This is a genomic window from Paracoccus sp. J39, assembly GCF_000518925.1.
Classification (GTDB): domain Bacteria; phylum Pseudomonadota; class Alphaproteobacteria; order Rhodobacterales; family Rhodobacteraceae; genus Paracoccus.
On sequence record NZ_JAEN01000005.1, the window covers coordinates 1 to 55,160 of the forward strand.

Genomic DNA, 55,160 nt, shown 5'->3' on the forward strand with positions numbered 1-55,160 from the left:
AACCCCGAAGGGTTCGCTCGACTTGCATGTGTTAGGCCTGCCGCCAGCGTTCGTTCTGAGCCAGGATCAAACTCTCAAGTTGAAAGCCACCGAAGCAGCTATCCTTGACAGAAGAACCTTGCACATCTGTCACCCGCGACTAGCGGGTGATCATCTCTGCTTGTCGTTCCACAAAACGTGAACCGTCAAACAGTGAAGCTGACACCTGGATCATCGGGNTCCCCCTACCAGGCCGATATGCAAACTCCCTCGCCGAAAAACGACCAGACCGCCCGCATATCCCTTCAGATATACCATAATGTCAAAAAGCAGAGGAAACAAAATCGCGGAAGATGCGTCATTCGCTTGACGCCCCGTCCGGTCAGTCATTCCCAGATTGTCTCGGTTCCGCTCCCGCTTCCCCGTCCCGTCCGACGCTGCCGTCGTTCGGTGAGCGGGTATCTAGACCCCGCAAAACAAACCCGCAAGACCAAAAATAAAGAAAAATGACAGAAGAAGGTAACTGCCCGTAAAGTAAGGGAAAATGGGGAAAGCCTCCGTGGGTCGCAGGGCCTCGGTCTCTTCGAGGGAAGCTTCCTGCTCGGCGCCGATTCTGCGCGCATTGCTCTGATAGCGCGGGAAACCGCAGCTTTTGCTGGATAGCGGCGGCGGAACGGGCGGCGGGGCATGATTCTGGCAGGAAAGAATCCTGTCGGGATTCGCAGAATCGGCCACCGGCCCCATGCGACGCTCCGGATATGGAGCGTCCTGCAGGGACGGGGGGCTCCGCCCCCCGCCCTTCCGGCCCCTGGACGGGGCCGGAAGGGCGTCCCCCGGAGTATTTGGGAAACGGAGAAAGCCGGCAGACCCGAAGAGATTCAGTCGGGGTGGAACTCCGGCTTGCGCTTTTCCAGGAAGGCCCGCATGCCCTCGCGCTGGCCTTCGGTGCCGAACAGCCGGTGGAACAGCCGACGCTCCCAGGCGACGCCCTCGGCCAGCGACAGCTCCTCGGCCCGCATCACCGCCTCGCGCGCCAGCCGCGTCGCGGGCCGCGAATAGCCGGCGATCTGCTTCGCCGCCGCCATCGCCTCCTCGACCACCTGATCGTCCGGCACCACACGCGCCACCAGCCCGGCGCGCAGCGCCTCGGTCGCGTCCATCATCCGGCCGGTCAGGTGCAGGTCCATCGACAGCGCCCGGCCGATCAGTTTCGTCATGCGCTGCGTGCCGCCCATGCCGGCGATCACGCCCAGCTTGACCTCGGGCTGGCCGAATTTCGCGCCCTCGCCGGCGATGGCGAAATCGCACATCATCATCAGCTCGCAGCCGCCGCCCAGCGCATAGCCGTTCACCGCCGCGATCTTGGGGGTGCGCGTGGCGGCGAAGCGGTCCCAGGTCGAGAAGAAATCGGCCTCGACCATCTCCTCGGCGCTCTTCTCGGCCATTTCCGAGATGTCCGCGCCGGCCGCGAAAGCCCGCTCCGAGCCGGTGACGACGATGGCGCCGACGCCCCTGTCGGCATCCAGCGCCTCGGCCGCCGCCGTCAGCTGCTCGGCCAGCGCCGAGTCCAGTGCGTTCAGCGCCTCGGGCCGGTTCAGCCGGATCAGCGCCACCCGGCCCTCCCGCGTGATCTCGATCAGTTCAGCCATGCTCCCCCCTCACAGGTTGCGGGCGATGACGAGGCGCTGCACCTCGCTCGTGCCCTCATAGATCTGACAGACGCGCACGTCGCGATAGATGCGCTCGACCGGGTAATCGGCCAGGTAGCCATAGCCGCCATGCAGCTGGATCGCCGCCGAACAGACCCTTTCCGCCATTTCCGAGGCGAAAAGCTTGGCCATGCTGGCCTCGGTCAGGCAGGGCTTGCCGGCCTCGCGCAGCATGGCGGCGCGCAGCACCATCAGCCGCGCCGCGTCGATCTGCGTCGCCATGTCGGCGAGCTTGAAGGCCACCGCCTGATGCTCGATGATCGGCCGGCCAAAGGTGATGCGTTCCCGCGCATAGGCCAGGGCCGCCTCATAGGCGCCGCGCGCCATGCCGACCGCCTGCGCGGCGATGCCGATGCGCCCGCCCTCCAGGTTCGACAGCGCGATCTTGTAGCCCTCGCCCTCCGCCCCCAGCCGGTTCTCGACCGGCACGCGCATGCCGGTAAAGGCCAGCGCGCAGGTGTCCGAGCTGTGCTGCCCCAGCTTGTGCTCGACCGAGACCACCTCGTAGCCCGGCGTATCCGTCGGCACGATGAAGGCGGAAATCCCCTTCTTGCCGGCCGCCGCATCCGTCACCGCAAAGACGATCACCACCTTGCCGTTCTTGCCCGAGGTGATGAACTGCTTGGCCCCGTCGATGACGTAATGGTCGCCCTCGCGCCGCGCCTTGGTGCGCAGGTTCGAAGCGTCCGAGCCGGCATGCGGCTCGGTCAGCGCGAAACCGCCGATCCACTCGCCGCTGGCCATCTTCGGCAGGAAGCGCGCCTTCTGTTCGTCGGTGCCGAAGCGCAGGATCGGCACGCAGCCGACCGAGCTGTGCACCGACATGATGGTCGAGCATGCCCCGTCCGCCGCCGCGATCTCCTCCAGCGCCAGCGCATAGGCGACCGCGCCGGTCTCGGACCCGCCATGTTCCTCGGGCACCAGCATGCCCAGAAAGCCCAGTTCGCCCATCTCGGTCAGCTCGGCGCGCGGAAAGGCATGCTCGCGGTCGCGCTGCGCCGCCCCCGGCGCCAGCCGTTCGCGCGCAAAGTCGCGGGCAGCGTCGCGGATCTGTTCCTGTTCCTCGGTCAGCATCATGGCATCCTCTCGATGGCCACCGCCGTCGCCTCGCCGCCGCCGATGCACAGGGACGCGATGCCGCGCTTGCCGCCATGCGTCTCCAGCGCCGCCAGCAGCGTCACCAGCACCCGCGCGCCGGATGCGCCGATGGGATGGCCCAGCGCGCAGGCGCCGCCATGCACGTTGACCACCTCATGCGACAGGCCAAGATCGCGCATCGCCGCCATGGCGACCACCGCGAAAGCCTCGTTCACCTCGAAGAGGTCGTAATCCGAAAGCGCCGTCCCCGTCCGCTCCAGCAGGCGCCGGACCGAGCCGATGGGCGCGGTCGGGAACAGGCTGGGCTTGTCGGCATAGGTCGCGTGCCCCAGGATGCGCGCCCGCGGCACCAGCCCGCGCCGCTCGGCCTCGGATGCCCGCATCAAGACCAGCGCCGCCGCCCCGTCCGAGATCGACGAGGAATTCGCCGCCGTCACCGTGCCCCCCGGCCGGAAGGCGGGCTTCAGCGTCGGGATCTTGTCCAGCCGCGCCTTGCCCGGCTGCTCGTCGGTATCCACGACCGTCTCGCCGCCGCGGCCCCTGACCGTCACCGGCGCGATCTCGCCCGCGAAATGCCCGGCGGCAATCGCCTTCTGCGCCCGGGTCAGCGAGGAAATCGCGAATTCGTCCTGCGCCTCGCGGGTGAACTGATAGGCTTCCGCGCAATCCTCGGCGAATGTCCCCATCAGCCGGCCCTTGTCATAGGCATCCTCCAGCCCGTCCAGGAACATGTGGTCCATCACCTGGCCATGCCCCATGCGATAGCCGCCGCGCGCTTTGGGCAGCAGATAGGGCGCGTTCGACATGCTCTCCATGCCGCCCGCCACCACCACCTCGGCGGAGCCGGCGACAATCAGGTCATGGCCCAACATCGCCGCCTTCATGCCCGAGCCGCACATCTTGTTGACGGTCGTGGCCCCCGCGCCCAGCGGCAGGCCCGCGCCCAGCGCCGCCTGCCGCGCCGGGGCCTGGCCCTGGCCGGCGGGCAGCACGCAGCCCATGATGATCTCGTCCACCGCCTGCGGGTCCAGCCCGCCCAGCGCCGCCTTGATCGCGGTCGCGCCCAGCGCGGCGGCCTCGACCCCGGCGAAATCGCCCTGGAAGCCGCCCATCGGCGTGCGGGCCGCGCCCGCGATGACAATCGGATCGCTATCCATGATGAACCCCCTTATTTCGGTGCCATGCGCAGCGCGCCGTCCAGCCGGATGACCTCGCCGTTCAGCATCTGGTTTTCGACAATATGGCGCACCAGCGCCGCATATTCCGCCGGATTGCCCAGGCGCGGCGGGAAAGGCACATTGGCGCCCAGGCTGTCCTGCACCTCCTGCGGCAGCCCGGCCATCATCGGCGTGGCAAAGATGCCCGGCGCGATGGTCACCACCCTGATGCCGTGCCGCGCCAGTTCCCGCGCCGCCGGCAGGGTCAGCGCCGCGACGCCGCCCTTCGAGGCTGCATAGGCCGCCTGCCCGATCTGCCCGTCATAGGCCGCGATCGAGGCGGTGTTGACGATCACCCCGCGCTCGCCGCCCTCGCCCGGTTCATTGCGCGCCATGGCATCGGCGGCCAGCCGCAGCATGTTGAAGGTGCCGACCAGGTTGATCTGGATGGCGCGGGCGAAACTCTCCAGCCCGTGCGGCCCCTCGCGCCCGACGATCTTCTCGCCCGGCGCCACGCCGGCGCAGTTCACCGCCACGTCGATCCGGCCGAAGGCCTCCAGCGCCGCGGCCACCGCCGCCTCGCCCTCCGGGCCGCTGGTCACGTCGGTCCTGACAAAACGCGCCGCCTCGCCCAGTTCCGCCGCCATGGCCGCGCCAGCCTCGGCGTTGACGTCCAGCAACACCGCCCGCGCGCCCGCGCCGGCGGCCATGCGCGCCACCGCCGCGCCCAGGCCGGAACCGGCGCCGGTGACCAGAAAAACCCTGTTCTCGATCTGCATGATGTCCTTACTCCCGGGCCAGTTTCTCGACTTCCGCCTTGCGCAGGATGAAGCGCTGGATCTTGCCGCTCGGCGTCTTGGGCAGGTCGGCGACGAAATCGATCATCCGGGGATAGGCATGGGCCGACAAGCGTTTCTTGACATGCTGCGCCAGTTCCTCGCGCAGCGCCTCGGTCCCCTCGGCCCCCTTGGCCAGCACGACGAAGGCTTTCACGATCTCGGTCCGCTCGGGGTCGGGCACGCCGACCACCGCCGCCTCGACCACCGCGGGATGCTCGATCAGCGCGCTTTCCACGTCGAAGGGCCCGATGCGATAGCCCGAGGAGGTGATGACATCGTCCGACCGGCCGATGAAGCTGATCGACCCGTCCGGCTCGAACTCCACGCTGTCGCCGGTGCGGTAATAGCCCCCCGCCAGGGCCGGCGTCGCCTGGTTCAGATAGCCCGAGAACCACATCAGCGGCGAGCGTTTCATGTCGATGGCCAGCACGCCCGGCTGGTTCGGCCCCAGCTCGTTGCCGTCATCGTCCAGCACCACCACGCGATAGCCCGGCATGGCCAGGCCCGCCGAGCCCGGACGCACCGGATGCTCCAGCCCGTGATGGTTGTTCACGCACATGCCCATCTCGGTCTGGCCATAATGGTCGTGGATCGGCACCGAAAGATGCTCGCCGAACCAGCGGATGATCTCGGGGTTCAGGGGCTCGCCGGCGGAACTGACCACCCGCAGCTGCCCCTTGACCGCCGCGGCCGCCTCCGGCCCCGCCGCGATCAGCAGCCGGTAGGCGGTGGGCGAGCCGGCAAGGCTCGTCACCCCCATGCGCCCGATGATGCGATAGGTGCTCTCGGCGGTAAAGCCGCCCTCGTAGAAGATCGTCGGCTGGCCCAGCAGCAAGGGCCCGGTCAGCGCGTAGTAAAGCCCGTAAGCCCAGCCCGGATCGGCGATGTTCCAGAACACGTCCGTCTCGCGCAGGTCGATGGCGTCGCGCATATAGGCGCCGAAGGCCAGCAGCGCCCGCAGCGGCACCGGCACCCCCTTGGGCAGCCCGGTGGTGCCCGAGGTTGACATCATCATGAACAGGTCCTCGCCGCGCCGCATCACCGGCTCGAATGCGTCCGAGGCCATGGCCAGCGCCGCGCGGAAATCCACGTCGCCCGGCGCCAGCGGCGCCTCGCCGCGCAGGGTGGCGACCAGCGGGCAATCCTCGACCTCGTCCAGCTTGGGCCGCTGCGCGGCATTCGTCACCACCAGCTTGGCGCCGCTGGTCTTCAGCCGGTGCTCGATGGCCTTGGGACCGAAGGCGGTGAACAGCGGCTGATAGACCGCGCCCAGCCGCCAGGCGCCCAGCACCGTCGCGACCAGCTCGACCGTGCGCGGCAGCAGCCCGGCCACCACGTCGCCCGGCCGGACGCCCTTGTCGCGCATCAGGTTCGCCGCCCGCGCCGACAGCGCGCGCAGATCCTCGAATGTGTATTCCGTCAGCGCCTCGTCGGCCGAGAGGCAGCGCAGCGCCACCCGATCCGCGCCGCAACGGCGGTCGCAGCATTCGACGCAGGCGTTCAGCCCGGTCTCCAGGTCGCCGCGCAGCCCGGCGATGGCGTCCTCGATGCGGAATTGCGCCACGGCCTGCTCATAGCCGGGCCGCGACCGGGACAGGGTCGTCGCAGACATGTCTTTCCTCCTCAACTCTCCCGCATTCCCGCGGGCTCCTCGAGTTCGGCGGCAGCTTAGCGCCGGATGCATTGCAAACAATGACATTCGCGGCCAGAATATCTGATCGGTTTTGCAATACGGCCGCCATGGAACGCCGCACCATCTCCCCCGGCTTCGTCGAGGACGCGCTGGACTGCCTTCACCGCCGCGGCATCGACCCGGCGCCGCTGCTGGCCCATGCCGGCATCGCGGCCTTGGGCGAGCCGGTCTCGAACCTGCAATACGGCAAGCTCTGGCTCGCCATCGCCGAGCGGATCCGCGACGAGTTCTTCGACGAGGCCGCCCGCCCCATGCGCCCCGGCAGCTTCCAACTGCTCTGCCATGCGGTCCTGCATGCCGGCACGCTGGAGCGCGCGCTGCGCCGGGCGCTGCTGTTCCTGTCCGTCACCCTCGACGACCCGACCGGCACGCTGCGCCTGCGCGACGGCCAGACCGAGATCGTGCTGGGCGACGCCGGCCCGCCGCGCCGCGCCTTCGCCTATCGCACCTATTGGCTGATCCTGCTGGGGGTGATGTGCTGGCTGATCGGCCGCCGCATCCCGCTGATGCAGGTCGATTTCGCCTGCCCCGCACCGGAAAACCGCCGCGACTACCACCAGTTCTTCGGCGCCCCGGTGCATTTCGGCCAGCCCGCCAGCCGCCTGACCTTTGCCGCCAGCTACCTGTCCCTGCCGACCATCCGCAGCGAAAAGGCGCTGGAAACCTTCCTGCGCGGCGCCCCCGCCAATATCCTGCTGCGCTATCGCCACGACCAGGGGCTGTCGGCGCGGATCCGCGCCCGGCTGCGCGCCGCCCCGCCCGAGGACTGGCCCGATTTCGACCGCCTCGCCGCCGAGCTGCGCCTGGCCCCCGCCACCCTGCGCCGTCGCCTGCGGGCCGAGGGCCAGGGCTTCGCCGCCATCCGCGCCGAGATCCGCCTGATGCGCGCCCGCCAGCTTCTGCGCGAAACCGCGCTCAGCGTGGCCGAGATCGCCGCCCGGCTCGGCTATGGCGAACCCAGCGCCTTCCACCGCGCCTTCCTCAAGCTCGCCGGCACCACGCCCGCCGCCTTCCGCCGCGACGCGCTCAGCCCGCCAGCACCCACAGCCGGAACCGCCGCCCGCCGGTGATCTCGCGCGCCAGCCCCAGGTCGCGCATCCGCGCCAGCAGCCGCTCGGCGGTGTCGCGGCTGATGCCGGCGCTTTCCTCCAGCATCGCCGCGCTCAGCAGCGGATGCGCGGCCAGCGCCCGGACCACCCGGCCCGGATTGTCGCCCTTGATGCGCGCCACCGCCGCCAGCGCCCGGGCCTGCCACTCCGCCACCCGCGCCAGCTCGTGCCGCGCATCGGCGATGCCGGCCGTCACCGCCGCCAGATGCCCCGCCATGCGCTCGGCGGGCGTGCCGGCATCGACCCAGACGGCGCGGCCATGCCGGCCCAGCGGCACGAAGCGCAGCGCCTCGCAGCCCGCGGCCATGTCGCGCGCCGTCCAGGTGGCGGGCTCGGCCAGCAGCTCGGGCGCCGACAGCCCGCAAAGCCGCCACAGCACCCGCAGCGCCGGGGCCCGCGCCAGCGGCTCCAGCCCCGAGACCTGCGCCGCAAGCTCGCGGAACTCGCCGACGGCGGCGTCGAAATCCTGCCCCGTCGGCCGCAGCGCCAGCAGGTCGTCCAGGCCCGAGACCTCGGCCCGGTGCAGGCCCAGAAAGCCGCGCAGGTCGCGCGGATCGCCCTGCCCCTCCAGCCGCCGGATGCCCCAGCGCGCCAGCCGCATCGCCTCCAGATCGGCGCCGGCCCGCGCCTCCATCAGGTCGCGGCCGATCTCCTCGCGGCGCAGGGGCGTGCCCTGGGCCCAAAGCATCGCCTCGACCTCGACCAGCGCCAGCCGCCGGTTGGCGCCGGCCCGCGCCTCGGGCTCCAGCGCCGCCAGCGCGCCCTCCAGCCGCCCCAGCGCGAAGGCCGCGCGCGCCAGATCGGCGGCCAGCCCGGCCTGGGCGGAAAGCCACGCACCCGCATCAAAAAGCTGGCGCACCCCCCGTGTTCCGTGATATTCCATGTCCGAAGCGGATGGCATGTTTCCCGACCTGCAAGCAATCTTATCCGCAGAATATCCCCATTTTGCGGATCACTGGAAGGGGGCTTTCCAGCCCCCCGCCGCACCCCCTTTTCCGGCCCGGAAACCCGCGCCCTCGGGGGCAGGATCTTCCCCGCGGGGAAGATCAGTCCAGGCTCTCCAGCATGGCGCGCACCGCCGCCTCCAGCTTGCGCCGGTCCACGGCCGAGAAGTCGCGCGGCAGGCGGATCTCCAGCCGGCCGTTCGAGGCGGTGCATTTCGCGCTGCCATGTGGCTGCTGGATCTGGAAGCTGACGCGGGCCTTGCCGGCCGGCACCGACGGCGCCCGGCTGCGCGGTGCGGCCGGGCCCGCCTCGCCATCGCCCCCCTGCCCCGCATAGCGCCGCAGGATGTCCAGCTCGTCCCGGATCGAACGCGTGTCCCAATCCTTCAGCTCGGCCCGGATCGCCGCCGCCATGCCCGGCACCTCGTCCAGCCGCTGCGCCAGCGCCAGCCCCAGCGCGCGCGGGATTTCCGGCGCATACATCAGCGACTCGCCAAGCGCCTCGATCACCCGGATGAAGCTGCGGATATAGCTGCGCTTCTGGTAGCCGGCCGACTTGAACAGGATCGCCACCGCCTTTTCCGGGTCGTGCTCCTCGGTCATCGGGTCCATGGCGTAATGCAGCGCCAGCTGCGCCATCTCGGCGAACGAGATGTCCTTGCGCACCATGTTCTCGTCGACCATGCGCCGGTAAAGGCTCTCCAGCTCGTCGCCGCGGGCCGCGATCCCGGCCGGAATCCGGCCCCATTTCTCGGCATCGCCGGTCTCTTCCAGCAGCTGGCGATAGGCCGACAGCCGGCGCCAGCCCTGGATCAGCTCATAGCGGCCCTCGCCCGCCGGCTCGACCCGGATCGGGTTCGACAAGCCGATCTCGCGGATGGATTCGACCAGTTCCGACAGCTCGTAATCCGGCCCGGGCGCACGGTCGCGGATCAGCTTGCGGGTGTCGATGGCATCCAGCGGGATCATGTCGGTGATCAGCCCGGCGCGCTTCAGCCGCACATGCTCCTGCGCCAGCGCATCGTTTTCGGCGCGGATCTGCGCCTCCAGCCGGGCACGGTCGCGGGTGGATTCCGCCGTCTCGCTGATCGCCGTCGCCATCGGACCGCGGCGATGCTCCTTTTCCTCCTTCCCCGCGGGGAAGGTTTCCGGCGCCGCCTCGGCATCCGGCATCTCGATCTCGAACATGCGGCGCTTGCGGGTCATGCCTCATCCTCCAGCTTGTCCCAGGCGGCGACGACATGGGACTTGAACTCCTCATAGGCCTGATCGAAGGTCGCCCGCGCCCGCCGCCAGGTGCCGCGCGTCATCTCGCGATAGTCGATCTCGTAGATCGAGGACAGGAAGCGTCCGGATTGCTCGACCGCACGGGTCAGCTCGATCGGGTGCTGGGCCATGTGATTGCCGAAGACCTGCTGGAAGGCGCCATACATCGCCTGATGCAATTCGTTCGAGGGCTCGAAGCGGGTCATCAGGAAGCGGATGTCGGCAAAGGCCTTGGGCAGCTTGATCTTCCCCGTGGGGAAGTTCTCGAAACCATGCGACAGGTCCTCCAGCGCCTCGGAAAGCTGGCCGATGAAGCTGGTGGTCGAGTCGTATTCCCAATAGCCGGGGCCCGAAGGGATATAGAGCATGTCGGCGGCAAAGACGGCATTCATCGACTGGTAGCCGATGGCCGGCGGGCAGTCGAACAGGATCAGGTCATAGGCATCGTCCGCCAGGCTGTCGAGGAAGCGCGACACCGCGCCGAAGAAGGTCCATTCCGGGTTCAGATGCCGATACTGGGCGCTGGCGAACTCGACGAAGGCGGCATTGGCGCAGCTCGGCACGATGTCGATGGTGGACCAGGCGGTCGGCTTGATGAAATCGGCCGGGCGCAGCGTGCCAAGCCCCATGGCGCGGATCGAGGCCGGCAGCTTGCGCTGGGGCAGGGCGGTGCCGCTTTCCGCGCCGCGCGCGGCGGCGTTCATGCGGTCGGTCTCGCGCTCCAGGTCGCGGGCCATGATGCCCCAGACGGTATGGTCCTCGCCGACATCGGTCAGGCCCATGGAATGGCTCAGCGTCGCCTGCGGGTCGAAGTCCACCACCAGCACCCGATAGCCGTCCAGCGCCGCGGCATGGGCGAAGTGCAGCGCCACGGTCGACTTGCCGGCGCCGCCCTTGAAATTGGCGATGGCGGCGCGGAAGGCGCGCTTGCCCTCGGGCCGCCAGGGCATCAGCGTCTTGCGGTTGATGCGGATGCGGCGGCGCAGCTCGTTGATCTCGTCGAGCGAGAACCAGCGCTGGCGGCCGTCCTCCTCGACTTCCCCGAGGGGAAGGTTCGGCTCGGCCGCCAGCTTGCCGCGGAAGGTGGACTGGTTGATGCGGAAGATCAGCTCGGCGACCTCCCAGCTGGAAAAGCGGCGCAGGGTCTTCTCGTTGGCCGGGCTGAAGGTCTGGCGCCGGATCCAGCCCTGCATCTTCAGCGATTGCGCCTGCAGCTTGGCGAGGTCTTCATGCGTGTACATAGGATGCCTGTATTGATAGGACGCAGATTTTCTTCCGTTTCGCTTTTACGCCGGATTTGCACTTTTGGCAAAAGGCGTTTTCATTGACCGTGCCAAGATGCGGAAAATCCCGGATTTCCCGGCCCCCGCCGGCGAATCGCCCGGCGAATCCCCTGGCCGGACCCGGCCGGACGCAAAGCCGGAAATGGGGGACGCCACGACCCGGAGCGTGCCGGAATAGGGGACAAAACCGCGCGATAGGGGGACGTTCAGGATGTCCCGCTATACCATTGATACCGTTTTTTCTTTGATGATTTGGGCCGGAAAATCGGCCCGGCTGGGAATCGCTTGACAGAATCGGATTTCAGGACGCAAATACGAAACAGATGGCGAAAAGCGTTTCAAACGGCACCAGACCGACGCCGTCATCCGGGTTCTGACCCAGCAGGCAGGGCCCATCGGGCAGAGGAAAGGCAGCCGGACGCATCCGGGGGCAGGAGCAGACATGCAGGTGATCCGTGCCGTCGGCCGAGAGGCCGCGGCCAAGAAATACGATTTGCTCTCGGCGATGATGGCGCACGGGCTGGCCGGCGACAAGCATCGCCAGCGCCTGGTGCTGCGGCTGATGGCACTGATCACCACCCGCTATAACTGGCAGCGCGACGAGCTGACCATCGGCCAGCGCGAGATCGCCCGGCTGTGGTGCGTCGACGAGCGCACCGTCAAGCGCGAGATGGCCAAGCTGCGGGCGCTTGGCTGGATCGAGATCAAGCAGCAGGGCGCGCGGGGACGGGTCTCGGTGCTGCGGCTGAATCTTGAACGCATCTTGTTGGATACAAAGGCGGAATGGCCGAATATCGGCCCGGATTTCGTCGAGCGCGTCGGCGGCCAGCGCGCCGAGCCGGCCAGTAATGTCGTGCCGCTGCACCGGCCCGAACCGATGCCGGCAGAGGGGCTGTGGGCCGAGGCGCGGGCCCGGCTGGCCGAGGAGGATCCGGCGCTGTTCGACGCCTGGTTCGCCGGGCTGATCGAGGCCGAGCGGACCGAGACATGCCTGACCCTGTTCGCCCCAAGCCGCTTTCACGCCGCCTATGTGCAGACGCATCTGCTGGAGCGGCTGCGCATCGCCGTGCAGCGCAGCGACGGGCGCGTCGGCAAGGTGCGCCTGATCGGTCCCTGAGCCGCGCCGCGAATCGCTCGGCGCTGTAAGCGGGCTGTAAGCCTGACCCTGCTAAGACGGTCGTGCAGAACGCAAATGCAGGAGAGGGAATCATGCGTCTTGTCACTTTGATGCTGGCCATTCCGGCCTTGGCGAGCCCGGCCGCCGCCCATGACCGCTGCACTGTGCCGCAGGAGCAGCGCCGCCCGGCCACTGCGTTGCGCGCCGAACTGACGGCCAAGGGCTGGACCGTGGGCAAGATCGAACTGGAGGAAGGCTGCTACGAGGTTCGCGGAGAGGACCAGACCGGCCTGTCGGTCGAAGTCCTGTTCGATCCGGTCAGTTTTCAGGAAATCGGCCGGGATGATTGAACAGGCGGCGCGCCTCTGGTGGAAGGCGCGCGCCGCGGCTCCGTGATCGTTTCTGAGAATAATAGATAATATATATGGATTAACAAAGCGCCTCCGGCGGTTTTATAGATATCTCCACATGAGGCTTAGGGAGGTATCCATGCCCCAGCAAGCGCGCCGCGCCGCCGAGATCTATCACCAGCCGCTGATGGACCTGCTGTTTCAGGCCCAGACCGTCCACCGGGCGCATTTCGACCCGAATCTGGTGCAATGCTCGAAGCTGTTGTCGATCAAGACCGGCGGTTGCCCCGAGGATTGCGCCTATTGCGCGCAATCGGCGCGCAACGGCTCGGAACTGTCGGCCTCGAAGCTGGTCGAGGTGCAGCGGGTGCTGGCCGAGGCCAGGCGCGCCAAGGAAGCCGGGGCCACGCGCTATTGCATGGGCGCCGCCTGGCGCTCGCCCAAGGAACGCGACATGCCCGCCGTGCTGGCGATGATCCGCGGCGTCAAGGCGCTGGGGATGGAGACCTGCATGACGCTGGGCATGCTGGACGCGGACCAGGCGCTGCGGCTGAAGGATGCGGGGCTGGATTACTACAACCACAATATCGACACTTCGGAACGCTATTATTCCGAGATCATCACCACGCGGACCTTCCAGGACCGGCTGGACACGCTGGACCGGGTGCAGGCGGCGGGAATCAATGTCTGCGCCGGCGGCATCGTCGGCATGGGCGAGACGGCCGAGGACCGCATTTCCATGCTGGAGACGCTGGCCGGGCTGGAGGTGCCGCCGCAATCGGTGCCGATCAACATGCTGATGCCGATGGCGGGCACGCCCCTGGCCGATGTGCCGAAGCTGGACCCGATCGAGATGGTGCGCACCATCGCCACGGCGCGCATCCTGATGCCGGCATCCTATGTGCGGCTCTCGGCCGGGCGGTCCGAGATGAGCGACGAGATGCAGGCCATGTGCTTCCTTGCCGGTGCCAATTCGATCTTTGTCGGCGACACGCTGCTGACCGCGGGCAACCCGGGCGAGGACAAGGACGCGGTGCTGTTCGCCAAGCTCGGGTTGCGCGCCGAGGTGCTGGACGCCGCGTCCGAGGGCTGTGCGGCATGAGCTTCCCTCGGCACGCGGCGGCGCTGGAGGCGCTGGCGCAACGCGGCCGGCTGCGGCGGCTGGCGCCGGCTGCGGGGCTGGATTTCGCCTCGAACGACTATCTTGGGCTGGCGGGGTCGGACCTGCTGGCCGGCGCGGCGCGGGATGCGCTGGCGCGCGGCGTGCCGGTCGGGGCAGGGGGGTCGCGGCTGCTGCGCGGCAACCATGCCGAGCATGAGGCGCTGGAGGCCGAGGCGGCCGCGTTCTTCGGCGCCGAGGCCGCCTTGTATATGGGCGGCGGCTTCCAGGCCAATCAGGCGATCTTTTCGGCGCTGCCGATGCAGGGCGATCTGGTGCTGCATGACGCGCTGGTCCATGCCAGCGCGCATGAGGGGATGCGGCTGGGCCGGGCGGAATGCCGCGGCTTTGCCCATAACGACACGGGCGATGCGGCGCGGGTGATCGCGGACTGGCGCGCCTCGGGCGGGCGCGGCCGGGTCTGGATCGCGGTCGAAAGCGTCTATTCGATGGAGGGCGATCTGGCGCCGCTGGAGGCGCTTGCGGCATTGGCGGCGCGCGAGGACGCGGTGCTGGTGGTGGACGAGGCGCATGCGACCGGCGTTTTCGGCCCGCAGGGCAGGGGGCTGGCGCATGGACTGGCCTGCCCGCTGGTGAGCCTGCATACCGGGGGCAAGGGGCTGGGCGGCTCGGGCGCGCTGGTCTGCGCCGACCGGGCGCTGGTCGAGACGCTGGTGAACAAGGCGCGGCCCTTCATCTATGCCACCGCGCCCTCGCCTTTGTCGGCGGCGGTGCTGCGCGCGGCCTTGCGGGCGCTGGCGGAGGTGCCGGCGCTGGTCGAGGGCGCGCGGGCGCGCATGGCGCTGGCAGCCGAGGCGGCGCGGGATTGCGGGATCGCGGCGCAGAGCCAGATCGTTCCGGTACTCGTCGGCGAGGATTTCCGGGCGCTGGCGATGGCCGCGGATTTGCAGGCGCGGGGCTTCGACATCCGCGCCATCCGGCCGCCCACCGTGCCGAAGGGGACGGCGCGGCTGCGGGTCTCGGTCACCGGCAATGTCGGGGCGGGGGATATCGCGGCGCTGTTCGCGACCATCGCGGCGCTGGAAAGGGCGGCGGCATGAGCGCGGTCGTGGTCGCCGGCACCGATACCGGCATCGGCAAGACCGTGTTCAGCGCCGGGCTGACCCGCGCGCTGGGCGCGAGTTATTGGAAGCCGGTGCAGGCCGGTCTGGAGGAGGAGACCGACAGCGAGGTCGTGGCGCGGCTTTCCGGGCGTCCGGTGCTGCCCGAGGCCTATCGGCTGCGCCTGCCCGCCTCGCCGCATCTGGCGGCCGAGCGCGAGGGGGTTGAGATCGATCCGGCGCGGCTGGCCTTGCCCGCGGTGGCCCCGCTGGTGGTCGAGGGGGCGGGCGGGCTGATGGTGCCGCTGACCCGGCGCCTGCTTTATCTGCAGGTGATCGCGGGCTGGGGGGCGCCGGTGGTGCTGTGCTGCCGCACCGCGCTTGGCACCATCAACCATGCGCTGCTGTCGCTTTGGGCCCTGCGCGCCGCCGGCTGCCGGGTGGCCGGCGTGGCCTTCATCGGCGCGGAGGCCGAGGACAGCCGCCGGGTGATCTGCGAGATCGGCGCGGTGCGCGACCTGGGCCGGCTGCCGGTGCTGGAAAGGGTGACGGAGGAGGCGCTGGCCGATGCCTTCGCCGGCATCGACGTGGCGGCGATCCGGGGGGTGCTGTGATGGACGCGGCGTTCGACCGGCGGCACCTGTGGCATCCCTATTCCTCGATGCGCGATCCGGGGCCGGTGCATGAGGTCGCGGCGGCCGAGGGGGTCTGGCTGGAACTGGCCGATGGCGCGCGGATGATCGACGCCATGTCGTCATGGTGGGCGGCGGCGCATGGGCATCGCCACCCGAAGCTGGTCGGGGCGATGCAGGCGCAGCTGGACCGCCTGCCGCATGTGATGTTCGGCGGGCTGACGCACGCCCCGGCCGTCGGGCTGGCGCGGCGGCTGGTCGCGATGCTGCCGGCGGGGCTGGGCCGCATCTTTTACAGCGACAGCGGCTCGGTCGCGGTCGAGGTGGCGCTGAAGATGGCGGTGCAGGCGCAGCTTGGGCTGGGGCAGGCGGGGCGGGTGGCTTTCGCCAGCGCCCGCGGCGGCTATTACGGCGATACCTGGAAGGCGATGAGCCTCTGCGATCCGGTGACCGGGATGCACCGTCATTTCGGCGCCGCCTTGCAGGTGCAGCATTTCGTGCCGCGCCCGCCCATTCCCTTCGGCGCGGAATGGGACGAGGACCCGGCGCGGAACGGGCTTGCCGCGGTCGAGACGCTGTTTGCCGAAAAGGCGCATGAGATCGCCGGCTTCATCGTCGAGCCGGTGGTGCAGGGCGCGGGCGGCATGTGGTTCTATCACCCGCGCTGGCTGGCCGGGCTGCGCGCGCTGTGCGACCGGCACGGCGTGCTGCTGATCCTGGACGAGATCGCCACCGGCTTCGGCCGCACCGGCACGCTTTTCGCCATGGAACGCGCCGGGGTGGTGCCGGATATCCTGTGCCTCGGCAAGGCGCTGACCGGCGGCATGATGAGCTTTGCCGCCACCGTCGCGTCAGGCCGGGTGGCCGAGGCGATTGCGGAGGGGCCGACGCCGGTGCTGATGCACGGGCCGACCTTCATGGGCAATCCGCTGGCCTGCGCCGCGGCCTGCGCAAGCCTCGATCTGCTGGCGGAAGGCGCATGGCCGGGGCAGGTCGCGGGGATCGAGGCGGGGTTGCGCCACGGCCTTGCCCCGGCGCGCGGGTTGTCCGGCGTGCGCGATGTGCGGGTGCTGGGCGCCATCGGGGTGATCGAGACGCAGGCGCCGGTGGACATGGCGCGCGTGCACGGGTTCTGCCGCGAGCGCGGGGTGTGGCTGCGGCCCTTCGGGCGGCTGCTTTACTGCATGCCGCCCTTTGTCGCCCGGCCCGAGGAGGTGGCGCGCATCTGTGCCGCCATGGTCGAGATCGCGGGCTGGCGATGAGGGCGGAATGGCTGCGCCGCACGGGCGCCGAGGAGCTGATCGTGGTGCTGACCGGCTGGGCGGTCGGGTCCGCGCCGCTGCGGCATCTGGCCGGGCCGGCCGATGTGCTGGTGCTGTCGGATTACCGCGAGCTGACGCCGCCGGACTGGCCCGGCGGCTATGCGGCGATGGACCTGGTCGCCTGGTCCTTCGGCGTGGCGGCGGCCTGCCATTTGCCGGATCTGTGGGGCTTTCGGCGCAAGGTGGCGGTCTGCGGCTCCTGGGCGCCTTGCGACGACGATCTGGGGATTCCGCGCGATATGGTGCGCGCCACGGCGGAGAATCTGTCCGAAGCCTCGCTGCGGCAATTCGCGCGGCGGGCGGGGTGTCCCATGGCGTCGGGCGGCGCCGATCTGGCCGCGCTGCGCGAGGAGCTGGAGGCGGTGATGGACCGGGACAGCGGGCGGGACCCCGGCTTCGACCGCATCTGGCTGGGCGCCGCCGACCGCATCTTTCCGCCGGAGAACCTGCGCCGTGCCTGGTGGGGCGGGCCGGTTGCGCTGCTGGATTGCGGGCATAATCCCTTTGCGCAATGGCGCGACTGGTCCGAGGTGCTGGCATGAACGCGCTGGCCGGGCGGGTGGCGCGGTCCTTCGCGCGCGGCATGGCGACCTATGACGGGGCGGCGCTGGCGCAGCGCCGGATTGCGGCGCGGCTGTTCGCGGCCTATCGCCGCGCCGCGCCGGGGCATTGCCCGGCAAGGGTGCTGGAGGCGGGTTATGGTTCGGGCCATCTGACCCGGCACCTGCTGGGGTTGCGGCCGGCGCGGCTGTGGCTGAACGACCTGGCGGCGCCGGAACTGCCGGGCGTCGCGGCGGGCTACCTGCCGGGCGACGTGGCCGAGGTGGCGCTGCCGGGGGCGGTGGAGCTGGCCGCCTCGGCCTCGATGATCCAATGGGTTCCCGATCCGGCGTGGGTCGTCGGCCGGCTGTGCCGGGCGGTGGCGCCGGGTGGGTATCTGGCGCTCTCGGGCTTCGCGCCCGGACATTTTCCCGAGTTGCGCGACCTAGGCAGCCGGGCGGCGGCGCCGTCCTATCTGACCGGGGAGGAGATGGCGGCGCTGCTGCCGGCGGGCTGGCAGGTCCGGGGCGCGGGGGAATGGCGCATCGCGCTGCATTTCCCCGGCGCGCTGGAGGTGCTGCGGCATCTGCGCGCCACCGGGGTCAACGCCTGCGCCGGGCAGATCCGTTCACCCGGGGCGCTGCGCGATTTCATGGCGCGTTACGAGGCGCGGCAGGGCGGGGGGCGAGGCGTGGCCCTGACCTATGTCGCAAGCTGGCTGGTGGCGCGAAAGACGCCCTAGCCGTGGATGGCGAAGGCGTCGCGCTGCTTGTCGCCGCTGCCGGGCACCGGGCGGCGGCCGATCCAGCGCACATGCCGCGCCAGCGTGGCGCAAGCCAGGTCTACCTCGCCCTTGCGCAGCGCGGCCAGGATGGCGCGGTGGTCGTGGTCGGTGCGCGTTTCCCAGTTCGACTGCCAGGCGGCGAACAGGAACCGGGCGCTGGCCGCATGGAGGTCGTCGATGGCGGCGAGCAGGCGCGGCATGGCGCAGGGGGTCAGGATCAGCTTGTGAAAGCGGCGGTTCGCCGCCTCCCAGCTGCGCACGTCGCGCGAGGCGTCGCCGGCCTTGGTCGCCTCTTCCGCCGCGTGCAGGATCGCCGGGGTCAGGTGCGGCGCGGCGTGGCGCAGCGCGAGTTCCTCGAGCGCGGCGCGCATCTCGGCCACCTCCTTGACCTCGGGCAGGTCGAAGGCGGCGACGCGCACGCCGCGGCGCGGTTCGCTGATCGCCAGGCCTTGGGCTTCCAGCCGGCGGAAGGCCTCGCGCACCGGGACGTGGCTGGCGCCGAATTCCTCGGCGATATGGTCCTGGCGCAGCCGCTCGCCCGGGCCGATCTCGCCCGATACGATCCGGTCGGCCAGCACGCGGCTGATGCGGACCGCCAGGGTTTCTTCCGTTCCTGCGCTCATGGCGGCATGGATAAGCCGGGGGGCGGGGATTGTCGATAAGGCTTCGGGGCCGTTTCAGGGCAGCCGCCAGCGCGCCAGCGGAACATGCCGGCCCAGGCCCTGCAGGCTGTCGATCAGCACCAGCTCGTCCACGCGCCAATGCACGGGCGGCACGGCGATGCCTTCGGGCGGCAGGGGCTTGCCATAGGCCAGGGTCACATGCGGGGTGACGCGGTGGCGGGCGACGGCCAGCCCGGCGGCAGCGAGGCGCTGCCAGAGCGTCTGGCACAGCGCGTCCGGGGCGGGGTTTTCCTGCTGGCCGACCAGCACCAGCGGCCGGTCGCGGCGGCGCGGCGGGCCGAAGGTGGTCAGCCGGTCCAGCACCAGGTCGAAGGCGGGAAAGTCGAGCCCGTCGAGCGGCCGGCCAAGCGCCTCGGCCATGCCCGGCGCCAGCTGCGGGGTGCGCAGCACCGGCAGGATGGTCATGTGCAGCGTGGCGCGGCGAAAGCGGTCGCGGCGGTTCGCGAGGCGCCAGGCGTCCTCGATCTGCGCCGCCATCCCGGGCGGCGGGATGGCGACGAAAAGCAGGAAATGCTCGCGGGGGATGTCCTGCGGCCTTTCCTGCGTTTGCGGGGCGTCGGTCATCGCGGCCTCCCATGGCTGCCGCCATGCTAGGCCAGATCGCGGCGGCGGTCAGCCCGGTTCCGCGATCAGGATCACATGCAGGAAGCCGGGGCCGTGGGCGCCGCGCACATAGCTGCCCTCGATATCGGTGGTGCCGCTGGGGCCGGTGATGAGGATGGCGTTGCGCGGCACGGTCTCGGCCGAGAGGCGGGCGGCGTAGTCTTCCAGATAGGGCAGGAGCGTGGCTTCGCGCAGCAGCACGACATGGTGCAGCGGCAGGAAGGCCATGAGGATCGGGTTTTCCGGTCCCGAATGGATGACCAGCGAGCCGCTTTCTGCGATGCCGTGCAGCGCGAGGCCGAGCGCGGCGGGCTCATCCGGGGCGATGCCCGGATGCGGGGCGAGGCCCGACCAGTCGAGCGCCGCCAGGTCCGGCGCGGGCTGCATGGCGAAGCGGGGCGGTAGGCCATGGGCGTCGAGATAGCGGGCCATGGCCCGCGGCACCTCGGCCAGGCTGGCCACGCGGTCGATGCTGGTGCCGAGCGCGGTCGCCTTCTGCGCGAAGGCGTCGGGCAGGCTCGGCGCGGCCAGGCGCGGGCGGGCGATGTCGGCGGGGTCGAGCAGGGCGGCGGCCTCGTCCGCGATCTGCGCCGGCGGCTTGCCGGGGCCGAGGGCCGTGCGGATCGCCGAGAGGATGCGGGTGCGGGCGGTCATTTGCGGCCTTTCTGCCGGGCGCGGTATTGGTCCATGAAGCTTTGCGCCGCCGGGCGGGGCAGGTTGCGGTGATCGGTCCAGCCCCCGGCCAGCGGCAGGCGCGCGATCCAGCCGCCCTTGCCGAACAGCCGCATCAGCGGCAGGCTGATGCGGGTGGCGAGGCGATAGAGCCGGGGGCGGCGGGCCAATTGCGCCCAGATCCCGATGCCGGCGCGGAGCGATCCGGGCTCCAGCCCCTCGCGCCAGCTGCGGCGGCGCCAGGCGCGCAGAAGGGTGGGCAGCGGGATGCCGACCGGGCAGACCTCGGCGCAGCGGCCGTTCATGGTGCAGGCATTGGGCAGGTCGCGGGACGCCGCCAGCCCGTCCAGCACCGGCGTCAGCACCGAGCCCATCGGGCCGGGATAGGTGCCGCCATAGGCATGGCCGCCGATCTGGCGATAGACGACGCAATGGTTCATGCAGGCGCCGCAGCGGATGCAGCGCAGCATCTCGCGGAACTCGTTCGCCAGCATCTTCGTGCGGCCGTTGTCGACCAGGACGATATGCATCTCCTCGGGGCCGTCGGCATCGCCGGGGCGCCCGGGGCCGGCGTGGAAGGTGGTGTATTGCGTCATCTCGCCGCCGGTGGCCGAACGCACCAGCAGGCGCAGCAGCGCGAAGGCATAGGCGGTCGAGGGCACCAGCTTCTCGATCCCCGCGGTCACGATATGGATGCGCGGCGGCGTGGTGGTCAGCTCGGCATTGCCCTCGTTGGTGACCGTGCAGGTGGCGCCGGTATCGGCGACCAGGAAATTCGCGCCCGAGATGCCGATATCGGCGGACAGGAATTTCTGACGCAGCACCCGGCGGGCACTTTGCACCATGGTCGCCGGGTCCTCGGCGGCGGGGGGCGGCTGGTGACCGGCCTTGAAAAGCTCGGCCACCTGTTCGCGGGTGCGGTGCATGGCGGGCCAGATGATATGCGAGGGCGCCTCGCCCGCCAGCTGGATGATATGCTCGGCCAGGTCGGTCTCGACCCGCTCGATGCCGGCATCGGCAAGGGCGTGGGGCAGGCCGATTTCCTCGCCCAGCATGGATTTGGCACGGGTCACGAGCTTGGCGTCGGCGGCCAGGCAGATGCGGGTGACGATGGCGCGGGCCTCGGCATCGTCGGCGGCCCAGTGGACCTGCGCGCCGCGGGCGGTGGCGTTCCGCTCGAACAGTTCCAGGTAATGGTCGAGATGGGCGGTGACATGGTCCTTGATCGCCTTGCCGCGGGCCCGGGCGGCTTCGAATTCCGGGAAGGCGGCGACGGCGGCGGCGCGCTTCCTTTCGGCATTGCCGGTGGTGCGGTCGATGGCGACCTTCAGCACCGGGTCGGCCAGGGCCGCCCTGGCGCGGTTCTTGAAATCGGGCAGGGCGCTCATGATGCCTCCTCGCCGATGGCGGGGCCATCCGCCTGGCCGGCCAGCACCTCGACGGTGTGGAAGCAGCGCGTCTTTGCGCCGCGGCGGTTGAGCTTGCCGGCCATGTTCATCAGGCAGCCGAGATCGCCGGCCAGCAGGATCTCGGCGCCGGTCTCCTCGATGGCCTCGGCCTTTTCGGTGACGATGGCGTTCGAGATGTCGGAATATTTCACGCAGAAGGTGCCGCCGAAGCCGCAGCAGACATCGTTGCCGGGCAGGCCGCGCATCTCCAGCCCTTCGACATGGCTGAGCAGCGCGCGCGGCTGGGCGGCGATGCCAAGCTCGCGCAGGCCCGAGCAGCTGTCGTGATAGGTGGCGGAGGCATTGAGCCTCCGCCCCGCGGGCGCGTAGCCCATGACATCGTAGAGGAAGCTGGTGATCTCATGGGTTTTCGCCGCCATGGCTTGGGCGCGGGCGGCCCAGTCCGGGTCGCCCGCCAGAAGGTCCGGGTAGCCATGCACCATGGTCGCCGCGCAGGAGCCCGAGGGCAGGACGACATGGTCGTAGCCCTCGAACGCCGCGATGGTCTGGCGGGCCAGATGCGCCGCGTCGCGGTCGTCGCCGCTGTTCAGCGCCGGCTGGCCGCAGCAGGTCTGGGCCTGCGGCACCTCGACCACGCAGCCCGCTTCTTCAAGAAGCTGGAGGGTTGCGAAGCCGATCTGCGGGCGGATGGCGTCGACAAGGCAGGTCACGAACAGACCGACCGTCGGTTTTGGCTCTCCGGTCATGGGCTTTCCCCTAATTGGTCACGGTGGCCGGCACGGAACCGCGGCTGCGCGACATGAAGAACAGCACCGCGGCGGCCCAGATCGCGGCGGCGGCCCACCACATCAGGTTGCCGGTCAGCAGCGCAAAGCCGATCAGCCCGCCCTGCACCACGTAATAGGCCATGGGGATCAGGGTCTGGCGGATGATCGCGCCCTCGCGGTCGGTCAGGCCGACAGTGGCCGAGGCGGCGACGACGTTATGCACGCAGATCATGTTGCCCGCCGCGCCCCCGATGGCCTGCAGCGCCACCACGGTGCCCGCGCCCGCAGCCCCCAGGCCGATCTGTTCGGCGGTCGAGAACTGGAAGAGCGAGAACATCATGTTGCTGACCGTGTTCGAGCCGGCGACGAAGGCGCCCATGGCCCCGATCAGCGGCGCGAACATCGGCCAGGCATCGCCCACCACCGAGGAGACGCCCTGGGCCAGCACGATGGGCATGCTGGCATAGCTGTCCGAGGCCGAGTTCAGGAACACCTGCACCATCGGCACCGCCAGCAGCAGCGCCGGGGCGGCGGCGATCATGGTCGTGCCCGAGGATTTCAGCGCCCGCCCGTAGTCGCGCCCCGACATGCCATGCAGCACGAAGGTGAACAGCGAAGCCAGGATCAGGATGGTGCCGGGCAGGAACAGCACCTGCACCGAGGCGTTGATGCCCGAGCCGAACAGGTCGCGGAAGGCGATCGTCATCTCGGGCGAGGTGAGCCATGCCTTGATCGGCGCGATCGAGCGGGTGACGACCAGCAGGGCGACGACGAAGACATAGGGCGCCCATGCCTTGGCCAGCGGCATCACCGGCTTGTGGGCGTTGTGATCCTCGAGATCGTCGAGCTTGCCGACCCAGTTGTCGTTCCAGTCGCGGCGCGGCGGGAAGTCGAAGCTTTCCTTCGGGATCAGGAAGCCGCGCTGCGCCGCCGGCACCACGATCAGCAGCCCGATGATGCCGCCCAGCAGCGAGGGGAATTCCGGCCCCAAGGTCGCTGCGATGATGTAATAGGGCACGGTGAAGGCGAGGCCCGCGAACAGCGCGAATTTCCAGATGCGGAAGCCCTCGGCAAAGGAGCGGTTGGCGCCGAAGAAGCGGGTCAACATGCCGACCAGGATCAGCGGGATCAGGAAGCCGATCAGCCCGTGGAGGGTGGCGACCTTGACCGCGATCTCCAGCAGGTAGTCGCCGAAGGCCATCGGGGCGATGGTGGACTCGACGATCTGCTGGTCGGCCAGCCCGGTGCGCACGCCGACCAGGATCGGCGTGCCGACCGCGCCGAAGGACACCGGCGTGCTCTGGATGATCAGCGTCACCATGACGGCGGCCATGGCGGGAAAGCCGATGGCGACCAGCAGCGGCGCGGCGATGGCCGCCGGCGTGCCGAAGCCCGAGGCGCCCTCGATCAGCGAGCCGAAGAGCCAGGCGATGATGATCGCCTGCACCCGCCGGTCGGGCGAGATCGAGGTGAAGCCGGCCCGGATCGAGCGGATGCCGCCGCTTTCCTCCAGCGTGTAGAGCATCAGGATGGCGCCGAACACGATGTAGAGCAGGCTGACGGCGGTGACGACGCCGTTCACCGTGGCGCCCATGACCGTGTTCAGCTGGGTGCCCCAGATCAGCAGGGCGGTGGCGACGGTGACGAGATAGGCCACCAGCATCGAGAACTTGGCCGATTTCGCCAGCACCACCAGCAGCACGAAGACCGTGGCGATGGGCAGCAGGGCCAGGATGAATGTGATTAGTCCAGCCATCTTTCCTCCTCAGATGGGGCGGGCGGTTCCGCCGTTGCGGGTGCGCATTCCTGCGCGGTCGTCTTGGATGGCGCGGCCTAGTGCCAATGCGCGCATTTCGAGGTCTGGCCGATGCCGGGGTTCAGGCTGTTGGTCGGGTCCAGCTGACGATAGAAGCCCGCCAACTCCGGCTTGGCGTGGTAAAGGTGGCCGACATTGTGCTCGGCCGGGTATTCGGCGCCGCGGTCGTCCAGCAGGCGCCACATCTCATGTTCCACGGCCAGGCAGTCCTGGCCCTTCTTCACCACATAGTCCTGGTGGAAGACGTGGCAGAAGAAATGGCCGTAATAGAGCTTCTTCGCGAGCTTCGCGTCCAGGTCTGGCGGCAGGCGCTCGATCCAGTCGCGGTCGTTGCGGCGCAGGGCGATGTCGAGGGCCACGATGTCCTCGACCTCGCGGGCATGGATGGCGCGATAGCGCACGGCGGCGCCGGCCACGGCGAAACGGTGCAGGAAGGCGGCCTTGCCCTCGTCCGGGGTGCATTCGAACATGTCGCCCTGCGCCGAGGGGAAGATGGCTGAGAGATAGTCGCGCGCCTCGGCGATGCCCGTGCCGCCCATGCGCAGCAGCAGGTGGTGCTCGTAGCGGTCGCGGAAGGCGTTCATCCGCTTGGGCAGGTGCTGGGGCGCCAGCGCGGCGATCCCCTGCGCCAGCCGGTCGGAAAGGGTGGCGCCCAGCCCCAGCCGCTCGGTCAGCGCGTCCATGCGCGCCTTGGCGGCGAACAGGGCCGGCATGCGGTCGGTGCCGGCATGGCGGATGAACAGGAAGGTGTCCTTGCCGTATTTCGCCGCCACGTCATAGGCTTCGCGGTGGATGTATTCGCCGGCGATGGGCAGGCTGTCGAAATTCGTCAGGATATGCCGGCGGATCCGGGTCAGCTCGTCGGGGTCGTTGCTGCCGATATAGAAGACCGCCGTGTCCTTTTCGGCCTGGAACGTGTCCAGACGCACGGCAAAGACCGCGAGCTTGCCGGCGCAGCCCGAGGATTCGTGCAGCCGGCGCGGGTCGGCGTTGAAGCGGGCGGGCGTCGCGGCCTCGATGTCGCGGACATGGTCGGCATATTCGCGGTCCGAGGCCCAGGCGTCGGTGGGGGCGGGGGCGGGCAGGTCGCCCGCCTCGACGCGGGCGAGGATGTCCTCGGGGTCGTCGCCCAGATCAAGGCCCAGATGGTTGACCAGCGCGACCGAGCCGTCGGCGCGCACCTCGGCGTAAAGGCTCATCTCGGTATAGGCCGGGCCGCGCTGGATCAGCGCGCCGCCGGAATTGTTGCAGATGCCGCCCAGAACCGAGGCGCCGATGCAGGAGGAGCCGATCACGGAATGCGGCTCTCGTCCCAGCGGGCGCAGGCGCTTTTCCAGCGTGTCCAGCGTGGCGCCGGGCAGGCAGAGCACCTGTTCGCCGGCGCCGAGCAGATGGATGCCGCGCAGGCGCATGACCGAGACCAGCACGATCTCGCGGTCGTAATCCTGGCCCCAGGGGGTCGAGCCGCCGGTCAGCCCGGTATTCGCCGCTTGCAGGATCACCGCGCGGCCCGAGGCGACGGCGGCGTGCAGCACCCGCCACATCTGCACCAGCGAGCCGGGGCGGACCACCGCCGCGACCGGCCCCTCGCCATAGCGGAAGCCGCGGGTATAGCGGCGGGTGGCGCGGTCGGCGGTCAGCACATGCGCCGGCCCCACGATTTCGCGCAGGCGATCCAGCAATGGCCCACGGTCTGCGGCTGCCTCGGCATGGCCGGGTCGCGTCATGGCTTTCCCCTCCCGTCATGGGGGCAGGTTCCGCGCCGCATGGCACGGCATGAGCAGATCGCTTTACCTTCCCCTCTGTCTTGGTAAAATAATTTGACCATTTGGGTCAAGCGGGAAATCGATTGCACCAGATCGGGCGATTCAGCTATCTTTCAAGGCCGGATGCCGCAGGCTAAAGCCCTGAAATCCCGGCAGCCCCCGAAGGAGTCGAGCATGGCCAGCGAAGTGAACAAGGGTCCCCCCGCCGCGGAAACCACCGCCCGGCATATCGAGGACCTGATTCTCGAAGGCTCGCTGCGTCCCGGCGACCCGCTGCTGCCCGAGCGCGAGATGGCGCTGCGCCTCAACGTCTCGCGCCCGACTTTGCGCCAGGGCATCCGCATGCTGGAAGAGAAGGGGCTGATCGTCGCCGATCCGGCCGGCGGGCGGCGTGTGGCGGCGCTGGCCACCAGCATCACCGATCCGCTGGTCGAGCTGATGGCCTCGCGCGGGGAGGTGGTGGACGACTATCTGGAACTGCGCGGCACGCTGGAGGGCATGGCGGCAAGCCTGGCCGCGACCCGGGCCAATGACGTGGACCGCGCGACGCTGGCCCGCTGCATGGAGCGCATCGACCTGGCCCATGAGGAGGCCGATCCCCGCCACGAGGCCGAGGCCGATGTCGACCTGCATATCGCGGTCTATGAGGCCAGCCACAACATCGTGCTGCTGCAGATCATGCGGGCGCTGTCGGGCATGCTGCGCAAGGGCGTGTTCCACAACCGCGAAAAGCTTTATGCCCGGCCCGAGGTGCGCGACGTGCTGCGCGCCCAACACCGCGCCATCCACGACGCGATCATGGCCCGCGACCCCGAGGCGGCGGCCCGCGCCGCCCAGGATCACATGAGCTATACCAAGCGCGTCCGCGCCGAGATCATGGCCGCCGAGGCGCGGCTGGAAATCTCGTTGCGCCGCATCGAGGGCGGCAGCCTGACCGCGCGCAACTGAACGGGTTTGCCGGTTCCGGCTTCTGTGCCATCATGATTCCCAACAACCGCAGGGAGATGGCATGGACAGGATGGACAGGCTGGCCGCCCGGATCGACGGCATCGAGGGCCGGATGATCGCGCATCGCCGCACGCTTGAGAGGCTGCTGGACCTTTCGCCCGAAAGCGTCCGGGCCGAGATGCTGCGATGGCTGGAAGATCGCGAGGTGATGCTGGACGGGCAGGAAGATCCCGGCGTGGTTTCCGGCCCCGAGGCGGCGCTGGAGCTGGCCCTGTCGGACGAGATGCGCCTGCTGCACGACCATCTGGCCAGCGCGGCGCGGCGCTAGCGAAGCCTCTTAACCTTTCGTCCGGCACGTGTTAACGCTAACAACCCAAAGCTGCCGCGAACCCCCGGAGGAGGCGCGGCAGCACCAGATCGCAGGCTGACCCAAACCATTCCGCTGGAGGAGTTTCATGAATTCTGTCGAGCCCGCTTACAGCACGGCCATGCTGTTGTTCATCGCCCTGGCGGCGGTGCTTGTCCTGCTGGTCCTGATCATGCGGTTCCGGCTGCATGCCTTTGTCTCGCTGGTGCTGGTCAGCCTGATGACCGCCATGGTCGCGGGCATTCCCCTGGCCGACGTGATCCCGACGCTGCTGCAGGGCTTCGGCTCGACCCTGGCCACGGTGGCCCTGCTGGTGGGCTTTGGCGCCATGATCGGGCGGCTGCTGGAAATCACCGGCGGCGCGCAGGTGCTGGCGGACCGGCTGATCGGCCAGTTCGGCGCCGAGCGCGCACCCTTTGCGCTGGGCGTGGCCTCGCTGCTGTTCGGCTTTCCGATCTTCTTCGATGCCGGGCTGGTGGTGATGCTGCCGATCATCTTCAGCGTAGCCTATCGCTTCGGCGGCTCGGTGCTGCTTTACGCGCTGCCGGCGGCGGGGGCCTTCGCGGCCATGCATGCGCTGCTGCCGCCGCATCCGGGGCCGGTGGCGGCGGGCGACCTGCTGGGGGCCGATATCGGCCTGCTGGTGCTGGTCGGGCTGGTCGTCGCGCTTCCGACCTGGTTCTTCGGCAGCTATCTGTTCGGGCTTTGGGCCGGGCGGCGCTTCGTGCTGCCGATCCCGCAGATCCTGGGCGCGGTCGACGACAGCAGCCATGACCGCATCCCGCCAAGCTTCGGCACCGTGATGCTGGTGCTGCTGCTGCCGCTGGTGCTGATCTTCCTGAACACCGGGCTGGGGACGCTGGCGACGGCCGGGGTGGTGGATGGCGGTGCGGGCTGGGTCACGGTCCTGCGGCTGATCGGGCAGACGCCCATCGCGCTGCTCATCACCGTGCTGGTCGCCATGGCGCTGCTGGGCCGGGGCCGCGGCGCGGCCGAGATCGAGAAGATCATGGACGGCGCGCTGGCGCCGATCTGCGCCATCATCCTGGTCACCGGCGCGGGCGGCATGTTCGGCGGCGTGCTGCGCGCCAGCGGCATCGGCGAGGCGCTGGCCTCCAGCCTCGACGCGGTGGGCATGCCGCTGATCGTCGCGGCCTTCGTCATCTCGATGGCGCTGCGGGTGGCGCAGGGCTCGGCCACGGTGGCGCTGACCACCACCGCCGGGCTGATCGCGCCCACGGTGGCGGCGTCCACGGGGCTTTCCGAGTTCGACCGCTGTTTCCTGGTGGTGGCCATCGCCGGCGGCGCCACGGTGCTGAGCCATTTCAACGATTCCGGCTTCTGGCTGGTCGGGCGGTTCCTGGAGATGGACGAAAAGACCACGCTGAAGACCTGGACGGTGATGGAGACGCTGCTGGGCAGCATCGCCTTCGGCTTCGCGCTGATCGGCTGGTGGCTGCTGTGAAGGGCGCGGTGCAGCATATCGTGGTGATGGGCGTCTCGGGCTGCGGGAAAAGCACCACGGGCGAGGCGCTGGCCCGGCATCTGGGCTGGCCCTTCGTCGAGGGCGACAGCTTCCATCCCGAGGCCAATGTCGCCAAGATGCGCGCCGGCATTCCGCTGGACGACGACGACCGCGCGCCCTGGCTGCGGGCGCTGGCCGCCGAGATCGCCCGCAACGAGGCGCGCGGCCAGTCCTCGGTCATGGGCTGCTCGTCGCTGAAGCGGGCCTATCGCGACATCCTGCGCGAGGGGGCGCCGGTCGTGCGCTTCCTGCACGTGCATGGCACGCGCGCGCTGCTGGAAAGCCGGCTCTCGCATCGCGCGGGGCATTTCTTTCCCGCCAAGCTGCTGGATTCGCAGCTGGCGACGCTGGAGCCGCTGGCCGCCGACGAGGACGGCGTGGTGGTCGACATGGCCCTGTCGGTCGAGGATCAGCTGCGCGAGGCGCTGCGCCTGCTGGAACTGGACGGCTGAAGCGCGGCAGGAAGAAGGAGAGGCCGCAATGAGCTGGAACCCCGCCCTGACCCCCGGCTGCCCCGATGCGGCCGGCATGGACCAGATCGAGACGCTGATCATCCCGCGGGCCCGCGACATCGGCGGCTTCGAGGTGCGCCGGGCCCTGCCCGCGCCGAAGCGGCAGATGGTCGGGCCGTTCATCTTCTTCGACCAGGCCGGGCCGGCCGAGCTCCTGACCGGGCAGGGCATCGACATCCGCCCGCATCCGCATATCGGGCTGGGCACGGTGACCTATCTCTATCGCGGCGATTTCCATCACCGCGACAGCATCGGCAGCGATCAGGTGATCCTGCCCGGCGCGGTCAACTGGATGGTGGCGGGCCGGGGCGTGACCCATTCCGAGCGCACCTCGGCCGCGGGCCGCGCCGGGCCGCACGGGCTGTTCGGCATCCAGACCTGGATCGCCCTGCCCGAGGATCGCGAGGACATGGCGCCGATCTTCGAGCATCACGGCAAGGAGGCGCTGCCCGAGATCGAGGCCGAGGGCGTCCATGCCAGGCTGATCCTGGGCCATGCCTATGGCGAACGGGCGCCGGCGACGCTGTATTCCGAGACCTTCTATCTGGACGTGACGCTGGCGCCCGGCGCGCGCTTTCCGCTGCCCGACGATCACGAGGATCGCGGGCTCTACATCACCCAGGGCTCGGTCGGCATCGCCGGGCAGGAATTCGAATCCGGGCGGATGATGGTGTTCCGCCCCGGCGACCGCATCACCGTCGCCGCCGGGCCGCGGGGCGCGCGGCTGATGGCGCTGGGGGGCGCGACGCTGAACGGGCCGCGCTTCATCTGGTGGAACTTCGTCGCCTCGTCGCGCGAGCGCATCGAACATGCCAAGGAACAATGGCGCGCCGCGAATTGGGGGCAGGGGCTGTTCGACCTGCCGCCCACCGACCGCGACGAACATATCCCGCTGCCCTGAAGCCGGTCCCCCGGGGCGGATCGGCGCCCGCCCTGCGCGAGGGGCTCGGGCGGCATGGACCCGAGAACGGCGCTGCCGGGGCAGCCGTCCTCAGTCGGGCAGGATGCGCACCGCGCCCTTGTCGGCCGAGGCGGCGAATTGCGCATAGACCTTGAGCGCCGCCGAGACCTGGCGCTGGCGCGGCTGCGCGGGCTTCCAGCCCTTGGCGTCCTGCTCGGTGCGGCGCGCGGCCAGCTCGTCCTCGGGCACCGCCAGCCGGATCGAGCGGTTGGGGATGTCGATCTCGATCAGGTCGCCGTCGCGGACCAGGCCGATGGTGCCGCCGGCCGCCGCCTCGGGGCTGACATGGCCGATGGAAAGGCCCGAGGTGCCGCCCGAGAAGCGGCCGTCGGTGATGAGCGCGCAGGCCTTGCCCAGCCCTTTCGATTTCAGGTAGCTGGTCGGATACAGCATCTCCTGCATGCCCGGCCCGCCCTTGGGACCTTCGTAGCGGATGACCACCACGTCGCCGGCCTCGACCTTGCCGGTCAGGATGCCGGACACCGCGGCGTCCTGGCTTTCATAGACCTTGGCCTTGCCGGAAAACACCAGGATCGATTCGTCCACGCCCGCGGTCTTCACGATGCAGCCGTCCAGCGCGATATTGCCCTTCAGCACCGCCAGCCCGCCATCCTTGGAGAACGGCGCCTTGGCCGAGCGGATCACGCCCTTCTCGCGGTCGAGGTCCAGATCGGGCCAGAGCGTCGCCTGGCTGAAGGCGACCTGCGTCGGCACGCCGCCCGGCGCGGCCAGGAACAGCTCGCGCGCAGCTGGGTCGTTGCTGCGGGCGATGTCCCATTGGTCGATGGCGGCGCCGATGGTGGGGGCATGCACGGTCGGGCAGTCGCGGTCGATCAGCCCGGCGCGGTCGAGTTCCCCAAGGATCGCCATGATGCCGCCGGCGCGGTGGACGTCCTCCATATGCACGTTGGCGGTGTTCGGCGCGACCTTGCAAAGGCAGGGCACCTTGCGCGAGAGCGCGTCGATGTCGTCCATGGTGAAATCGACCCCGCCCTCCTGCGCGATGGCCAGGAGGTGCAGCACGGTATTGGTCGAGCCGCCCATGGCGATGTCCAGCGACATGGCGTTCCGGAACGCCGCCTTGCTGGCGATGGCGCGCGGCAGGACCGAAGCGTCGTCCTGTTCGTAATGGCGGCGCGTCACCTCGACGATGCGGCGGCCGGCTTCCAGGAACAGGTTCTTGCGCAAGGCATGGGTGGCCAGCGTCGAGCCGTTGCCGGGCAGCGACAGGCCAAGGGCTTCGGACAGGCAGTTCATGGAATTGGCGGTGAACATGCCCGAGCAGGAGCCGCAGGTCGGGCAGGCGGCCTCTTCGATGGCGGCAAGGTCCGCGTCCGAGACCTTGTCGTCGGCGGCCGCGACCATGGCGTCCACCAGGTCCAGCGAGACCTTGCGCCCGTCGCCCAGCGTGACCTTGCCCGCCTCCATCGGCCCGCCCGAGACGAAGATCGCCGGGATGTTCAGCCGCATCGCCGCCATCAGCATGCCCGGCGTGATCTTGTCGCAGTTCGAGATGCAGACCATGGCGTCGGCGCAATGGGCATTCACCATGTATTCGACCGAGTCGGCGATCAGCTCGCGCGAGGGCAGGGAATACAGCATCCCGTCATGGCCCATGGCGATGCCGTCGTCGACCGCGATGGTGTTGAATTCCTTGGCGATGCCGCCCGCCGCCTCGACCTCGCGCGCGACCATCTGGCCCAGGTCCTTCAGATGCACATGGCCCGGCACGAACTGCGTGAAGCTGTTCACGATGGCGATGATGGGCTTGCCGAAATCGCTGTTCTTCACCCCGGTCGCACGCCAGAGGCCACGGGCCCCCGCCATGTTGCGGCCGTGGGTGGTGGTGCGGGAACGGTATGCGGGCATGGCTGGGTTCTCTGTCGTCTGATTGTCCGTGCTGAGCGGCCAGTATCACGAAGGAATTGGCGAGGTTACCCCATATCACGCTGGACGGCGGCGACCACCCCCGATTTCACGCCCCGCCGGCCAGCCCGCACAGGATGCGCTGGCTGCGGCGGATGATCGTCGCCACCGTCAGCGCCAGCACCAGCCCCAGCGCCCAGGCCAGCACCGGCCAGCCCGCGCCGGCGATCCAGGCGCCGGTCTGCGCCAGCGCGCCCAGCGTCACGGCGGCCATGCGGTGCGCCTTGGCCCCCGGGCCCGAGAAATCCGAGCCGAGCCCCGAGGCGCGGCCGAATTCGCGCAGATATGCGGTCAGGATCGCCAGCGCCCCGGCCAGCAGCCCCAGCGCCGGCCAGCCCGCCGCCAGGCCGAAGCCGGCAAGGATCATCAGGTCCGAGAGCCGGTCCGGCACCTCGTTCCAGAAGGCGCCGTCCGGCGTGCCCATGCCGCCCTCGACCGCCACCAGCCCGTCGAAGAGGTTGCAGAGCAGCCGCAGCTGGCAGAAGGCCGCGCCCAGCACCAGCAGAAGCCCCGCCGCCCAGCCGGGCCCGACCAGCGCGGACAGGGCGAAGGCCCCGCCCGACAGCGCCGCTGCCAGCACAGAGCCGGCCGAGATGCGGTTCGGGGCCACGCCCTTCTCGACCAGCCGCCGGGTGACATGGGCGGCCCATTTCGTGTTGCGGCTGGCGATCGGCCGCCTGCTGAAATCCTCGGTCACATCCACCCCCATGCCAGAATGTGCAGAAAGATCGGGGCCGAGAACACCAGGCTGTCCAGCCGGTCGAGGATGCCCCCATGCCCCTGCACCAGCGTGCCCCAGTCCTTGACGCCGCGGTCGCGCTTGATCGCCGACATGATCAGCCCGCCGAAGAAGCCGAAGGTGGTCACGGTCAACGCGATCAGCCCCGCCTCCCACCAGCGGAACGGGGTGAAGGGCGTCAGCGCCACACCCAGCGCGCTGGCGCTGAGCACGCCGCCGACCAGCCCCTCGACCGTCTTCGAGGGCGAGACGCGCGGCGCGAGCAGGTGCCGGCCGATGCTCTTGCCCCAGACATATTGCAGCACGTCCGAAGCCTGCACCACCAGGATCAGCCAGGCGACCAGCGTGAAGGCGCTGTAGCGATAGTCGGGAATATCCAGCGTCAGGATCGCCGGGATATGCGAGACGCAATAGACGCAGACCATCAGCCCCCATTGCGTCTCTGACACCCGAGTCAGGAAGCCCTGCACCTCGCCCTTGAACACGGTCACGACCGGCAAGAGCAGGAAGCTGTAGACCGGGATCAGCAGCGCGGCAAAGACCGGCACGTGGAGATAGACCAGCAGGTATTGCAGCGGCAGGATCAGGTAGAAGGCGATGGCCAGCCCGTCATGGTCGTCGCGCCGGGTGTGGGTGATGGTGGCGAATTCGCGCAGCGCCGCCATCGAGCAGAGCGCGAAGAACAGCGTGATCGCCCCGGCGCCCAGGGTGAAGATCAGCGCCAGCACGCCGATCATCACCCACCAGGCGCGGATGCGGTCGGCGAGGTTCTGCGCCGTCGGTCCGGCGACGCGCCCCGAGCGGATCAGCATCCGCGCCACCAGCGAGGCCAGGATCAGGAAGGCGAAGAGCCCGTAGAAGAAGAAGGCCGAGGGGGAATGAAAACGGTCCATGGATCAGCCTTTCGCCTCGGCCAGCGCCAGCATCGCGGCGGCGAGGCGTTGCAGGAAATCCTCGCGGCTCTCGCCGGTCTCGACCCGCATCGGGCTGCCGAAGCGCACGGCGCAGTTCAGCGGCACCGGCAGGAAGGCGCCCTTGGGCAGGATGCGGTCGAGGTTCAGGATCCAGGCCGGCACGATCTCGGCCTCGGGGACGGCGCGGGCCAGGTGGTAGATGCCGGATTTCAGCGGCAGCAGCCGGGCGTCGGTCAGGTTGCGCGTGCCCTCGGGAAAGAAGATCACGTCCTCGCCGCCGCGCAGCACCTGGGCCACGGTCTCGACGGGATCGGCGCGGCGGCTGGCGGGGTCGCGGTCGATCAGCACGGCGCGGAACACCTGATGGGCGATCCAGCGGCGGATGGCCGAGCGTTCCCAGTAATCGGCGCCGGCGACGGGGCGGGTGCGCAGCCGGTGCGGCTTCGGCAGCGCCGACCACAGCGCCACGAAATCGGCATGGCTGACATGGTTCGCGACCAGGATGCGCGGCGCGCCGCCCGGCGGCGGCAGGTCGATGGCGCGCAGGCTGATGAGGATGCGCGCGGTCGCAACCAGGCCCGCGCGGGTCAGTCTTGCCGGTATCTTTGCCGTCATTCAGTCCCTCGTCCGCCTGTCCTTGCGGTTTCTCGCATGAAATCGCGGCAGGGCGGAAGGGGCGCTGATGCGCTTTCCGCCGCCACGGCAGGGTGGCCCAGGGGCCTGCGAGCGGTGCGCGCCCGCGACGCTCAGCCGGCCTGCGTCATTCCAGCCAAAGATCCCGCAGCAGCGATTGCGCGAGATGGTCCACCGAGCCGCCGTCGATCCGCACGCATCTTTCGTGCCCTGCGTAGGAAACCCGGATCGTGTCGCCGACGACCTCGTATTCGCCGGAAACCAGCGCGCCCTTGCGGCCTGTAAGGGTGACCGTGCGTTTCATTTGCCTGTCCCTTCCTCCTTCCATACCAGCACCTTGCGCGCTTGCGCCGAGTCGCGGAAGTTCGCCTTTGAGACAGGTGCGCCGCCTGTGTGCCAGAGGTCACACCCCCGCCCGGACCCGAATCCCCTGTCTCAGCGCGGTGCGGCGGGAACATGACGGGCCGCGGGCGGTTTCTTTCGCGGAAGGCTTCGGGCCATTTCCGAAGCCGCGGCAATCCGGAGGACGAGACCATGCCTGCCAAGTCCAAGGCGCAGCAGAAGGCGGCCGGCGCGGCCCTTGCCGCCAAGCGCGGCGAGACCAGCAAAAGCGAACTGCGCGACGCCTCGCGGGATATGTATGAATCGATGAGCGAAAAGCAGCTGGAGGAGCTGGCTGCCACCAAGCGCAAGGGCAAGCCCGAACACAAGGGCTGACCCCCGCCGCGGCGCGGGCAAGGGCTGCATCCGGGGCCGGCGTCACGTCCCGGGAAGATCGCCGCGCGAACCCGGGCGTGCGGGAAGGGCGTTGCCCGGATGACGCGCGCCCTTCCGGCCGGTCCTGACCCTTCGCCTTGTAAGCTTGCCTGCCGCCTAGCGCGCGCCGAACAGCGCGATCAGCCCGTCCGCCAGCGCGCCGCGCCAGACCAGATAATCGTGCCCGCCGGCATATTCGCGCCAGTCGACCGCATAGCCCTTGAGCAGCAGGATGTCGCGCAGGCTGCGCGAGGTCTGCAGGATGCCGTCTCCGCCATGGCGCGAGGTCTCGAAACTGCCGGCGCTGAGGAAGAAGCGGATCGGCAGGCGCTCGCGCGCGGCGAATTCGGCCGCGACATGCGGCGTGCCGTCGCTGGCCGAGCCCTGCGGCGCCCACCAGAACGAGCCCGACATGGACAGGGCATTGCCGAAACGGTCGGACCGGCGCAGCGCGACGGTGGCGGCGGCCAGCCCGCCATAGCTGGCCCCGGCCAGCACGGTGCGGGCCGGGTCGGGGGTGATGCCGGTCTCGACCGCGATCAGCGGCAGCAGCTCATCGGCCAGCGCGTCGGCGAAGGCGTCGTTGCCGGGCAGCTCGCGCGCCCGGGTCATGCCGTCGATCGAGGGGATCAGCACCGCCAGCACCGGCGGCAGCCGGCCCTGCCGCGTCAGCGTGTCCAGCATCTGCGGCGCCTGCATCTCGGCCAGCGCCCGCTCGCCGTCGAAGATCAGCGCCAGCACCAGACGCGGATCGGCGGGGTCGAAATCGCGCGGATGCGCGATCAGCAGCTCGCGGCTGTTGCCCAGGGTCGGGCTGTCGAAGACGACCCGCCGCATGGCCGGATCGGCCTCGGGCGCGGGCGGGGTGCCTGGCTGCGGCGGCGCTTGCGGCAGGGTAAGCGTCGCGTGCTGGTTGAAGCGGTCGGGCGCCTCTGCGGGCCAGGGATGGCGGTTCAGCGGGTCCATCTGCGCCGTGGCCAGGATGGCCATGCGCCGCGCCCGGGCATTGCCGGGCAGGTCGGGCACGTCGGGCGCCAGCTTGTAGGACAGCCGGGTCGCGCGCGGCACGCGGAAGCTCTTGAACCAGACGTCGCTGTCGCCCAGCCGGTCGAGCCAGTCGTGATCGCTCGACGGGCCGCCGAACAGCCGGACATTGCGCTGCGCCCCGCGCCACAGAAAGGTCAGGACGACCTCGCCGGCCTCGGCCTCCTCGACCAGCGGCGTGCCCTCGGCCGCGACGGCGCGCCAGAACCCGGCCGTGTCGCCGCCCTGGGCCAGCGTCTCGGCCAGCGCCGCCATGCGCGGGCTGAGATAGTCCGGCGCCGGCGGCTGCAGGTCGGCGGGGGCGACCAGCTGGTCCAGCGCCACCCGGGTTTCGCCGGCCCCCGACAGGCGCAGGATCATCGCCTCGCCCTCGCTCATCGCCTGGAAGCGGATGGCGCCGCGGTCCTGCTGCGCCAGCTGGCGGAAATGCGCGCCCTCTGCGGTCAGCAGCGCGGCATCGACCGGCTGCGCCCCGGCCTCGATCCGGCCGGCCAGATAGCTGCCGGGCGGGGCCTCGATGCGCAGCTGCACCGGCCTGGCCGGGTCGAGCCGCAGCGCCAGGCTTTCGCCCGCCGCCAGCCGGTCCTGCGCCGCGGCGGGCAGGGCGGGGGCCAGCAGAAGCGCCAGCGCCGCGGCCAGGATGCGGTGCGGCAGGGCGCGCAGAAGGATGTCGCGGCAAGCGCCGTGTTTTCCGATCATGTCACCGTCATGGTTTGCGCGGACTGGCTGGACGGAATCGTGGCGCCGCATTCCCGAGTAAAATCGCAGGTTTCCCTATAGAGCCGCCGGGCCGCCGAGGAAAGCCCCGCGGACAGCCCGCCGGGATCGGCGCCGGGGCGGGGGAGGCGCAGGAAAAAGCCCCGCTCCGGCAGGGAACGGGGCGGGCCTTGGCCTGCGGTCAAGGATTTGGTGACGAAATGCGGAACGGGTAACAAGGAACTCGTCAACCTTGAAATGCCGCCGCCTTACCCTGCGCGCGGGCGGCGGTCTGTGCGCCGGCGCACAATGGCGCGGGAAAACGGCGGAAATCGGACCCGGACCGACGCGCGGCGGTCCTAGGCGCCGCCCGCCAGCACGCAGAGCAGCTCGAACAGCATTGTCGCGCCGGTCAGCGCGGTGATGCCGCCGACATCGAAGGGCGGCGAGACCTCGACCACATCGGCGCCGACGATCTTCAGCCCGGCCAGCCCGCGCAGCATGGCCTGCGCCTCACGGGTGGTGAAGCCGCCGATCTCGGGCGTGCCGGTGCCGGGCGCCATGGAAGGGTCGATGCCGTCGATGTCGAAGGTCACATAGGCGGGCGCATCGCCCATCAGCGCGCGGACCTCGGCCATCACCTCCTCGGGGCCGCGGCGGGCGAATTCCTCGATATAGACGATGCGCACCCCTTGGTCCTGCGCCCAGCGATGCTCGTCGGCGGCGTAGATCGAGCCGCGGATGCCGATCTGCACCACGCGCCGGGGGTCCAGGATGCCCTCCTCGATGGCGCGGCGGAAGGGCGTGCCATGGGTATAGGGATTGTCGCCGAAATAGCGGTCGTTGGTGTCGGAATGGGCGTCGAACTGCACCAGGCCCAAGGGCCCGCGCCCGGGATCGGCCTTGCGAAGCGCCCGCAGCACCGGCAGCGTCGTCAGGTGATCGCCCCCCACGGCAAGCGGCAGCGCGCCGGCGGCGCAGATCGCGGCGATGCCTTCCTCGATCTGCCGCAGCGCCGCCATCAGGTCGATGGGCTGCACGATCAGGTCGCCGATATCGGCCACCGCCAGCCGCTCATAGGGGGCGATGCCGGTGGCGTGGTGGACGCGGCGCATCAGGCTGGACTGGTTGCGCACCTCGCGCGGGCCGTGGCGGGCCCCGGCGCGATTGGTGGTGCCGCCGTCCCAGGGGATGCCGACGATGGCGACGTCAAGCCCCCGGGCGCTGTCGGCGGCGGGCAGCCGCATGAAGGTGGAATGCCCGGCGAAGCGCGGGATGCGCGCGGCGTCGACGGGCTGGGGCAGGGTCTTCGGCATGACGGTTCCGCGGCTGCTGGCAAGGGTGCCCTGGGGCTGTCGCCAACATTCGCCGCCCGCGCCGCGATTCGCAAACCCCCGCCGCGCCCGGCCGGTTCAGATCGCGAAATCCTCGAGCGTCTTGCCGGCGGCCAGGGCTTCGGCGATCCAGCCCGGCTTGCGGCCGCGGCCGCTCCAGGTCAGCTCGGGGTTTTCCGGATGGGCGTATTTCGGCACCGCCGCAGGCCGGCTTGCGGCCGCCGCGACCAGATCGGCCAGCGAAAAGCCGAACTGCTTCGCGGCCTCTTCGGCCTTGGCCCGCGCCTCGGCCTTGCGGCGAGCCTCGAAACCCTCGATCGCCTTTTCGACATCCTTGCGCAGCTGCTTCAGCTCGGCCAGCGACAGCGCATTCAGGTCGGGATTGGTCATTGTCTGTCCCCCTTGATGTGGCAAACCTGTATTTCACAAACCGTCCGAGGATGAAACAGATCCCGCAAATGCCCCATTTCCTGAAAAACCGCGATGCGCGCCGGCTGTTTCTGGACCGTCACCTGCTGCTGCGACCCGGTTCGGGCGCGGGCCGGGGCGCGGATCTGGAAGCCGTGCTCAATGGCCTGGGCTTCGCGCAGGTGGACAGCGTGAACACCCTGGCCCGCGCGCATGACCTGATCCTGTGGTCGCGGCGCGGGCGCTACCGGCCCCCGGCGCTGGAGGGGTTGATCGCCCGCCACCGCGCCGCCTTCGAGCACTGGACCCATGACGCGGCCGTGATCCCGATGCGCTTCTATCCGATGTGGCGGCTGAAATTCGCCCGGGACGAGGCGCATATGCAGCGCCGCTGGCCGAAATGGCGGCGCGAGGGCTGGGACGCGGAATTCGACAGCGTGCTGCGCCATATCGCCGATCACGGCCCGGCCAGTTCCTCGGATCTGGGCGGAGAGGAGCCCAGGGGCTCGGGCGGCTGGTGGGACTGGCATCCGTCCAAGACGGCGCTGGAATATCTGTGGCGCTCGGGCCGGCTGGCGATCCGCCACCGTTCGGGCTTCCGCAAGGTCTACGACCTGGCCAAGCGGGTGATCCCGGCCGAGCATCTGGCGAGGCGGCTCGACGATGCCGAGATCGTCGACTGGGCGCTGGCGGCGGCGCTGGAGCGGCTGGGCTTTGCCACCAGCGGCGAGCTGGCCGCCTTCTTCGCCATCGCCACGCCGGACGAGGCGAAGCGGTGGTGCGCCGAGGCGCTGGCGGCGGGCCGGATCGTGGAAATCGACGTGGAAATGGCCGATGGCGCGATCCGGCGCAGCTATTCCAGCCCGGCGCTGCTGGATCTGGTCCCCGCGCTGCCCGAGCCGTCCTCGCGCATCCGGCTGCTTTCGCCCTTCGATCCGGCCCTGCGCGACCGGGCGCGGGCCGAGCGGCTGTTCGGCTTCCGCTACCGCATCGAGATCTTCGTGCCCGCCGGGCGGCGGCAATACGGCTATTACGTCTTTCCGGTCCTGCAGGGCGACCGGCTGATCGGGCGGCTGGACGCCCGGCGCGAGGAGGGCGCGCTGGCCGTCCGCGCCTTCTGGCCCGAGCCGGGGCTGCGCATGGGCCAGGGCCGCATCGCGGGGCTGGCCGCCGAACTGCGGCGCATCGCGCCGCTGGCCGGGGTGCAAGACATCCGCCATGCGCCGGACTGGCTGCGCGGATAGCGCGCCCGGCGCGCGGTCGGGGCGGCTGCAAAGTCCGGCGCCACTGCGCGCTCGCCCGGTCCTGATCGGCCGGCGCCGAAGAAATCATAACATTGTTGCCTATCGGCAGGATTGTCTTAATCTCGACCCATGACAATATGGACCCCCGATCCCGGCGGCTTGCATCGTCCGGCCTATCTCTCGCTTGCCGAGCAATATGCGCGGGCGATTCGCGACGGCATGCTGCCCGCCGGCAGCCGCCTGCCGCCGCAGCGCCGGCTGGCCGACGATCTGGGACTGTCGGTCCAGACCGTCTCGCGCGCCTATGAAGAACTGATCCGCCGCGGCCTGGTGGTCGGAGAGGTCGGGCGCGGTTCCTTCGTGCTGCCGCCGGGGTCCGAGAACAGCCCGCCCTATCTGGCCGAGCGGCTGGGCGAGCTGGTCGATCTGTCGATCCTGAAGCCCGTGACCGAGCGCATGCATGTCGAAACCTTTCGCGAGGGGCTGCATTGGGTGGCCGAGAACCTGACCGCCCCGGCCGCGCTGTCCTTCCGGCCGAACTCGGTCCTGCCGCAGCACCGGCAGGTCGCGGCCGACTGGCTGCGCCGCAAGGGCATCGAGGCCGCGCCGGAAAACATCACCATCACCGACGGCGCCACCTCGGCCATCACCACCGCGGTGATGAGCGCGGTGCCCGCCGGCGGCACGCTGGCCGCAGCCGCGCTGACCCATCACCTGCTGATGCCGCTGTGCAAATACCTCGGCCTGCATCTGGAGGCCCTGCCGGTCGATGACGACGGCATCGTGCCCGAGGCGCTGGACCATCTGGCGCGCAAGGGCAGCCTGCGCGCGCTTTACATGCAGCCGGCGGCGATCAACCCCATGGCGATCATGACCGGCGCCGAGCGCCGCGCCGAACTGGCCGCCATTGCCCGCCGCCACGACCTGCTGATCGTCGAGAACGACATGCTGAACGCGATGATCCCCGACCGGCCGCCGCCGATGGCGGCGCTGGCGCCCGAGCGGGTGCTGCACATCAACGGCTTCACCAAGACCACGCTGCCCGGCCTGCGGGTCGCCTGGCTGCTGTCGCCGGCGCGGCTTGCCTCGGCCACCGCCAACCGGCATCTGGTGACGAACTGGATGGCCACCCCCGCCATGGTCGAGCTGCTGAGCCACTGGATCAGCGACGGCACCGTGGAGCGGCTGATCCTGTGGCAGCGCGAGGCGCTGGCCGTCCGCCACCGCATTGCCCGCGAAGTTCTGGGCGCGGCGCCGTTCCGCGCCCATCCGCAAAGCCTGCATATCTGGCTGGAACTGCCCCCCGGCCGCGACGAGGAGGAATTCGTCGCCCAGGCCCGCCAGCGCGGCGTGGCCGTCGCCTCGGGCCGGGCCTTCCGGCTGAGCGAGCGCGGCCGGCGCGACGCGGTGCGAATCGCGCTTGGCTCGACCAGCGCGGAAGAGCTGCGCCGGGGCCTGTCCCTGGTGGCCGAAACCCTGGGCGGCAGCGCCGAACCCCTGCTTCCGCTGATTTGACGGGCAGATTGTCGCGGAAAATTGTTATGATATTATTTAAATATTGACCTGATTTGATCTCGCTGCAAAGTTCCTCTGGACAGCAAGGGGGACGTCTTTGGACCAGCCGATCATTCGCATCCAGAACCTGCGCAAGTCCTTTGGGACGCTGACCGTCATCGACGGGCTGAATTTCGACGTGATGAAGGGCGAGAAGCTGGCGCTGATCGGCCCCTCGGGTTCGGGCAAGACCACCATCCTGCGCATCCTGATGACGCTCGAGGATATTTCCGGCGGCCGCATCGAGGTCTGCGGCGAGCCGCTTTACCACATGCAGAAGCACGGCGCCGAGGTGCCCGCGGACGAGGCGCATCTGCACAGGATGCGCCGCCACATCGGCATGGTGTTCCAGCATTTCAACCTGTTCCCGCACAAGTCGGTCTTGCAGAACATCACGCTGGCGCCGATGCTGACCAAGGGCGAGCCGCGGGCCGTGGCCGAGCAGCGGGCGCGCGAGTTGCTGGACATGGTGGGGCTGGCCGACAAGGCCGACTACATGCCCAGCCAGCTGTCCGGCGGCCAGAAGCAGCGCGTCGCCATCGCCCGCGCCCTGGCGCTCCAGCCGCAGATCATGCTGTTCGACGAGGTGACCTCGGCGCTGGACCCCGAACTGGTCGAGGAGGTGCTGGAGGTGATGAAGCGCCTGGCCGCCGAGACCGACATGACCATGCTGCTGGTCACGCATGAGATGGGCTTCGCCCATGATTTCGCCGATCGCGTGCTGTTCTTCGACAAGGGCCGCATCGTCGAGCAGGGCCCGCCCACCCAGATATTCACCGCGCCGCAAGAGGACCGCACGAAGTCCTTCCTGCGCAAGATCATCGCCGCAGGACAGCGCGTGTGATGCAACCCGACAGGAGAGAATGATGAAGAAATGCCTGATTGTCGCGGCGCTGCTGGCCGCGCCGCTGCCCGCCATGGCCGACAAGCTAGAGGACCTGCAGAAGCAGGGCTATGTCCGCATCGCCATCGGCAACGAGCCGCCCTATACCGCCGTCGCCTCGGACGGCAAGGTCTCGGGCGCGGCGCCGGACGTGGCCCGCGCGGTGTTCGAAAAGCTGGGCATCAAGGACCTGGAGGCGTCCATCGCCGAATATGGCGCGATGATCCCCAGCCTGCAGGCCGGCCGCGTCGATGCGATCACCGCCGGCCTGTTCATGAAGCCGGAACGCTGCAACGCCGTGGCCTATTCCGAGCCGATCCTGTGCGATGCCGAGGCGCTCTTGCTGCCCAAGGGCAATCCCAAGGGCTTCAAGTCCTATGCCGACATCGCCAATGACGGCTCGGCCCGGCTGGGCGCGCCCGGCGGCGGCACCGAGGAAAAGCTGGCGCTGGATGCCGGCGTGCCGCGCGACCGGCTGGTGGTGGTGCCCGACCCGCAATCGGGGCTGAAGATGGTGCAGGACGGCCGGATCGACGCCTATTCGCTGCCGGTCCTGTCGCTGAACGACCTGCTGGCGAAGTCGGGCGACGCCAACCTGGAAGTCTTTGCCCCGGTCGAGGGCGCGCCGGTCTATTGCGACGGCGCCGCTTTCAACAAGAAGGACACCGCGCTGCGCGACGCCTTCGATGTGGAGCTGGCCAAGCTGAAGGAATCGGGCGAATTCGCCGCCATCGTCGAACCCTATGGCTTCTCGGCCGCCGCGGCGATGTCCACCACCCGCGACGCGCTCTGCGCCGCGCAGTAAGGCAGCCGGGCGGGGGGAGACCCCTGCCCATCCATCAGCAAGAGAGGCAGGCATCAGCGCATGGGCGACTGGGCAGGATATCTGACACTCATCCTTATGGGGGCATGGGTCACGGTCAAGCTGACGCTGATGGGCTCGGCCCTGGCGCTGGTCGTGGCCTTCATCGCCGGGCTGGGGCGCATCTCGCGCCATGCTCCGGTGCGCTGGCTGGCGACCGCCTATATCGAGTTCTTCCGCGGCACCTCGATCTTCGTGCAGCTGTTCTGGATCTATTTCGTGCTGCCGATGACCGGGATGCAGCTGACGCCGATGCAGGCCGGGGTGATGGCGCTGGGGCTGAACGTGGGCGCCTATGGGGCCGAGGTGGTGCGCGGCGCCATCCTCGCCGTGCCGCGCGACCAGCACGAGGCCTGCGTCGCCGTCAACCTGACCCGCTTCCAGCGCATGCGCCACGTCATCCTGCCGCAGGCGCTGCCGCTGATGCTGCCGACCTTCGGCAACAATGCCATCGAGCTTCTGAAGGCGACTTCGGTCGTGTCGCTGATCTCGCTGTCGGACATGACCTTTCAGGCGCAGGTGGTGCGCTCGCAGACCGGCAGCACGCTGATGCCCTTCGTCACCATCCTGCTGCTGTATTTCGCCATGTCCTCGGCGCTTTCCTTCGGCATGCGCCGGCTGGAGCGGCGGGTGACGCGCGGCCTGGACGGGGTGCGCTGAGATGGAATGGGATTGGGATTTCGCCTGGTCGATCATGCCGACCCTGCTGGCCGGGTTTCGCATCACCCTTGTCGCCACCTTCCTCGGCGCCATCGTCGCGGCGGTGCTGGGGCTGGTCTTCGCCATCCTGCGCCGCTCGCCCAACCGGCTGGTGGCGCGCGGCACCGGCTTCGTGGTCGAGTTCATCCGCGGCACGCCGCTGCTGGTGCAGCTTTACTTCATCTTCTACGTGCTGCCCGGGCTGGGCATCCGCCTGCCGGCGCTGACCGCAGGGGTGATCGGCATGGGGCTGCATTACGCGACCTATGCCGCCGAGGTCTATCGCGGCGGCATCGAGGCGGTGCCGCGCGGGCAATGGGAGGCGGCCAAGGCCACCAACCTGACCACGCGCCAGACCTGGCTGCATGTGGTGCTGCCGCAGGCGGTGCCGCCGATGATCCCGGCCATGGCGAATTATCTGCTGGCCATGTTCAAGGAAACGCCGCTGCTGTCCGCGATCACCGTGCTGGAGCTGATGAACCAGGCGAAGTCGGTCGCGAACAGCTCCTATCGCTATGTCGAGCCGATGACGCTGGTCGGCGTGATGTTCCTGGTCGTCAGCCTGATCTCGGTGGTGGTGCTGCGCTGGCTGGAACGCCGTTACGGGAGGATTTCGCGGTGACTGTCCTGTCCGTTCCGGTCGTGCTGGACGACCGCCCGCTGCCGCGCCGGGTCGGTCTGGTGACGCTGGCCACCGACCACACGACCGAGGTGGATTTCGCCGCCCTGCCGGCGCATGGCGTGGGCGTCTATGCCACCCGCATCCCCTTCGCCAACCCGGTGACGCCCGAGACGCTGGCCGCCATGGCCCGCGACGTGACCGCCGCCGCGGCGCTGATCCTGCCCGAGGAGGATCTGGACGCGGTGGTCTATAGCTGCACCTCGGCCTCGGTGGTGATCGGGGACCGGGCGGTGCGGGATGCGATCCGGCTGGGCAAGCCCTCGGCGGAACCGATCACGCCGATCTCGGCCGGCTTCGCGGCGCTCAGGGCGCTGGGGGCCGAGCGGATCACCCTGCTGACCCCCTACACGCCCCGCACCACCCAGCCGATGGCGGAATGTTTCGAGGCGGGGGGCTTCGCCTTGCAGGGCGTCTCCTGCCTGAACCTGACCGACGACCGCGAGATGGCGCGGATTTCCCATGCGACGATCATCGAGGCCGCACGCGCCGCACTCGCGCCGGGCAGCCAGGCGCTGTTTCTCGCCTGCACCGCCGTCCGCGCCTGCGCGATCATCGACCGGATCGAGGATGCGGTCGGCGTGCCGGTGGTCTCGGCCAATTCCGCGACGCTCTGGGCCGCGGCGCGGGCTTGCGGCGTGACCGGGCCGGTCGCTCCGGGCCAGTTGATGAGGCAGCCATGACCGTGACCCTGGACGACATCCGCGCCGCCGCTGAACGCATCCGCGGCCATGTGGTGGAAACGCCGCTGCTGCGCGACGAGCTGCTGTCGGCGCGGCTGGGCCAGCCGGTCTGGCTGAAATGCGAATACCGCCAGACCACCGGCGCCTTCAAGCTGCGGGGCGCGACCAATGCCATCCTGTCGCTGCCGCCCGAGGCGCTGGCGCGCGGCGTCGTCACCGCCTCGACCGGCAATCACGGCCGCGCCCTGGCCTATGCCGCCCGGGCGCTGGGCGTGCCCGCCACCGTCTGCCTGTCCCGGCTGGTGCCCGAGAACAAGGTGCGGGCGATCCGCGAGTTGGGGGCCGAGGTCCGCATCATCGGCGCCAGCCAGGACGAGGCGATGCAGGAAGTCGCCCGCGCCGTGGCTGAAGAGGGCATGACCGAGATCCCGCCCTTCGACCACGAGGCCGTTGTGGCGGGCCAGGGCACCATCGGCCTGGAAATCGGCACGCCCCAGGCGGTGCTGGTGCCACTGTCCGGCGGCGGTCTCGCGGCCGGGGTGGCGGTGGCGATCAAGGCGCTGTCACCCGCCACGCGCGTCATCGGCCTGACCATGGAGAACGGCGCCGCCATGGCTGCGAGCCTCGCTGCCGGCCATCCGGTCGAGGTCGCCGAAAGCCCCAGCCTTGCCGACAGCCTCGGCGGCGGCATCGGGTTGCGCAACCGCGTGACCTATCCGCTGTGCCGCGACCTGCTGGACGATGTGATCCTGCTGACCGAGGCCGAGATCGCCGCCGGCATCCGCCATCTCGGCCGTGCCGGCCATGTCGTCGAGGGCGCGGCCAGCGTTGGCACCGCCGCGCTGCTGGCCGGCAAGGTCGTCCCGCAAGGCCCGACCGTCTGCATCCTTTCCGGCGCGAATATCGACCCCGCGCTGCATGCCCGCATCATGGCGGAGGCCGCATGAGACCGCCCGTGACCATCCTGACCGAGACCGACCTGCGCGCCCTGGTGCCGCTGGACGGCGAGGCCGTCGCCTGCATCCGCGACGCCTTCGTGGCGCTGGCGACCAAGCCCGTCGCCATGCCGCCGATCCTGCGCCTGGACATTCCCGAACACCGGGGCGAGGTTGATGTGAAGACCGCCTATGTTCCCGGCCTCACGCATTTCGCCATCAAGATCTCGCCCGGTTTCTTCGGCAACCCGGCGCTCGGCCTGCCCTCGACCAACGGCATGATGGTGGTGCTGTCCGCGACGACCGGGCTGGTCGAGGCGCTGCTGCTGGACAACGGCTACCTGACCGATGTGCGCACCGCCGCCGCCGGGGCGGTGGCCGCCGATGCGCTGGCCCGGCCGGATGCGGCCACGGCGGCGATCCTTGGCGCCGGGATGCAGGCGCGGATGCAGTTGCAGGCGCTGGCGCTGGTCCGGCGGCTGACCGGCGCACGTGTCTGGGCGCGGGATCCCGCCAAGGCGCAGGCTTTCGCGGCCGAGATGACCGCCACCCTGCGCATCCCCGTCACCGCCGCCGCCGCCAGCGTGGCCAAGGCGACGCGGGATGCCGATCTGGTGGTCACGACCACGCCGTCCGAAAGGCCCATCCTGGCCGCCGCCGATATCGCCGCCGGCACGCATGTCACCGCCATGGGCTCGGACGCCCAGCACAAGAACGAGATCGCCCCCGACCTGATCGCGCGCGCCCATTACGTCGCCGACCGCCTGTCGCAGACCCGCGAGCTGGGGGAGCTGCACCACGCGCCGCTGGCCGGGCGGGACTTCCCCGAGCTGGGCCAGATCCTGGCCGGGCAGCGCCCCGGCCGCAGCGATCCCGAACAGATCACCCTGGCCGACCTGACCGGCACCGGCATCCAGGACACCGCCATCGCCACCCTGGCGCTTGCCCGCGCGGGCAAGGCCGGGGCCGGACGCAGCTTCACCCTGTAAGAGAAACCGCCATGACAGACGTCGCATTGAAGTTCACCCGCGAGGAATATGCCGACCGCCTCGCCAAGACCCGCCGGGCGATGGAGGACAAGGGCGTCGATCTGCTGATCGTCACCGATCCGTCGAACATGAACTGGCTGACCGGCTATGACGGCTGGTCCTTCTATGTCCATCAATGCGTGGTGGTGCCGCCCGAGGGCGAGCCGGTCTGGTATGGCCGCGGACAGGACGCCAACGGTGCCAGGCTGACGGCTTACCTGAAGCCCGAAAACATCATCGGCTATCCCGACCATTACGTGCAGAACCCCGAGATGCACCCGATGGATTACCTCTCGGGCATCTTGCGCGACAAGGGCTGGGGCACGAAGCGCATCGGCGTCGAGATGGACAATTACTGGTTCACCGCCGCCGCCTTCGCCAGCCTGACGCGGAACCTGCCGGACGCGCGCTTCACCGATTGCACGGCGCTGGTGAACTGGCAGCGCGCGGTGAAATCGCCGCAGGAGATCGCCTATATGCGCAACGCGGCGCGCATCGTCGAGGCGATGCATGTCCGCATCCTCGACAAGGTGCAGGTCGGGATGCGCAAATGCGACCTGGTGGCGGAAATCTACGATGCCGGCACCCGCGGCGTCGACGGCATCGGCGGCGACTATCCGGCCATCGTGCCGCTGCTGCCCTCGGGTCGCGACGCCTCGGCCCCGCATCTGACCTGGGACGACAAGCCGATGAAACCGGGCGAGGGCACCTTCTTCGAGATCGCCGGCTGCTATCACCGCTACCACGTGCCGCTGTCGCGCACGGTGTTCCTGGGCCAGCCGACGCAGGCTTTCCTCGATGCGGAAAAGGCCACGCTGGAGGGGATGGAAGCCGGGCTTGCCGCAGCGAAGCCCGGCAATACCTGCGAGGACATCGCCAAGGGTTTCTTCGACGTGCTGGCGAAATACGGCATCGTCAAGGACAACCGCACCGGCTACGGCATCGGCGTCAGCTATCCGCCAGACTGGGGCGAGCGCACCATGTCGCTGCGCCCCGGCGACCGCACCGTGCTGCAGCCCGGCATGACCTTCCATTTCATGACCGGCCTGTGGCTGGAGGACATGGGGCTGGAGATCACCGAGTCGATCCTGATCACCGAGACCGGCGTGGAATGCCTCGCCCATGTCCCGCGCCAGCTGTTCGTGAAGGACTAGCGCCATGTTGCAGATGCAGCCTGCGCCCTCGCCCATCGCGGCGACGGTGGATTTCGCGGCGCCGGGGGTTCACCACGGCTTCCTGCGCCTGCCGCATTCGCGCGACGACGCAGCCTGGGGCTCGGTCATGACGCCGATCACCGTGGTCAACAACGGCGAGGGGCCGACGGCGCTTCTGACCGGTGCCAACCACGGCGACGAATACGAGGGGCCGATCGCGCTGTTCGACCTGGCCGCGACCGTGCGGGCCGAGGACGTCACCGGCCGTATCATCATCGTGCCGGCGATGAACTACCCGGCTTTCGTCGCGGGCACCCGCACCTCGCCCATCGACCGGGGCAACCTGAACCGCAGCTTTCCGGGGCGGCCGGACGGCACGGTCACGCAGAAGATCGCGGATTACTTCCAGCGCGTGCTGCTGCCGATGGCGGATGTGGTGCTGGATTTCCATTCCGGCGGCAAGACCCTGGATTTCCTGCCCTATTGCGCCGCCCATATCCTGCCCGACAAGCGGCAGGAGGCGGCGGCCTTCGATCTTGTGCGCGCCTTCGGGGCGCCCTGGTCGGTCAGGATGCTCGAGATCGACGCGGTCGGCATGTATGACACCGCGGCCGAGGAAATGGGCAAGGTCTTCGTCACCACCGAGCTGGGCGGCGGCGGCACGGCGACCGCCCGCACCGCCGGCATCGCCAGGCGCGGCCTGCGCAACCTGCTGGTCGCGGCGGGCGTGATGCGCGGCGAGGTGGTGGCGCAGCCGACGCGCTGGCTGGACATGCCCGACGCGGATTGCTTCACCTTTGCCGAGGATGGCGGGCTGATCGAGTTCCTGGCCGATCTGGGCGATGCCGTGGAACAAGGCCAGCCGGTCGCCCGCATCTTCCCGGTGACCCGCACCGGCTTGGCCCCGGTCGCGGTCCATGCCCGCCGCGGCGGGCTGATGATGGCGCGGCATTTCCCCGGCATCGTGAAACCCGGCGATTGCGTCGCCGTCATCGGCGAGGAGGTTCAGCCATGATCACCGACAAGACCCTGATGCGCGAGGATGCCTTCGTGAACGGCGCCTGGGTGGCCGGGCCGCGCTTTGCCGTCACCGACCCCGCCACGGGCAGGCCCGTGGCGCAGGTGGCGCGGCTGGACGCTGCGCAGGCGCGCGCGGCCGTCGATGCGGCGCAGGCGGCTTTCGCCGGCTGGTCCGCGCTGCTGCCGCAGGAACGCGCCGCCGTGCTGATGCGCTGGCACCGGCTGATCGTCGATGCGCGCGAGGATCTGGCGCGGATCATGACCGCCGAGCAGGGCAAGCCGCTGTCCGAATCGCGCGGCGAGATTGACTATGCCGCCAGTTTCGTCGAGTTCTATGCCGAGGAAGCCAAGCGGCCGAACATCGAAAGCGTGACCTCGCATCTTTCGACCGCCGAGATGGAGCTGTGGCGCGAACCCCTGGGCGTCGCGGCGCTGGTCACGCCCTGGAACTTTCCCTGCGCCATGATCACCCGCAAGGCGGCCGCGGCCTTGGCGGCGGGCTGCACCGTGGTCGTGCATCCCTCGGCCGAGACGCCGCTGTCGGCGACCGCGCTGGCGGAGCTGGCGGATCGGGCGGGGTTTCCGGCCGGCGTCTTCAACGTGGTGACGGGCGACGCGCCCGAGATCGTCGGGGAATGGTGCGCCGATCCGCGGGTGCGGGCGCTGTCCTTCACCGGCTCGACGCAGGTCGGCAAGCTGCTTTATCGCCAAAGCGCCGAGACGGTGAAGCGGCTGGTGCTGGAACTGGGCGGGCACGCGCCCTTCATCGCCTTTGCCGATTGCGACCTCGACCTGGCGGTGGATGAGGCGATCAAGGCCAAGTTCGCCACCTCGGGCCAGGACTGCCTGGGCGCCAACCGTTTCCTGATCGAGCGGCCGGTCTATGACGAATTCTGCCGCCGCTTCACCGCTGCTGCCGCCGCGCTGACCCTGGGGCCGGGGGTCGAGGATCGCGACCTTGGCCCCTTGATGAACGAGGGCGCGGTCCAGAAGCAGGAGGAGCACGTGGCCGATGCCTTGGCGCATGGCGCGCGCCTTCTGACCGGCGGCAGCCGCGATCCGCAGGGGCCGCTGTTCTATCGCCCGACCGTGCTGGCCGACGTGCCGGCCGAGGCGCGGATCTTCCACGAGGAGACCTTCGGCCCCGTCGCCGCCATCGCCGCCTTCGACACCGAGGACGAGGCGGTGCGTATCGCCAATGCCACCGAATACGGGCTGGTCGCCTATGTCCACAGCCGCGATCCGCGCCGCATCTACCGCCTGTCGCGCGCGCTGTCGTTCGGCATGGTCGCGGTGAACCGCACCAAGGTCACCGGCGCGCCGATCCCCTTCGGCGGCATGAAGCAGTCGGGCCTGGGCCGCGAGGGCAGCCGCCACGGGCTCGAAGCCTTCACCGAGATCAAATACGTCTGCCGCGACTGGGCAGAGACAAGGAGAGCATGATGCTGACCAATGACCAGCTGTCCAAATGGGACCGCGAGAGCCTGTTCCATCCCTCGACCAACCTCGGCCAGTTCGCGCGCGGCGAAGGCGCGCAGCGCATCGTCTCGGGCGCGGAAGGCGTCCATATCACGGATCGGGACGGCAACCGGCTGCTGGACGGCTTCGCCGGGCTCTATTGCGTGAACGTGGGCTATGGCCGGCCCGAGATCGCCGAAGCCATCGCCGCACAGGCGCGCGAGCTGGCCTATTACCACGCCTATGCGGGGCATGGCTCGGAAGCCTCGATCACGCTGGCGAAAATGGTCATGGACCGGGCGCCCAAGAGCATGGCGCGGGTCTATTTCGGCCTGGGCGGCTCGGACGCCAATGAGACGAACATCAAGCTGGTCTGGTATTACAACAACATCCGTGGCTTGCCGCAGAAGAAGAAGATCATCTCGCGCTGGCGGGGCTATCACGGCTCGGGGCTGATGACCGGCTCGCTGACCGGGCTGGAGCTGTTCCACAAGAAATTCGACCTGCCGCTGGCGCAGGTGATCCATACCGAGGCGCCCTATTACTATCGCCGCAAGGACGCCGGCATGTCCGAGGAACAATTCAGCGCCCATTGCGCCGAGGAGCTGGAGCGGCTGATCGCCGCCGAGGGCGCCGAGACCATCGCCGCCTTCATCGGCGAGCCGGTGCTGGGCACGGGCGGCATCGTGCCGCCGCCCAAGGGCTATTGGCAGGCGATCCAGAAGGTGCTGGCGCGCCACGACATCCTGCTGATCGCGGACGAGGTGGTGACGGGCTTCGGCCGGCTGGGCAGCATGTTCGGCAGCGACCATTACGGCATGACCCCCGACATCATTACCATCGCCAAGGGCCTGACCTCGGCCTATGCGCCGCTATCGGGCAGCATCGTCGGGCAGAAGGTCTGGGAGGTGCTGATGCAGGGCAGCGACGAATATGGCGTGCTCGGCCATGGCTGGACCTATTCCGCCCATCCCATCGGCGCGGCGGCGGGCATCGCCAACTTGCAGCTGATCGACAAGCTGGGGCTGGTCGAGAATGCCGGCCGGGTCGGCCGCACGCTGAACGATCGGATGCGGGCGGCGCTGGGCGATCATCCGAACGTGGGCGAGATCCGCGGCGAGGGCATGCTCTGCGCCGTCGAGCTGGTCCGCGATCGCGACAGCCGCGGCTTCTTCGACGCGGCCGAGGGCATCGGCGGCAAGGTCGTCGCCGCGATGCTGAAGCGCGGCGTGATCGCGCGGGCCATGCCGCAGGGCGACATTATCGGCCTGGCCCCGCCGCTCTGCCTGACCGAGGCCGAGGCGGATGTGATCGTCGAGGCCACTGACGCATCCGTGCGCGAAATCCTCGGCTGAGCGAGGACGGGGATCGGACCGGAACACGGCTTGCGTGTTTGCGCCTTCGGTGTTCCGGCGGCGCATCGGGTCCGCGCGGGGGCGAATGCCGGACCATGATGCCCTGCGGGGGTCGCGGCGGTGTTGATGCCCTGCGCCCGCTGCTGTTAAGCATGGCCGCAACGAGAAGAACCCTTCCACGAGCGGCAGGACGAGCAGACGATGACGATTCCCTATCCAAGACTGCGCATGGGCGCGGCGCTTGCGGCCGCGCTGCTGGTGCTGACAGGCTGTTCGATGTTCCACCGGCACAGCCCGCAGGAATGCATGGAGCGGGCGATGTATTTCGAATCGAACCGCTCGAGCCGGGACGGCATGATCGCCGTCGGCAGCGTGGTCATGAACCGCGTCCGGTCAGATCAGTTTCCCAATTCCGTCTGCGGTGTCGTCGGACAAAAGGGGCAGTTCGCGCCGGGGATCATGACGCGGCGGATGGACAGGCCCTCGCCGCAGGTCAGCGAGGCGGCGCGCGCCGTCCTGCGCGGCGAGCGCCATCCCCTGATCGGCAACGCGATGTTCTTTCACGCGGCCGGGCACCGGTTTTCCTATGACAACATGCATTACGTCCTGGTGGCCGGCGGCAATGCCTTCTACGAAAAGCGCAAAAGCCATCTGGTGACGCGGCCGGTCCCGCCGCCGCCGCTTGAGGGCATCACCCGCCGCTAGCCCCCTCCGGCGCATCGGCACCCGAAGGGATCACGGCAGGCGCAGGCGCTGCAGGACGCGGCTGGCGACGGCCGCGGTCTCCTGCCAGCCGGGCAGGGCGGCGCCGGCCCGGGCCGCCGCATCGCCCATCCGCGCCCGCAGCGTTTCGTTGCCCAGCAGGCGGCGCAGCGCAGAGGCGAAGGCCGGCGGATCGTCGGGCGGCACCAGCAGCCCCGCGGTGGCGGGCACGGTGTCGGGGACGGCGCCGGTCGCGCAGCTGACGATCGGCAGGCCATGCGCCAGGGCCTCGTCGAAGACCAGGCCGTGGCCCTCGTATCGCGTCGCGAGCGCGAAGATCGACGCGCGCGCGTAAAGCCGCTCCAGCCGCCCGGCATCGACCCGCCCCGCCAGCGTCACCCGATCCGCGACCGGGCTTTCGGCCAGTTGCCGGGCCAGCGCGGCGGCATGGGCGCGGTCCCAGGGATTGCCGACGATCACCGCCTGCCAGTCCAGATCGGCCAGCTCCGCCAGCGCGGTCAGCAGCAGGTCATGGCCCTTGCGCGGATGGAGGATGCCGACCGACAGGATCAGCGGCGGGTTGGCCGGCGACGGGGCAAGCCGCGCCGGCTCGACCCCCGGCCGGGCGATGGTGATGCGCTCGGCGGGCACGCCGTAGCGGTCGGTCAGCATGGCCCGGGCATGGCGGCTGGGGACCAGCACATGCCGCGCCAGCTGCAGGTTGTCGCGCTCGGTCCGGTAGAGATGCGCGCGCCGCGCCGGGTCCAGGCCGGTCTCCATCGCCAGCGGGTGGTGGATCATCGCCACGACGGGCGCACGGACCCGGGCGAGACCGGCCGTGTCGACGGCGCCGAAGACCAGCCCGTCGATGATCAGCGGCCGGTCCTCGGCCGCCAGCGCCGCCACGGCCGCCGCCATCTCGGCCGGCGTCGGGTCGGGGAAGCTGGCGGGCAGCTGCAGGTGACGCATGTCGTGGCCCAGGGCGCGCAGCCCCTCCAGCAGGCGGCGTTCATAGATATAGCCGCCGGTCAGCGTGGCGATGTCGCCGGGGATGGCGAAGGCGGCGTCGCAGGGTCGGGTCATGGGCGCACCTGTTCGGGGGCGTAGCGGGCCAGCACCCGGCGCTCGGCCGCGCCGACACCGGCATGGCCCAGCCAGGACAGCGCCGTCACCAGCACCACCGCGGACCAGAGCATGTCGTAATCCGAGACCGAGGCCGACAGCGCCATCAGCCCGCCGATGCCGCCGCCGGTCGCCAGCCATTCGACCACGGTGACGGCCAGCACCGCCGCCGGCACGCTCATCCGCGCCGAGGCGAAAAGTGCGGGCAGCATGGCCGGGATGCGGACATGGATCATCTGCCGCCAGCGGCCGGCGGCATAGCTGCGGAACACGTCGAGGATCTGGCCGGGCGCTTGCCGCAGCCCGTGCTGGCAGGCGACGAAGGTCGGGAAGAACACCATGACCGCGACCAGCACCACCACCCCCGCCGCGCCGCGCCCGACCAGCAGCACGATCAGCGGCGCCGTGGTCACGATCGGGATGGCGCGCAGCGCGATGGCAACCGGCGTGACCAGCGCCGAAAGCGCCGGCAGCAGCGCCAGCAGGATGGCGAGTCCCGCCCCCGCCGCCAGCCCCGCCGCATAGCCGGGCAGCACATGCGCCCCGGTCTGCGCCAGCGCCTGCGCAAGGGCCTGCCGGGTCTGGGCGGCATCCGGCGCCCAGGCCAGCGCCGCCAGCACGTCGCCCGGCCGCTTGGCGAAGAACGGGCTGAGCCCGGCCAGCCGCAGCCCCGCCCACCACGCGGCAAGCACCGCCGCGACCACGGCGAGCGTCGAGGCCAGCGCCGCGCGGCGCGCGCCGGGCGCCGCGCCCGGCGGGGCCAGCAGCACGGGCGGCGGTTCGTCCAGGAAGCGCCGGGCCGCCCCGCCGATCAGCGCATAGGCCGCGACCGCGACGGCGGCGGAGAGCGCCGCGATGCTCCAGAGCGCGGGGACGTCCAGCGCGCGGGTGAAGCGGATGGTCAGCACGCCCATGCCGCGCTCGGCCCCGGTGAACTCGCCCACCAGCGCCCCGAGGAAGGCGGCGGGGGCCGAGATCTGCAGCCCGGCGACCAGATAGGGCAGGGCGGCGCGCAGCCGGACATGGCGCAGTTCGGCCATGCGGCCGCGGCCATAGACGCGGATCAGGTCCAGCCAGGCGGCGGGCACGGCGCGCAGGCCGGCCAGCAGCGGGATCAGCGTGGTGTAATAGACCGCCAGCGCCGCCAGGGCGATCTGTGGCCCCTCGCCCGGTCCCATCATCACCCGCAGGATCGGCCCGGTCGCGACCAGCGGCAGGCAGAAGACCACCAGCGCCAGGCCCGAGACCAGCCCGGTCAGCT

At 69.8% G+C, this 55,160-nt stretch carries 55 protein-coding genes and 1 rRNA gene (1 of these 56 running past the window's edge); 29 read left to right on the plus strand and 27 right to left on the minus strand.

The genetic code is table 11. From position 1 onward, the window contains the following. The 7 genes from L632_RS0106325 to L632_RS0106350 form a co-directional block, all read right to left on the minus strand. Positions 1–82, minus strand: a 16S ribosomal RNA gene (locus tag L632_RS0106325); the annotation flags it as partial. A 359-nt stretch (positions 83–441) separates the two neighbouring features. Next, positions 442–723, minus strand: coding sequence for a hypothetical protein (locus L632_RS24270; protein WP_156933629.1), 282 nt, complete (start codon positions 721–723; stop codon positions 442–444). 134 nt (positions 724–857) lie between these two features. Then, complete coding sequence (locus tag L632_RS0106330) at positions 858–1,628, minus strand: enoyl-CoA hydratase-related protein (protein ID WP_028712954.1); 771 nt, start codon at positions 1,626–1,628, stop codon at positions 858–860. Positions 1,629–1,637: 9 nt separating this feature from the next. Then, complete coding sequence (locus L632_RS0106335) at positions 1,638–2,765, minus strand: acyl-CoA dehydrogenase family protein (protein WP_028712953.1); 1,128 nt, start codon at positions 2,763–2,765, stop codon at positions 1,638–1,640. Further along, entirely contained in the window at positions 2,762–3,943 is a 1,182-nt protein-coding gene (locus tag L632_RS0106340) for an acetyl-CoA C-acyltransferase (protein ID WP_036697497.1), read from the minus strand. The genes L632_RS0106335 and L632_RS0106340 overlap by 4 nt, the downstream gene beginning before the upstream one ends. An 11-nt stretch (positions 3,944–3,954) precedes the next feature. Continuing rightward, positions 3,955–4,722, minus strand: a complete 768-nt coding sequence (locus L632_RS0106345; protein ID WP_028712951.1) for an SDR family NAD(P)-dependent oxidoreductase — start codon at positions 4,720–4,722, stop codon at positions 3,955–3,957. Positions 4,723–4,729: 7 nt separating this feature from the next. Then, complete coding sequence (locus L632_RS0106350) at positions 4,730–6,394, minus strand: acyl-CoA synthetase (protein ID WP_028716499.1); 1,665 nt, start codon at positions 6,392–6,394, stop codon at positions 4,730–4,732. Between the two features lie 128 nt (positions 6,395–6,522). Here L632_RS0106350 and L632_RS22155 point away from each other — a divergent pair, with 128 nt between their 5' ends. Continuing rightward, the gene (locus tag L632_RS22155; RefSeq protein ID WP_036697500.1) at positions 6,523–7,545 is read left to right on the plus strand and encodes an AraC family transcriptional regulator; all 1,023 of its coding nucleotides are present in this window, start codon (positions 6,523–6,525) and stop codon (positions 7,543–7,545) included. Here the strand turns inward: L632_RS22155 and L632_RS0106360 are convergent. The 3 genes from L632_RS0106360 to L632_RS0106370 form a co-directional block, all read right to left on the minus strand. Further along, entirely contained in the window at positions 7,502–8,443 is a 942-nt protein-coding gene (locus L632_RS0106360; protein ID WP_230376405.1) for a helix-turn-helix domain-containing protein, read from the minus strand. The two genes, L632_RS22155 and L632_RS0106360, sit on opposite strands and share 44 nt — an antisense overlap. A gap of 187 nt (positions 8,444–8,630) precedes the next feature. Beyond that, on the minus strand, positions 8,631–9,734 hold the full coding sequence (locus L632_RS0106365) for a ParB N-terminal domain-containing protein (protein WP_028712947.1): 1,104 nt from the start codon (positions 9,732–9,734) through the stop codon (positions 8,631–8,633). Then, complete coding sequence (locus L632_RS0106370) at positions 9,731–11,035, minus strand: AAA family ATPase (RefSeq protein ID WP_028712946.1); 1,305 nt, start codon at positions 11,033–11,035, stop codon at positions 9,731–9,733. Before L632_RS0106370 ends, L632_RS0106365 begins: the two co-directional genes overlap by 4 nt. A gap of 484 nt (positions 11,036–11,519) precedes the next feature. Here L632_RS0106370 and L632_RS0106375 point away from each other — a divergent pair, with 484 nt between their 5' ends. The 8 genes from L632_RS0106375 (at position 11,520) to L632_RS0106410 (ending at position 18,000) form a co-directional block, all read left to right on the plus strand. Beyond that, positions 11,520–12,194: a hypothetical protein gene (locus tag L632_RS0106375; RefSeq protein WP_028712945.1), complete on the plus strand. Its 675-nt coding sequence runs from the start codon at positions 11,520–11,522 to the stop codon at positions 12,192–12,194. Positions 12,195–12,286: 92 nt separating this feature from the next. Beyond that, positions 12,287–12,544 carry a PepSY domain-containing protein gene (locus L632_RS0106380; RefSeq protein WP_028712944.1) on the plus strand — a complete coding sequence of 86 codons (258 nt, stop codon included), beginning with the start codon at positions 12,287–12,289 and terminating at the stop codon, positions 12,542–12,544. Between the two features lie 139 nt (positions 12,545–12,683). Next, positions 12,684–13,646 (plus strand): biotin synthase BioB, encoded by a 963-nt coding sequence (gene bioB, locus L632_RS0106385; RefSeq protein ID WP_028716501.1) that lies wholly within the window; start codon positions 12,684–12,686, stop codon positions 13,644–13,646. After that, positions 13,643–14,764 (plus strand): aminotransferase class I/II-fold pyridoxal phosphate-dependent enzyme, encoded by a 1,122-nt coding sequence (locus L632_RS0106390; protein WP_028712942.1) that lies wholly within the window; start codon positions 13,643–13,645, stop codon positions 14,762–14,764. The genes bioB and L632_RS0106390 overlap by 4 nt, the downstream gene beginning before the upstream one ends. Next, positions 14,761–15,378 (plus strand): dethiobiotin synthase, encoded by a 618-nt coding sequence (gene bioD, locus L632_RS0106395; protein ID WP_028712941.1) that lies wholly within the window; start codon positions 14,761–14,763, stop codon positions 15,376–15,378. The genes L632_RS0106390 and bioD overlap by 4 nt, the downstream gene beginning before the upstream one ends. Beyond that, entirely contained in the window at positions 15,378–16,658 is a 1,281-nt protein-coding gene (gene bioA, locus L632_RS0106400) for an adenosylmethionine--8-amino-7-oxononanoate transaminase (protein ID WP_028712940.1), read from the plus strand. Before bioD ends, bioA begins: the two co-directional genes overlap by 1 nt. After that, positions 16,655–17,260, plus strand: a complete 606-nt coding sequence (locus tag L632_RS0106405; RefSeq protein WP_028712939.1) for a pimeloyl-ACP methyl esterase BioG family protein — start codon at positions 16,655–16,657, stop codon at positions 17,258–17,260. Before bioA ends, L632_RS0106405 begins: the two co-directional genes overlap by 4 nt. Continuing rightward, entirely contained in the window at positions 17,257–18,000 is a 744-nt protein-coding gene (locus L632_RS0106410) for a methyltransferase domain-containing protein (protein ID WP_028712938.1), read from the plus strand. Before L632_RS0106405 ends, L632_RS0106410 begins: the two co-directional genes overlap by 4 nt. Here L632_RS0106410 and L632_RS0106415 read toward each other — a convergent pair. From L632_RS0106415 to dld, 7 genes are all read right to left on the minus strand, one after another. Continuing rightward, a complete protein-coding gene (locus L632_RS0106415; RefSeq protein WP_028712937.1) occupies positions 17,997–18,665 on the minus strand; it encodes a GntR family transcriptional regulator in 669 nt (222 codons plus the stop codon). The genes L632_RS0106410 and L632_RS0106415 overlap by 4 nt on opposite strands. Before the next feature lie 54 nt (positions 18,666–18,719). Next, positions 18,720–19,289 carry a 2'-5' RNA ligase family protein gene (locus L632_RS0106420; RefSeq protein ID WP_028716502.1) on the minus strand — a complete coding sequence of 190 codons (570 nt, stop codon included), beginning with the start codon at positions 19,287–19,289 and terminating at the stop codon, positions 18,720–18,722. Positions 19,290–19,337: 48 nt separating this feature from the next. After that, positions 19,338–19,982 carry an LUD domain-containing protein gene (locus L632_RS0106425; protein WP_028712935.1) on the minus strand — a complete coding sequence of 215 codons (645 nt, stop codon included), beginning with the start codon at positions 19,980–19,982 and terminating at the stop codon, positions 19,338–19,340. Then, entirely contained in the window at positions 19,979–21,388 is a 1,410-nt protein-coding gene (locus tag L632_RS0106430) for a lactate utilization protein B (protein ID WP_028716503.1), read from the minus strand. Before L632_RS0106430 ends, L632_RS0106425 begins: the two co-directional genes overlap by 4 nt. Then, positions 21,385–22,155 carry a (Fe-S)-binding protein gene (locus tag L632_RS0106435; protein WP_028712933.1) on the minus strand — a complete coding sequence of 257 codons (771 nt, stop codon included), beginning with the start codon at positions 22,153–22,155 and terminating at the stop codon, positions 21,385–21,387. The genes L632_RS0106430 and L632_RS0106435 overlap by 4 nt, the downstream gene beginning before the upstream one ends. A 10-nt stretch (positions 22,156–22,165) precedes the next feature. Then, the gene (locus L632_RS0106440; RefSeq protein ID WP_028712932.1) at positions 22,166–23,932 is read right to left on the minus strand and encodes an L-lactate permease; all 1,767 of its coding nucleotides are present in this window, start codon (positions 23,930–23,932) and stop codon (positions 22,166–22,168) included. 77 nt (positions 23,933–24,009) lie between these two features. Next, entirely contained in the window at positions 24,010–25,719 is a 1,710-nt protein-coding gene (gene dld / locus L632_RS0106445) for a D-lactate dehydrogenase (RefSeq protein ID WP_036697503.1), read from the minus strand. Between the two features lie 213 nt (positions 25,720–25,932). On the opposite strand from dld, the gene L632_RS0106450 reads away from it, so the two are divergent. The 5 genes from L632_RS0106450 to L632_RS0106470 all read left to right on the plus strand — a co-directional run bounded on the left by L632_RS0106450 (position 25,933) and on the right by L632_RS0106470 (position 30,011). Then, positions 25,933–26,706, plus strand: a complete 774-nt coding sequence (locus tag L632_RS0106450; RefSeq protein WP_028716505.1) for an FCD domain-containing protein — start codon at positions 25,933–25,935, stop codon at positions 26,704–26,706. 61 nt (positions 26,707–26,767) lie between these two features. Then, positions 26,768–27,034, plus strand: a complete 267-nt coding sequence (locus tag L632_RS0106455; protein WP_028712929.1) for a hypothetical protein — start codon at positions 26,768–26,770, stop codon at positions 27,032–27,034. A gap of 127 nt (positions 27,035–27,161) precedes the next feature. Continuing rightward, positions 27,162–28,538 (plus strand): GntP family permease, encoded by a 1,377-nt coding sequence (locus L632_RS0106460; RefSeq protein WP_028716506.1) that lies wholly within the window; start codon positions 27,162–27,164, stop codon positions 28,536–28,538. Continuing rightward, on the plus strand, positions 28,535–29,050 hold the full coding sequence (locus L632_RS0106465; RefSeq protein WP_028712927.1) for a gluconokinase: 516 nt from the start codon (positions 28,535–28,537) through the stop codon (positions 29,048–29,050). Before L632_RS0106460 ends, L632_RS0106465 begins: the two co-directional genes overlap by 4 nt. 28 nt (positions 29,051–29,078) lie before the next feature. Beyond that, complete coding sequence (locus L632_RS0106470; RefSeq protein WP_028716507.1) at positions 29,079–30,011, plus strand: pirin family protein; 933 nt, start codon at positions 29,079–29,081, stop codon at positions 30,009–30,011. Positions 30,012–30,101: 90 nt separating this feature from the next. Here L632_RS0106470 and ilvD read toward each other — a convergent pair whose 3' ends face one another. From ilvD to L632_RS24610, 5 genes are all read right to left on the minus strand, one after another. Further along, a complete protein-coding gene (ilvD, locus tag L632_RS0106475) occupies positions 30,102–31,940 on the minus strand; it encodes a dihydroxy-acid dehydratase (RefSeq protein WP_028716508.1) in 1,839 nt (612 codons plus the stop codon). A 106-nt stretch (positions 31,941–32,046) separates the two neighbouring features. Continuing rightward, positions 32,047–32,694: a CDP-alcohol phosphatidyltransferase family protein gene (locus tag L632_RS0106480; protein ID WP_028716509.1), complete on the minus strand. Its 648-nt coding sequence runs from the start codon at positions 32,692–32,694 to the stop codon at positions 32,047–32,049. After that, positions 32,691–33,629, minus strand: coding sequence for a phosphatidate cytidylyltransferase (locus tag L632_RS0106485; RefSeq protein ID WP_028716510.1), 939 nt, complete (start codon positions 33,627–33,629; stop codon positions 32,691–32,693). The genes L632_RS0106480 and L632_RS0106485 overlap by 4 nt, the downstream gene beginning before the upstream one ends. Positions 33,630–33,632: 3 nt before the next feature. Continuing rightward, positions 33,633–34,265 (minus strand): lysophospholipid acyltransferase family protein, encoded by a 633-nt coding sequence (locus L632_RS0106490; RefSeq protein ID WP_028712922.1) that lies wholly within the window; start codon positions 34,263–34,265, stop codon positions 33,633–33,635. Between the two features lie 145 nt (positions 34,266–34,410). Continuing rightward, positions 34,411–34,587: a hypothetical protein gene (locus tag L632_RS24610; protein WP_198019343.1), complete on the minus strand. Its 177-nt coding sequence runs from the start codon at positions 34,585–34,587 to the stop codon at positions 34,411–34,413. A 230-nt stretch (positions 34,588–34,817) separates the two neighbouring features. Here L632_RS24610 and L632_RS0106500 point away from each other — a divergent pair, with 230 nt between their 5' ends. Next, on the plus strand, positions 34,818–35,000 hold the full coding sequence (locus L632_RS0106500; protein ID WP_028712921.1) for a DUF3008 family protein: 183 nt from the start codon (positions 34,818–34,820) through the stop codon (positions 34,998–35,000). Between the two features lie 156 nt (positions 35,001–35,156). Here the strand turns inward: L632_RS0106500 and fes are convergent, their stop codons facing one another. The 3 genes from fes to L632_RS0106515 form a co-directional block, all read right to left on the minus strand. Next, entirely contained in the window at positions 35,157–36,782 is a 1,626-nt protein-coding gene (gene fes, locus L632_RS0106505) for an enterochelin esterase (protein WP_036697505.1), read from the minus strand. A 356-nt stretch (positions 36,783–37,138) separates the two neighbouring features. After that, on the minus strand, positions 37,139–38,095 hold the full coding sequence (gene speB, locus L632_RS0106510; protein WP_028716511.1) for an agmatinase: 957 nt from the start codon (positions 38,093–38,095) through the stop codon (positions 37,139–37,141). Between the two features lie 96 nt (positions 38,096–38,191). Continuing rightward, the gene (locus L632_RS0106515) at positions 38,192–38,503 is read right to left on the minus strand and encodes an H-NS family nucleoid-associated regulatory protein (protein ID WP_028712918.1); all 312 of its coding nucleotides are present in this window, start codon (positions 38,501–38,503) and stop codon (positions 38,192–38,194) included. A gap of 68 nt (positions 38,504–38,571) precedes the next feature. On the opposite strand from L632_RS0106515, the gene L632_RS0106520 reads away from it, so the two are divergent. The 14 genes from L632_RS0106520 to L632_RS0106585 all read left to right on the plus strand — a co-directional run bounded on the left by L632_RS0106520 (position 38,572) and on the right by L632_RS0106585 (position 52,780). Continuing rightward, positions 38,572–39,765 (plus strand): winged helix-turn-helix domain-containing protein, encoded by a 1,194-nt coding sequence (locus L632_RS0106520; protein ID WP_036697546.1) that lies wholly within the window; start codon positions 38,572–38,574, stop codon positions 39,763–39,765. A gap of 129 nt (positions 39,766–39,894) precedes the next feature. Continuing rightward, positions 39,895–41,280, plus strand: coding sequence for a PLP-dependent aminotransferase family protein (locus L632_RS0106525; protein ID WP_028712916.1), 1,386 nt, complete (start codon positions 39,895–39,897; stop codon positions 41,278–41,280). A 97-nt stretch (positions 41,281–41,377) separates the two neighbouring features. Continuing rightward, positions 41,378–42,163 carry an ectoine/hydroxyectoine ABC transporter ATP-binding protein EhuA gene (gene ehuA, locus L632_RS0106530; protein WP_028712915.1) on the plus strand — a complete coding sequence of 262 codons (786 nt, stop codon included), beginning with the start codon at positions 41,378–41,380 and terminating at the stop codon, positions 42,161–42,163. 22 nt (positions 42,164–42,185) lie between these two features. Then, positions 42,186–43,007: an ectoine/hydroxyectoine ABC transporter substrate-binding protein EhuB gene (gene ehuB / locus L632_RS0106535; protein WP_028712914.1), complete on the plus strand. Its 822-nt coding sequence runs from the start codon at positions 42,186–42,188 to the stop codon at positions 43,005–43,007. Positions 43,008–43,067: 60 nt separating this feature from the next. Further along, the gene (gene ehuC / locus L632_RS0106540) at positions 43,068–43,724 is read left to right on the plus strand and encodes an ectoine/hydroxyectoine ABC transporter permease subunit EhuC (RefSeq protein WP_028712913.1); all 657 of its coding nucleotides are present in this window, start codon (positions 43,068–43,070) and stop codon (positions 43,722–43,724) included. A 1-nt stretch (position 43,725) separates the two neighbouring features. Next, entirely contained in the window at positions 43,726–44,385 is a 660-nt protein-coding gene (gene ehuD / locus L632_RS0106545) for an ectoine/hydroxyectoine ABC transporter permease subunit EhuD (protein WP_028716513.1), read from the plus strand. Beyond that, positions 44,382–45,125, plus strand: a complete 744-nt coding sequence (locus L632_RS0106550; protein WP_028716514.1) for an aspartate/glutamate racemase family protein — start codon at positions 44,382–44,384, stop codon at positions 45,123–45,125. Before ehuD ends, L632_RS0106550 begins: the two co-directional genes overlap by 4 nt. Continuing rightward, a complete protein-coding gene (gene eutB / locus L632_RS0106555; protein WP_028712910.1) occupies positions 45,122–46,072 on the plus strand; it encodes a hydroxyectoine utilization dehydratase EutB in 951 nt (316 codons plus the stop codon). The genes L632_RS0106550 and eutB overlap by 4 nt, the downstream gene beginning before the upstream one ends. Continuing rightward, complete coding sequence (locus L632_RS0106560; protein WP_028712909.1) at positions 46,069–47,049, plus strand: cyclodeaminase; 981 nt, start codon at positions 46,069–46,071, stop codon at positions 47,047–47,049. The genes eutB and L632_RS0106560 overlap by 4 nt, the downstream gene beginning before the upstream one ends. A gap of 11 nt (positions 47,050–47,060) precedes the next feature. Continuing rightward, positions 47,061–48,242 carry an ectoine hydrolase DoeA gene (gene doeA / locus L632_RS0106565; RefSeq protein ID WP_028712908.1) on the plus strand — a complete coding sequence of 394 codons (1,182 nt, stop codon included), beginning with the start codon at positions 47,061–47,063 and terminating at the stop codon, positions 48,240–48,242. 4 nt (positions 48,243–48,246) lie between these two features. Beyond that, positions 48,247–49,257, plus strand: coding sequence for a N(2)-acetyl-L-2,4-diaminobutanoate deacetylase DoeB (doeB, locus tag L632_RS0106570; protein WP_028712907.1), 1,011 nt, complete (start codon positions 48,247–48,249; stop codon positions 49,255–49,257). Then, positions 49,254–50,705 (plus strand): NAD-dependent succinate-semialdehyde dehydrogenase, encoded by a 1,452-nt coding sequence (locus L632_RS0106575; RefSeq protein WP_028716515.1) that lies wholly within the window; start codon positions 49,254–49,256, stop codon positions 50,703–50,705. Before doeB ends, L632_RS0106575 begins: the two co-directional genes overlap by 4 nt. Next, positions 50,705–52,075 (plus strand): aspartate aminotransferase family protein, encoded by a 1,371-nt coding sequence (locus tag L632_RS0106580; RefSeq protein ID WP_028712905.1) that lies wholly within the window; start codon positions 50,705–50,707, stop codon positions 52,073–52,075. The genes L632_RS0106575 and L632_RS0106580 overlap by 1 nt, the downstream gene beginning before the upstream one ends. A 201-nt stretch (positions 52,076–52,276) precedes the next feature. Continuing rightward, complete coding sequence (locus L632_RS0106585) at positions 52,277–52,780, plus strand: cell wall hydrolase (RefSeq protein WP_028712904.1); 504 nt, start codon at positions 52,277–52,279, stop codon at positions 52,778–52,780. Positions 52,781–52,810: 30 nt separating this feature from the next. On the opposite strand, the gene L632_RS0106590 is transcribed toward L632_RS0106585, so the two are convergent. Both L632_RS0106590 and L632_RS0106595 read right to left on the minus strand, forming a co-directional pair. After that, entirely contained in the window at positions 52,811–53,860 is a 1,050-nt protein-coding gene (locus tag L632_RS0106590; RefSeq protein WP_028712903.1) for a glycosyltransferase family 4 protein, read from the minus strand. Next, on the minus strand, positions 53,857–55,160 hold the 3' portion of the coding sequence (locus L632_RS0106595) for an ABC transporter permease (protein ID WP_028712902.1). It continues 241 nt past the right edge of the window; 1,304 of the gene's 1,545 nt are visible here — the last part of the coding sequence; the start codon falls outside the window, past its right edge; its stop codon occupies positions 53,857–53,859. The genes L632_RS0106590 and L632_RS0106595 overlap by 4 nt, the downstream gene beginning before the upstream one ends.

Excerpts from the sequence above, each read along its gene's own strand:
- fes (WP_036697505.1), bottom strand. The coding sequence starts at position 36,782 with ATGATCGGAAAACACGGCGCTTGCCGCGACATCCTTCTGCGCGCCCTG.
- eutB (WP_028712910.1), top strand. The coding sequence starts at position 45,122 with ATGACCGTGACCCTGGACGACATCCGCGCCGCCGCTGAACGCATCCGC.
- L632_RS0106335 (WP_028712953.1), bottom strand. The coding sequence starts at position 2,765 with ATGATGCTGACCGAGGAACAGGAACAGATCCGCGACGCTGCCCGCGAC.
- L632_RS0106425 (WP_028712935.1), bottom strand. The coding sequence starts at position 19,982 with ATGACCGCCCGCACCCGCATCCTCTCGGCGATCCGCACGGCCCTCGGC.
- L632_RS22155 (WP_036697500.1), top strand. The coding sequence starts at position 6,523 with ATGGAACGCCGCACCATCTCCCCCGGCTTCGTCGAGGACGCGCTGGAC.
- L632_RS0106370 (WP_028712946.1), bottom strand. The coding sequence starts at position 11,035 with ATGTACACGCATGAAGACCTCGCCAAGCTGCAGGCGCAATCGCTGAAG.
- L632_RS0106405 (WP_028712939.1), top strand. The coding sequence starts at position 16,655 with ATGAGGGCGGAATGGCTGCGCCGCACGGGCGCCGAGGAGCTGATCGTG.
- L632_RS24610 (WP_198019343.1), bottom strand. The coding sequence starts at position 34,587 with ATGAAACGCACGGTCACCCTTACAGGCCGCAAGGGCGCGCTGGTTTCC.
- ehuD (WP_028716513.1), top strand. The coding sequence starts at position 43,726 with ATGGAATGGGATTGGGATTTCGCCTGGTCGATCATGCCGACCCTGCTG.
- bioB (WP_028716501.1), top strand. The coding sequence starts at position 12,684 with ATGCCCCAGCAAGCGCGCCGCGCCGCCGAGATCTATCACCAGCCGCTG.
- L632_RS0106435 (WP_028712933.1), bottom strand. The coding sequence starts at position 22,155 with ATGACCGGAGAGCCAAAACCGACGGTCGGTCTGTTCGTGACCTGCCTT.
- L632_RS0106440 (WP_028712932.1), bottom strand. The coding sequence starts at position 23,932 with ATGGCTGGACTAATCACATTCATCCTGGCCCTGCTGCCCATCGCCACG.
- doeA (WP_028712908.1), top strand. The coding sequence starts at position 47,061 with ATGACAGACGTCGCATTGAAGTTCACCCGCGAGGAATATGCCGACCGC.
- L632_RS0106330 (WP_028712954.1), bottom strand. The coding sequence starts at position 1,628 with ATGGCTGAACTGATCGAGATCACGCGGGAGGGCCGGGTGGCGCTGATC.
- ilvD (WP_028716508.1), bottom strand. The coding sequence starts at position 31,940 with ATGCCCGCATACCGTTCCCGCACCACCACCCACGGCCGCAACATGGCG.
- L632_RS0106390 (WP_028712942.1), top strand. The coding sequence starts at position 13,643 with ATGAGCTTCCCTCGGCACGCGGCGGCGCTGGAGGCGCTGGCGCAACGC.
- L632_RS0106490 (WP_028712922.1), bottom strand. The coding sequence starts at position 34,265 with ATGACGGCAAAGATACCGGCAAGACTGACCCGCGCGGGCCTGGTTGCG.
- speB (WP_028716511.1), bottom strand. The coding sequence starts at position 38,095 with ATGCCGAAGACCCTGCCCCAGCCCGTCGACGCCGCGCGCATCCCGCGC.
- L632_RS0106500 (WP_028712921.1), top strand. The coding sequence starts at position 34,818 with ATGCCTGCCAAGTCCAAGGCGCAGCAGAAGGCGGCCGGCGCGGCCCTT.
- L632_RS0106560 (WP_028712909.1), top strand. The coding sequence starts at position 46,069 with ATGAGACCGCCCGTGACCATCCTGACCGAGACCGACCTGCGCGCCCTG.
- L632_RS0106590 (WP_028712903.1), bottom strand. The coding sequence starts at position 53,860 with ATGACCCGACCCTGCGACGCCGCCTTCGCCATCCCCGGCGACATCGCC.
- L632_RS0106410 (WP_028712938.1), top strand. The coding sequence starts at position 17,257 with ATGAACGCGCTGGCCGGGCGGGTGGCGCGGTCCTTCGCGCGCGGCATG.
- bioA (WP_028712940.1), top strand. The coding sequence starts at position 15,378 with ATGGACGCGGCGTTCGACCGGCGGCACCTGTGGCATCCCTATTCCTCG.
- ehuB (WP_028712914.1), top strand. The coding sequence starts at position 42,186 with ATGAAGAAATGCCTGATTGTCGCGGCGCTGCTGGCCGCGCCGCTGCCC.
- L632_RS0106365 (WP_028712947.1), bottom strand. The coding sequence starts at position 9,734 with ATGACCCGCAAGCGCCGCATGTTCGAGATCGAGATGCCGGATGCCGAG.
- ehuC (WP_028712913.1), top strand. The coding sequence starts at position 43,068 with ATGGGCGACTGGGCAGGATATCTGACACTCATCCTTATGGGGGCATGG.
- L632_RS0106460 (WP_028716506.1), top strand. The coding sequence starts at position 27,162 with ATGAATTCTGTCGAGCCCGCTTACAGCACGGCCATGCTGTTGTTCATC.
- L632_RS0106430 (WP_028716503.1), bottom strand. The coding sequence starts at position 21,388 with ATGAGCGCCCTGCCCGATTTCAAGAACCGCGCCAGGGCGGCCCTGGCC.
- L632_RS0106340 (WP_036697497.1), bottom strand. The coding sequence starts at position 3,943 with ATGGATAGCGATCCGATTGTCATCGCGGGCGCGGCCCGCACGCCGATG.
- L632_RS0106455 (WP_028712929.1), top strand. The coding sequence starts at position 26,768 with ATGGACAGGATGGACAGGCTGGCCGCCCGGATCGACGGCATCGAGGGC.
- L632_RS0106470 (WP_028716507.1), top strand. The coding sequence starts at position 29,079 with ATGAGCTGGAACCCCGCCCTGACCCCCGGCTGCCCCGATGCGGCCGGC.
- L632_RS0106515 (WP_028712918.1), bottom strand. The coding sequence starts at position 38,503 with ATGACCAATCCCGACCTGAATGCGCTGTCGCTGGCCGAGCTGAAGCAG.
- doeB (WP_028712907.1), top strand. The coding sequence starts at position 48,247 with ATGTTGCAGATGCAGCCTGCGCCCTCGCCCATCGCGGCGACGGTGGAT.
- L632_RS0106450 (WP_028716505.1), top strand. The coding sequence starts at position 25,933 with ATGGCCAGCGAAGTGAACAAGGGTCCCCCCGCCGCGGAAACCACCGCC.
- L632_RS0106375 (WP_028712945.1), top strand. The coding sequence starts at position 11,520 with ATGCAGGTGATCCGTGCCGTCGGCCGAGAGGCCGCGGCCAAGAAATAC.
- dld (WP_036697503.1), bottom strand. The coding sequence starts at position 25,719 with ATGACGCGACCCGGCCATGCCGAGGCAGCCGCAGACCGTGGGCCATTG.
- L632_RS0106380 (WP_028712944.1), top strand. The coding sequence starts at position 12,287 with ATGCGTCTTGTCACTTTGATGCTGGCCATTCCGGCCTTGGCGAGCCCG.
- L632_RS0106520 (WP_036697546.1), top strand. The coding sequence starts at position 38,572 with ATGCCCCATTTCCTGAAAAACCGCGATGCGCGCCGGCTGTTTCTGGAC.
- L632_RS0106415 (WP_028712937.1), bottom strand. The coding sequence starts at position 18,665 with ATGAGCGCAGGAACGGAAGAAACCCTGGCGGTCCGCATCAGCCGCGTG.
- L632_RS0106575 (WP_028716515.1), top strand. The coding sequence starts at position 49,254 with ATGATCACCGACAAGACCCTGATGCGCGAGGATGCCTTCGTGAACGGC.
- L632_RS24270 (WP_156933629.1), bottom strand. The coding sequence starts at position 723 with ATGGGGCCGGTGGCCGATTCTGCGAATCCCGACAGGATTCTTTCCTGC.
- L632_RS0106585 (WP_028712904.1), top strand. The coding sequence starts at position 52,277 with ATGACGATTCCCTATCCAAGACTGCGCATGGGCGCGGCGCTTGCGGCC.
- L632_RS0106525 (WP_028712916.1), top strand. The coding sequence starts at position 39,895 with ATGACAATATGGACCCCCGATCCCGGCGGCTTGCATCGTCCGGCCTAT.
- L632_RS0106345 (WP_028712951.1), bottom strand. The coding sequence starts at position 4,722 with ATGCAGATCGAGAACAGGGTTTTTCTGGTCACCGGCGCCGGTTCCGGC.
- bioD (WP_028712941.1), top strand. The coding sequence starts at position 14,761 with ATGAGCGCGGTCGTGGTCGCCGGCACCGATACCGGCATCGGCAAGACC.
- L632_RS0106350 (WP_028716499.1), bottom strand. The coding sequence starts at position 6,394 with ATGTCTGCGACGACCCTGTCCCGGTCGCGGCCCGGCTATGAGCAGGCC.
- L632_RS0106580 (WP_028712905.1), top strand. The coding sequence starts at position 50,705 with ATGCTGACCAATGACCAGCTGTCCAAATGGGACCGCGAGAGCCTGTTC.
- L632_RS0106420 (WP_028716502.1), bottom strand. The coding sequence starts at position 19,289 with ATGACCGACGCCCCGCAAACGCAGGAAAGGCCGCAGGACATCCCCCGC.
- L632_RS0106485 (WP_028716510.1), bottom strand. The coding sequence starts at position 33,629 with ATGGACCGTTTTCATTCCCCCTCGGCCTTCTTCTTCTACGGGCTCTTC.